Source organism: Arthrobacter sp. BPSS-3, from assembly GCF_044628475.1.
Lineage (GTDB): Bacteria > Actinomycetota > Actinomycetes > Actinomycetales > Micrococcaceae > Arthrobacter.
Window position 1 is genome coordinate 109,923 of record NZ_JBIMMV010000009.1, and the last position, 56,385, is coordinate 166,307.

Below are 56,385 nucleotides of genomic sequence, written 5' to 3' on the forward strand. Positions count from 1 at the left end.
GCGAGCGCGGCCAGGCCCAGCTTGGCCAGCGCCCCGGGGACGCGGGAGGGCTGGCGCACCGCCGGGTCAGCCGCGGCAGGTTCCGCCGGAGCAGGTTCCGACTGGCCCGCCGGGTCCGCCGGTGCGGCCGCTCCGTCCGGGGCAGGCTCGTTTTTCGGCAGCCCGCGCAACGCCGGGGCGGTCAGCAGCAGCGCCGGCACCACCAGGCCCACCACGCCCAGGAAGACCCACGGCCAGCCCGCCACCTCCGCCACCAGCCCGGCGGTGAACGGGCCCACCAGCGAGGGGACCACCCACGCGGCGGAGAACGCGGCGAAGATCTTCGGGTGCAGCGGCGGCGGGTAGACGCGGGCCACCACGACATACAGCGCCACGGTCAGGCCACCGCCACCGAGACCCTGCACCAGCCGCCCGGCGACCAGGACCGGCATGGAGGCGGCGGTCCCGGCAATCAGCAGCCCCACGACGAACATGCCAACGGCGGAGAGCAGTGGCGCCACCGGCCCCCTCCGGTCGGCCCAGCTGCCGGAGGCCACCATGCCGATCACGCCGGTGGCCAGCGGCCCGGCGAAGGCCAGGGCGTAGAGGCCGGCGCCGTCGAGTTCGCGGCTGACCAGCGGCATGATGGTGGTCACCGCCAGCGATTCGAAGGCCGCCAGGAACACCAGCGCGCAGGCGCCGAGGGTCACCAGGACGTACCGGCGCTGGAAGATGCCGCCGGCCCCGGGCCCCTGGTCCGGGCGGGTTCGCGGACTGGCGGCGTTCGACATACCTGTAGCCTACGGCGCGAGCCCCTGGGCGGGGACGACGACGGCGCCGCTGGCCCGGGAGTCGGCGTCGAGCATCCACCCCACCCGCTTGACGGTCCGCAGCATCACCACGCTTTCGACCAGCTCGATGCCCGGTACCTTCTGCTGCAGCGCCAGTTCGATCGTCATCACGTCAGCCAGGGACTGCAGCCACATGATGATCACAAAGTTGGTGGGCCCCGTGGTGGAGGCACTCAGCCGGACGTTGCGCATGGTCTTCAGCTCGGCCGCGGCCGCCTCGTGCTGGCCGGCGGGGACGTTGACGAACCACTGGCACGTGACCGGGAAGGACGAATAGCGCTGGGCCACCTCGCAGCGGAAGGACAGCATGCCGCTGGCCAGCACCCGGTTCAGCTGCCGCTGGACGGTGGCCGGGTGGCGGCCCAGGCTCCGTGCGATCTCCGCGGCCGTGGCCCGTCCGTCCCGGGCCAGGAACGGCAGCAGGGCCAGGTGGCTTTCCGGCAGTTCCCGCGCGGCGGCGGCTGCGGCCGCGGCTGCGGCGGTGCCGGCGTCGGCGCCGGCAAGGGTCCGCACGGCCGCCTGCTGTGCCCGGTCCAGCACGTTGAGCCGCCACGCGCCGCCGCTGGAATGCAGCCGGGTGCACAGGGCGGTCTCGTACTTGGTCAGGCCCTCGATCTCCTTCAGCCGGGACATCACCTGGTCGCTCAGGTCATCCAGGGACCGGGTGATGACCGTCAGCATCAGGTTGCGCTTGCTGGCGGCCTCCTCGACGGTCACCACCTCCGGCATCAGGGCCAGTTGCGCGGTGACCTCGTCGCGGCGGTGCATCTCGCAGTCGACGGCGATGAAGGCCAGGCACATCTGGTGCGGGTCACCGATCAGGTGGGCTGTGATCCACGAAACCCCGGAGGCCCGCAGCCGGTCCCAGCGTGCTGCCAGCGTGGTGGCGTGGACGCCCAGGATCTCCGCGGCGTCGCCCCAGCCCAGCCGCGGCGCCATCTGCAGCACGTTAATCAGCGCCAGGTCATCCTCGCTCAGCTCCACGGCCCACTCCCCTCTCCTGCATGAATTCTGCGTTTCACGGCTAGGCGTGCATATTTCCAGCCCTTTAGGTCCATGTGGCGCAGGTCACTCCAGAATAGACCCGAACGCACCACCCCAATCAACCGCCAGGAGAGTTTGTGACCATTACCGACGACGCCCGGGAGCTCCAGCCGGAGCTGGCCCGTTTCCGCCACGCCCTGCACCGCGAGCCGGAGATCGGCCTGGACCTGCCCCGCACCCAGGAGAAGGTCCTGCAGCAGCTCGACGGGCTGGGGTACGAGATCACCCTGGGCACGGACACCACCTCCGTCACCGCGGTTCTCCGCGGCCAGGGTAGCGATGCCGTCAGCCGGCCCGCCGTGCTCCTGCGCGCCGACATGGACGGCCTCCCGGTCCAGGAGAAGACCGGCGTCGACTACTCCTCATCCGTGGACGGCGCCATGCACGCCTGCGGCCACGACCTGCACACCTCCATGCTCGCCGGCGCCGCCACCCTGCTGGCCGAGCAACGGCACCGGTTGGCCGGCGACGTCGTCCTCATGTTCCAGCCCGGCGAAGAGGGCTTCGACGGTGCCAGCTACATGATCCGCGAGGGCGTCCTGCATGCCCCGGGCCGGCGCGTGGACGCCGCCTACGGCATGCACGTGTTCTCCGCGCTGGAACCGCACGGCACCTTCTGCACCAAGCCCGGCGTGATGCTCAGCTCCTCCGACGGGCTCACCGTCACCGTGCTGGGCGCGGGCGGCCACGGCTCGGCACCGCACGCGGCCAAGGACCCTGTCACGGTCGCCGCGGAGATGGTCACGGCCCTGCAGGTCATGGTCACCCGCCAGTTCAACATGTTCGACCCGGTGGTCCTCTCCGTGGGCGTACTCCAGGCCGGCACCAAGCGGAACATCATCCCCGAATCCGCCCGGATCGAGGCGACCGTGCGGACCTTCTCGGAGGAGTCCCGGCAGAAGATGATGGACGCCGTCCCCCGCCTCCTGCGCGGCATCGCGGCGGCCCACGGGCTCGACGTCGACGTCGACTACCAGCAGGAATACCCGCTCACCATCACCGACGAGGACGAGACGCGCACCGCGGAAAACGTCATCGGGGACCTCTTCGGCGACGGCCGGCTGGCCCGCTGGGCCACGCCGCTGAGCGGCTCCGAGGACTTCTCCCGCGTCCTGGCCGAGGTCCCCGGCACCTTCATCGGCCTCTCCGCCGTCCCGCACGGCGGCGACCACACGACGTCGGCGTTCAACCACTCCCCGTACGCCACGTTCGACGACGCCGTCCTGGCCGACGGCGCCGCGCTCTACGCCGAACTCGCCCTGTCCCGGCTCGCCACCCTCTCGGCCGCCACAGCCACCGCGGCCGCCGTTCCCGCCGGCCGCCTCTGACCGGCACCCCCGTCCAGCAGCAATCCCACCCAGAACCACCCGGAGATTCCCATGACAGCAACCGTGTCCCAGCCGACGGCTCCCCGGACATCCACCCGCAAGACCTTGATCGGCACCGGCATTGGCAACGCCGTCGAATGGTACGACTGGGCCATCTACGCCACGTTTACCCCGTTCATCGCCAGCCAACTCTTCAGCAAATCTGACCCCGCCTCGGCGGTGCTCTCCACCCTGGCGATCTTCGCCGTCGGCTTCGTCGCCCGGCCCTTCGGGGGCTTCCTCTTCGGCTGGATCGGCGACCGGATCGGCCGCAAGGCATCCATGACCCTGGCCGTTGGCCTGGCCTCGGTGGGCAGCCTGATGATCGGCATCGCCCCGACCTTCGCCGCGGTGGGCGCATTCGCGTCCTTGATGCTGCTGGTAGCCCGGCTGGTCCAGGGCCTGGCACACGGCGGGGAGCTGCCCTCCTCCCAGACGTACCTTTCGGAGATGGCGCCGAAGGAACACCGCGGCTTCTGGGCCACCCTGATCTACACCTCCGGCACGGTCGGCATCCTGTTCGGCACCCTGCTGGGTGCCGTCCTGAACATGGCCCTCTCCACCGAGGCGATGAACGCCTGGGGCTGGCGGATCCCGTTCCTGATCGGCGCCGCGATGGGCCTGTACGCACTGATCATGCGGTCCCGGCTGCACGAGACCGACGTCTTCGCCGGTGAGGCGCTGGCCGAGAAGAAAGCCGCGATCTGGCCGCAGATCGTCCGTCACCGGAAGCAGGCGCTGCAGGTGATCGGCCTGACCGTGGGCCTGACGGTCATCTACTACATCTGGGGCGTCGTCGCCCCCAGCTACGCCACCACCGCCCTGAAGATCGACCGCGGCGAGGCGCTCTGGGCCGGCGTCGTGGGCAACATCGTCTTCATCGCCGCGCTGCCGTTCTGGGGCAAGCTCGCGGACCGGATCGGCCGCAAGAAGGTGCTCTGGGCCGGCGCGATCGGCGCCGGCCTGCTGCACTTCCCGATGACCGCCCTGCTGAAGGATTCGGCCTGGCAGCTGGCCGTCAGCATGTCCGTCATGCTGATCTTCATCGCCGCGAGCGCCGCGATCGTTCCGGCCGTGTACGCAGAACTCTTCCCCACCAGCATCCGCACGGTGGGCGTGGGCGTGCCGTACTCGATCTGCGTGGCACTCTTCGGCGGCACCGCCCCGTACCTGCAGCAGTGGCTGGGCACCAGCCTGCAGTCCCCGCAGCTGTTCAACGTCTACGCCGTGGCGCTGCTGGCAGTCTCGGCCCTGTTCGTCTTCACCATCCCGGAGACCAAGGGCAAGGACCTCACCGTCTGACCGGGACCCGGCGCCGCTGCGGGGCTCCACTATTCTGGAGGGGATGAGTGAAACCCCAGAATCTCCGCAGCCGGCGCCTTCCCCGCGCCCCGTGACCCCCGGCAGCCAGGCCTCCTTCGGCACCTACGGCGGCCGCCCGGTGAGCTTCGTGCGCCGCGGCACCCGGTTGCAGGGCCGACGCCAGGCCGCCTGGGACGAGCATTCGGACCGCTGGGCCGTGGACGTGCCCCGGCACGTCGCCAACACCTCCGTCCACCCGGAGTACGTCTTCGACGCCGAGGAAGAGTTCGGCCGCAAGGCTCCTCTGATCGTGGAGATCGGTTCCGGCCTGGGCGACGCGGTCTGCCACGCGGCCGAACAGAACCCGGGCACCGATTTTCTGGCCGTGGAGGTCTACACCCCCGGCCTGGCCAACACGCTGATCAAGATCAACAGCCGCGGCCTGACCAACGTCCGCGTGGTGGAGGCCAACGCTCCCGAGGTCCTGGCCAGCATGCTCCCCGCCGGCTCCGTCACCGAGCTCTGGGTCTTCTTCCCGGACCCGTGGCACAAGTCCCGGCACCACAAGCGCCGCCTGATCCAGCCGGCGTTCGCGGAACTCGCCGCAAGGGCGCTCAAGCCCGGCGGTATCTTCCGGATCGCCACGGACTGGTCCAACTACGCCGTGCACGTCCGGGAGGTCATGGCCGGCGCCACCGACTTCGAAAACCTGCACGAGGGCGAACGCAGCGGCCCGGACAGCCCGCTGACCCAGGTCTGGGAATCCGGTGTGGAGTCCGTGGTGGGGGGCGCCCCGGTCAAGGAGGGCCGGGCCCCGGTCAGCACCGAGCACACCGGCCCCAACGAAGGCGTCGACGACGTCGGCGGCTGGGCGCCGCGGTTCGACGGCCGGATCCTGACCAGCTTCGAGAACAAGGCCCACGAGGCTGGCCGGCTAATCTTCGACCTCAGCTACCGGCGCCGCTGATCCGGGCCCATCGCCTGCGGCCGCGGGGGCCGTCCGCATGGCAGGATTACGGCAAAGCTCAACAGTGCAGGACGGACCAGCAGCATGGAATTGAAAGACGCGGCAGAAGTTGCGGAGGATGTCACCAACTCCCGGCCGCTCGAAATCGCCGCCCGCGCCGGGTTCGCCGTCTCCGGACTGCTGCACTTCCTGATCGGCCTGGTCGCAATCCGGCTCGCGATGGGCGGCCAGGGCCAGGCGGACGTCAGCGGCGCGGTGGCCGAGATGGCCCAGCAGCCCGTCGGACCGTACCTGCTCTGGAGCGCCTTCACCGCGTGCGTGGCGCTGGCGATCTGGCAGACCAGCGACGCGGTGTTCGACTTCGAGCACCTTGAGACGAAGAAGAAGGTCGCCAAGAAGCTCAAGGCCGCCCTGCAGGCCGTCGTCTACACCGGCTTCGCGCTGACCCTCGCGTCGGTGGCCATGGGCGCGCACGCCGACCACCGCCAATCCACCAGCGACCTGACCCTGCACCTGATGGCCACCCCCGGCGGGACCCTGCTGCTGATCCTGATCGGCGTCGCCGTCGCCGTCACCGGCGTCGTCTACGCCATCCGAGGCTTCCGGAAGTCCTTCGTGAAGTACCTGCGCATGCCCGCCAACGAGCACGCCTCCCTGGCCGTGAAAATCACCGGCATCGCCGGCTACGCGGCCAAGGGCGTGGCGCTGCTGCTGACCGGGATGCTGATCGTGATCGCCACTATCAAGGCGGACCCGGACGAATCGACCGGGCTCGACGGCGGCCTCAAGGCCCTGCGCGATCAGCCGCTGGGCATGTACATGCTCGCCGCCGTCGGCGCCGGACTGATCTGCTACGGCATCTTTATGGCCGTCCGCGCCCGCCTGGCACGGATGTAGCCGGCCCCCGCCCCGGCCCGGGCCCGGACCGCGGGCGCCCGCGGTCCGGGGTCACCGCCGGCTGGCTAAGATGGATCAGATGACCAACTGCCGAAAGTAGTGCCTCCATGCCTTCGAATCCGGATGAGAATGCGGCACTGGCGATCCAGACCCCCGCGATCAACGACCGCTCCCTCGCGGCCGGGCTCGCCTACGCCATGGGGAGCCGCGTCTCCGGGATTTCCTTCGACGCCGCCACCGGGCTGATGCTGGGCAAGGTCCGCGGCGGGTCCCCCGTGCCGTATTCGACGACGGCGAAGCTGGTCCGCAAGGGCGGGGGCTGGAGCTGCACCGTGGGGGTCTGCAGCTGCCCGGTCCGCAAGGACTGCAAGCACGTCGCGGCGCTGCTCTTCGCGGCGGAGGACAACCCGGCCACCCGCGTGCAGCTGCTCGCCCCCGCAGAAACCTCCCGGCTCTCCCGCCAGCCGGCCCCCGTGGACCTGCCGGACTGGGAGCAGGCGCTCAGCCCGCTGCTGTCCCGGCAGGCGTCCACCCAGCCCTCCGCCGGCGTGCCCCTGGCGCTGCAGTTCGAGATCGAGGAGCCGGCACCGCACTTCTCCTACACCGGCCGCCGGGACCCGCTGCGCAGCGTACGCCAACTCAAGGCCCGGCCCGTCATCATGGGCGCGAAGGGCAAGTGGATCCGCGGCGACGTCTCGTGGAGCACCCTGAGCTACCTGAACTACCGCCGGGAGTGCAACGAGGCCCACGTGGAGTGGATGCTGGAGTTCCTGGCCTCCCACACCTCCGTGGCAAACCGCCAGCACGCCGGGACCGGGCTCTGGCTGGGCCTGAACACCTACGCCGGCCGGAACCTCTGGAGCCTGCTGGAGGAGGCCCGCAAGATCGGGCTGGCCCTGGTCCACGGCAAGGCGGACGAGCCCGTGCACCTGGCGGCCAGCCCCGCCGCCGTCGGCCTCAACCTCACCCGTTTCGGCACCCCCGCCGGCGCTGGCGCTGACAACGGCACCGGCAGCGCCCCCGGAACCGGCGGCAATGACGACGGCGGTAACAGCGGGCTCGCCTTGGCCCCCACCATCACCGTCGAGGGCACCGAGGTGGACCCCGCGGCGGTGGGCACCATCGGCCGCCCCGCGCACGGCATCTTCGTCACCGGGGACGCGGGGACTCTCCCGGGCCTGGCACCCGAGGGCGCCACGATCACGCTCGCGCCGCTCGAGGCCGGGCTGAGCGAGGAACTGCTGGCGTTCGTCACCGCCGGCACCACGCTGCACATCCCGTCCCGGGACGAGACCCGCTTCCTCACCGGTTTCTACCCGAAGCTGAAGCAGACGGCCCGGGTCACCGCCTCTGACGAATCGGTGGAGCTGCCGACGCTGGCCGTCCCCACACTGTCCCTGCTGGCAAACTACGGCGCGGACCACCGGGTCCGGCTGCACTGGGAGTGGCATTACACCTCCGGCACCCTGGTCACCGCGCAGCCGCTCTGGCGCCACCCCGGCGACCACGGCTACCGGGACGACACCGCCGAGGCGCGGATCCTCGAAACCGTGGGACAGCCCTGGGAGGTGGTGCCCAAGCTCGGCGAATCCGCCACCGGCGGTTGGGGCACGCCCCGGCTCGCTGACTCTGCCGAGCTCAGCGGCCTGGACACGCTGGCGTTCACCGAGGAGGTCCTCCCCCGGCTGCGCGAGCTGCCCGAGGTCACCGTGGATACCGCCGGAGAGATCGCCGACTACCGCGAGGCGGAGGAGGCCCCGGTGGTCTCCATCTCCACCAAGGCCACCGAGCAGCGGGACTGGTTCGACCTGGGCATCCAGATCTCGCTGGAGGGCCAGCCGGTGTCCTTTGCCGCCGTCTTCTCCGCCCTCGCTGCCGGCCAGACGAAGATGCTGCTGCCCAGCGGCGCATACTTCTCCCTCGACCTCCCCGAGCTCCACCAGCTGCGGGCCCTGATCGAGGAGGCCCGGGAGCTGCAGGACAACAAGGACGCCCCGCTCCAGATCAGCCGCTTCCAGGCCGGACTCTGGGACGAGCTGGCGCAGCTGGGGATCGTGGACGAACAGGCCTCCGCCTGGCGGGATGCCGTCGGCGGCCTGCTGGAGGGCGGCGTGAAGGGCCTGCCGCTGCCGGACACCCTGGATGCGGAGCTGCGGCCCTACCAGCTGGAGGGTTTCAACTGGCTGAGCTTCCTCTACCGCCACGGCCTCGGCGGGGTGCTGGCCGACGACATGGGCCTGGGCAAGACCGTCCAGACGCTCGCGCTGATCTGCGCGGCGAAGATCGCAGCGGCGGAGGCGGCCGCCTCTCCCGCGGCTGAGGACAACGACGGCGACGACGGGGCCTCCGGCGACGCGGCGGGCGGCGCCCCGTTCCTGGTGGTGGCACCCACGTCCGTGGTGGGCAACTGGCTGGCCGAAACCGCCCGGTTCGCCCCCGGCCTGACCGTGCGGGCCATCGGCGAGACCTTCGCCAAGAGCGGCTCCGATCCTGCCGATGCGCTGGCCGGCGCCGACGTCGTCATCACCTCCTACGCGCTCTTCCGCATCGACTACGACGCGTACGCGTCCCGCCGCTGGGCCGGCCTGGTGCTGGACGAGGCGCAGTTCGTGAAGAACCACCAGTCCAAGGCCTACCAGTGCGCCCGGAAGCTGCCCGCGGACTTCAAGCTGGCGGTGACCGGCACGCCGCTGGAGAACAACCTGATGGAGTTCTGGGCGCTGACCTCGATCGTGGCGCCCGGGCTGTTCGCCAGCCCCAAGCGCTTCGCGGAGAACTACCAGCGGCCGGTGGAGAAGAACGGGGACCGGGCACGGCTGGACAAGCTGCGCCGCCGGGTCCGCCCGCTGATGCTGCGCCGCACCAAGGAGCAGGTGATCCGTGACCTGCCGCCCAAGCAGGAACAGGTGCTCGAGGTGGTGCTGAATCCGCGCCACCAGAAGGTCTACCAGACCCACCTGCAACGCGAACGGCAGAAGATCCTGGGCCTGATCGAGGACGTGAACAAGAACCGCTTCACGATCTTCCAGTCGTTGACCCTGCTCCGGCAGCTCAGCCTGGACCCGTCCCTGATCGACCCGTCCCTCTCCGGGATCCGGGCCAGCAAGCTGGACGTGCTGTTCGAACAGCTCCAGGACCTCGTGGCGGAGGGCCACCGGGCGCTGATCTTCAGCCAGTTCACCGGTTTCCTCGGCAAGGTCCGGGAGCGGCTGATCGAGGAGAACATCGAGTTCTGCTACCTGGACGGCAGCACCCGGAACCGCGCGGACGTGGTCAGCGAGTTCAAGAACGGCGCCGCCCCCGTGTTCCTGATCAGCCTCAAGGCCGGCGGCTTCGGCCTGAACCTGACCGAGGCGGATTACGTGTTCCTGCTGGACCCGTGGTGGAATCCGGCGTCCGAGGCGCAGGCCGTGGACCGGACGCACCGGATCGGCCAGGCCCGCAACGTGATGGTGTACCGGCTGGTGGCCAAGGACACCATCGAGGAGAAGGTCATGGCCTTGAAGGCGAAGAAGTCCCAGCTGTTCGCCGACGTGGTGGAGGGCGACGCGCTGGCCGGCGGGAAGCTGACGGCGGAGGACCTGGCCGGGCTCTTCGACGACTAGCCGGAGCGGGCCTCAGGCGGCGGCCGGCGCGGTGACCCGCCCGGTGGCCAACCGCCGCTTGAACCAGCGGCGGAGCTGCTTGCCCTTGCCCTTCCACCAGCTGTCCTCGTCCGGGTCCGTGTGCCAGCGGAAGATCACCGTCACCAGGACGAAGACGCCGCCGGCGGTCTGCGCCCACGCCCCGGACGCCGCGTACACCAGCACGGCCAGGCTCAACGCCAGGATCGACGGCGGGACCAGGGTCAGGAAGACGGTGTTGGCCAGGTAGCGGCGCTGCGAGCGCGGCACCGACACGGCCCGGACCATGTCGGTGCAGACGCACACGACGACGATCGTCTGGCCGAAGGTGAGCAGCAGCAGGCCGGGCAGGGAGTTGCCGAAGAGGGCCAGGGCGTTCAGTCCGGAGTTCATGGCCGGCCCGCGCTCAGTGCGGACGCCGGCGCCGTTGCGCCCTGGACAGTAGTGCGTCGAACGGTGGTGGAGTTCCGTGGATCACGGGTGTGCTGAATCATCGGTGCTGCCCCCCCGGCTTGTGCACGTGACCGGCCCGCCGAGGGCGTCGGCCGGTGGCGGCAGTGCGCCGCCGAGACCATCTAACCGGGAGGGAAAGCGGCCCGTCAGGGGGTCGCGGTACTCGACTTTGTTTTTTCACCACCCGTCTTTGCGGGCGGCTACTCAGTCCCGCCGGGCGGACTACCTAGGCGGATCAGGAGTTGTCGCGGGGGCGCCAGACGACGAGGGCCTGGGAGCGGGGGCGGGGCCGCTGGCCGCGGGCGAGCGTGACCACATCGCCCGCGGCACCGGCGGCGAAGATCCGGGAATCCAGCGGCTGCCGGCGGCGGCCCAGTTCCTCGGTGAGTTCGGCGACCCGGTGTTGCAGGGCCGCGACCTGGTTCTCCAGCTGCAGGATCCGCTTGATGCCCTCGAGCGAGACGCCTTCCTGGGAAAGCCGCTGCACCTCGCGGAGCATGTTCACGTCCCGCTGCGAGTACCGACGGGATTTCCCGGGGGCGCGGCTGGGCGAGACGATGCCGAGCCGGTCGTACTGGCGCAGCGTCTGCGGGTGCATGTCCGCCAGCTCAGCGGCGACCGAGATCACGAAGATCGGCTGGTCGAACTCGATGTCCATGGCTGGACCCTACAGCCGGGCCTTGGCTGCCAGGCCCGCGCGGACGTCCTCGCCGGCGGTGGCCGCGGCGAACGCCTTGACGGCGTCCTCGGCTTCCTTGGTCAGCTTCTTGGGGACGGCGACGTCGATGGTGACGAGCAGGTCGCCGGTGGCCTTGCTGTGCTTGACGCCGCGGCCCTTGACCCGGAGCGTCCGGCCGGTGGGGGTTCCCGCGGGAACCCGGACCCGGACCTTGTCTCCGTCGAGCGTCGGAACCTCAATGTCCGCGCCCAGGGCCGCCTCGGGGAAGGTGACCGGGACGTGGATGCGCAGGTTGTCGCCGTCGCGGGTGTAGAAATCGTGCGGCTTGACCGAGACGGTGACCATCAGGTCCCCGTTGCCGGCGGGGCCGTACTGGCCCTTGCCGCGGACCCGGACCTTCTGGCCGTCCTTGATGCCGGCGGGGATCCGCACGTCGATGACCTCGCCGTCGGGCTCGCGCAGGCCGATGGTGGTGCCGCGGATGGAGCCGGCGAAGGAGATGCTGGTGGAGGCGGTCCGGTCCGCGCCCTTCTGCGGGCCGCGCTGGAAGGACTGCCCACCGCCGAAGCCGCCGCCGCCGAACAGGTCGGCGAATTCGGGCGGGATGCCGCCGGCGGTGCTGTAGCCGCCGGAGTGGCGGCCGCCGCCGCCGGTGAAGAGGCCGCCGAAGAGGTCTTCGAAGCCCGCCCCGCCGCCTGGCTGGCCTGCGCCGCCGGGGGCGAACCGGGCGCCGCCGCCCATCGCGCGGATGGCGTCGTACTGCTGGCGCTCATCGGCGTCGGAGAGCACGGAATAGGCCTCGGAGATGTCCTTGAATTTCTTCTCCGACGCGGTATCCCCGGCATTGGTGTCCGGGTGGTGCTGCCGGGCGAGCTTCCGGTAGGCCTTCTTAATGTCGGCGTCGGAAGCGTCCTTGGCGACACCAAGGATCTTGTAAAAGTCCTTGTCGACCCAGTCCTGGCTGGCCACTGGCGTTTCCTTTCAAAAGTCGTACAGAGTGCGCTTCGCAAACGATGGGCCCCCGCCCCTTCGCCGGGTGGGTGGGGATCTGCGATCCCCACCGCCGAGGGCGCCGTCCTGGCCGACCGGTTGGGCCTGGACAAGCAGGTCTTCTGGGACATCGCCTCCGTCCCCTCACCTTAGGTGAGAAGACCGCGGGCGCGGATACCGCAGCGGACGAGAGGGCGGGGCCCCCTCATCCGCGAAGGCGCGGTGGTGACGCTACGCCGGGACGGACACGATCACTTGGGCGGCGCGCAGGACCCGGTCGCCGGACTTGTAGCCCGAGCGGAGGACCTGGCTGACCGTGTCGGTTTCGACGTCGGCGCCGGGCTGCTGGATGAGGGCCTCGTGGATCGTGGGGTCGAACTCCACGCCGGTCTCATCGATGCGCACCAGACCGTAGGTCTTGAGCGCGTTCTCCAGCTTCGCGGCGATCGCGGCGAACGGGCCGTCGGCCAGGTCGCCGTGCTGCCGGGCGGCGTCGACGTCGTCCAGCACCGGGAGCAGGGAGTTCAGGACGCCGATGACGGCCATCTCCCCTGCCACGGCGCGGTCGCGTTCGACGCGCTTGCGGTAGTTGACGTACTCGGCCTGCAGGCGGCGGAGGTCGTTCTTCAGTTCCTCCGCCTCCCCGGCGTTGACGCCCTGCGCCACGGAGTCCGCGGCCGGGACGTCCACGCTATTGAGGATGTCCTCGGCCTGGGACAGTGCGTCCCCGGATCCGGACTCCGCCGCGGCATGTTCCTGGTCCGGGTGCCGGGCCTGGCCGGTCTTCGGATCAACCTTGCGGTTGTCGTGGACCACCGGCTTCTGGCTCTCGTCCGGGCCCTCGCCGCCGTGCTCTGCTTCGTTACCGTGGTGCGGCATGATTACTTCTTCTCGTCTTCGTCAACGATCTCGGCGTCGACGATGTCCTCGTCGGAAGCCTTCTCGCCGGCCGGGGCACCTTCGGCACCGGCGGCACCCTCAGCGGCACCTGCCTGGGCGTAGATGGCCTCGCCGAGCTTGGTCTGGGAAGCCTGCAGCTTCTCAAACGCGGCCTTGACGGCGGCGTCGTCCGTGCCTTCAAGCGCCTTCTTCAGCTCGTCGACGTCGGCCTGGACCTCGGTCTTGACCTCTTCGGGCAGCTTGTCCGCGTTGTCGGCGATCAGCTTGTCCACGGAGTAGGCGAGCTGCTCGGCGGTGTTGCGGGTGTCGGTCGCCTCGCGGCGGGCCTTGTCCTCGGCTGCGTGCTCCTCGGCGTCACGGACCATGCGGTCGATGTCTTCCTTGGAGAGGCTGGAACCGCCGGTGATGGTCATCGACTGCTCCTTGCCGGTGCCCTTGTCCTTGGCGGAGACGTGGACGATGCCGTTGGCGTCGATGTCGAAGGTGACCTCGACCTGCGGCACACCGCGCGGGGCCGGTGCGATGCCGGTCAGTTCGAACGTGCCCAGCGGCTTGTTGTCGCGGGTGAATTCACGCTCGCCCTGGAAGACCTGGATGGCCACGGACGGCTGGTTGTCATCAGCCGTGGTGAAGGTCTCGGACCGCTTGGTGGGGATGGCGGTGTTGCGCTCGATCAGGTGCGTCATGACGCCGCCCTTGGTTTCGATACCGAGGGAGAGCGGGGTGACGTCGATCAGCAGCACGTCCTTGCGTTCGCCCTTGAGGACGCCGGCCTGCAGTGCGGCGCCGACGGCGACGACCTCGTCCGGGTTGACGCCCTTGTTGGGCTCCTTGCCGCCGGCCAGTTCCTTGACCAGCTCGGAGACGGCGGGCATACGGGTGGAGCCGCCGACGAGCACGATGTGGTCGATGTCGGAGAGCTTAATGCCGGCTTCCTTGATGACGTCGTGGAACGGCTTCTTGGTGCGCTCCAGCAGGTCCTTGGTCAGGTCCTGGAACTTGGCGCGGGTCAGCTGCTCGTCCAGGTGGACCGGGCCGTCGGGGGTGACGGAGAGGTACTGGAGGGAGACGTTGGTGCTGGAGGAGGAGGACAGTTCCTTCTTGGCCTGCTCGGCAGCCTCGCGGAGGCGCTGCAGGGCGATCTTGTCCTTGGAGAGGTCGATGCCCTTGACCTTGAGCTGGTTCAGCAGGTAGTCAACGACGCGCTGGTCCCAGTCGTCGCCGCCGAGGCGGTTGTCACCGGCGGTGGCGCGGACCTGGATGGTGGAGAAGTCGTCCTCGTCCTTGCCAACTTCGAGCAGGGAGACGTCGAAGGTGCCGCCGCCGAGGTCGAAGACGAGGATGAGTTCGTCTTCCTTGCCCTTGTCTAGGCCGTAGGCCAGGGCGGCCGCGGTGGGCTCGTTGACGATGCGCAGGACCTTCAGGCCGGCGATCTCGCCGGCTTCCTTGGTGGCCTGGCGCTCGGCGTCGTTGAAGTAGGCCGGAACGGTGATGACCGCGTCGGTGACCTTTTCGCCCAGGTAGGACTCGGCGTCGTTCTTGAGCTTCATGAGGATACGGGCGGAGATTTCCTGCGCCGTGTACTTCTTGTCATCGATGCTCATGGTCCAGTCGGTGCCCATGTGGCGCTTGACCGACGAGATGGTGCGGTCGATGTTGTTGACGGCCTGGCGCTTGGCGATTTCGCCGACCAGGACCTCGCCGGACTTGGAGAACGCAACGACCGACGGCGTGGTGCGGCCACCCTCGGCGTTGGCAATGACGGTGGGCTCGCCACCTTCGAGAACGGAAACAACGGAGTTGGTGGTTCCGAGGTCAATACCTACTGCTCGTGACATGTGTGGCTTCCTTCTTTCCTTGGAAACGTGCTGCCCCCGGCCATCGGGCTGAGGCCCGGCGACCGGGAGTGAACCCGGGATCGAGCCCGTCGATTGTCGAGGCGCGCCCACTTGTTGAGCGCTCTGCACTCAAGTCTACGCGCGCTCATTCCGATGTCAATCCAAAGTTGAGTCACATCCGCTCAACTTTGAACATGGGTGCGGATTTCGACCGCGACGGCGGCGCTGAGGTCGGCGGTTTTGTCCCGCCAAACCCCGGGATTCCACGGATTTCGTCGCCACTGCGATTTCGCCTGTGCGCAGGGCGGGTGCCCCGGCGGCCGTTTCGCTCTGCGAGAACGGTCCCGCCGGGCCCGCTTGAAAAGTCCTTCTGCGCGCCTAGCGTCCGGTTTCGTCGTCGCGACGCTCGTCGCCGTGGGCCGCCTCGCCCGCTGCGCGGTGGCCGGTGGCGCCCGCGGCGCCGTAGTCGCCCTCTTCGTATTCGCCCTCGTCGCCGGCGACGGCGTCCGGGCCCGTGGCGCCGGCGCGGCCGTAGTCACCCTCGGGGTAGTCGCCTTCCTCGGCGCCGACCGCGGAGCCGGTGGCGACGCCGGCCTTGCCGTAGTCGCCCTCGGCGTATTCACCCTCCGGGGCGCCGGCCGGGTTCTCTCCGGTCACACCGGCGTTGCCGTAGTCGCCCTCGACGTACTGGCCGGCGTCGGCCTCAAGGCCCGTCTCCTCGGCGGCAGGGGCGGCCGCAACATGCCGCGCTTCTTCTGCTGCCGTTCGATCAAACTCACCGTGATTGTCAGACATGGGTGGATCCCTCCTGCAGGCGTGCGCGCCCGCTCGGGCGCAGGGGCAGTCTATCGAGGGACCCCGGGCGGCGACAGGGCCGTTCCCCTGCGCCGGGGATGCCCTTAACCAGGCAGCCGCCGCCACGGTTGCCTGGCGGGGGGAACCAGGAGCGGTGACGGCGGCTGCGGCCGGGGGTCTTAGCGGACTCCCGCCTCTGCGGATTCCGGTTCGGGCTGGGAGACCTGGGCCCGCGCCGCACGGTCCGTCTCCGCCCGGCCCAGCTTGCTGGGCCACCAGATCCGGTGCCCCAGGTCGTACGCCAGGGCCGGGACCAGCAGGGACCGGACCAGGACCGTGTCCAGCAGCACGCCGAACGCCACGATGAAGGCCAGCTGCACCAGGAACATGATGGGGATGACGCCCAAGGCGGCGAAGGTGGCGGCGAGGACCACGCCGGCGGAGGTGATGACCCCGCCGGTGACGCCCAGGCCGCGCAGGATTCCCGGCCGTGTTCCGTGCTTGATTGACTCCTCGCGGACCCGGCTCATCAGGAAGATGTTGTAGTCCACGCCCAGGGCCACGAGGAAGACGAAGCCAAAGAGCGGCACGGTGGCGTCCGCGCCCGGGAAGCCGAAGGCGTGGTTGAACACGACCGCGGAGACACCCATCGCGGCGCCGTAGGAGAGGACCACCGAGGCCACCAGCAGCACCGGCGCCAGGACGGAGCGGAGCAGCAGCATCAGGATGACCAGGATGACGGCCAGGACCACCGGGATGATGGTGACGAGGTCGCGCTGGGCCGTGGTGTTGGTATCCAGCGCCGTGGCCGTCACCCCGCCGACGAGAGCGCCGCTGTCGATGGTCTTGAGCTCCTTGCGGAGTTCGACGACGACATTCTCGGCCTCGTTGGAGTCGGCCGCGTCGTTCAAGGTGGCGTTGATCAGGACCCGGCCGTCGCGGACCGCGGGTTCGCTGGCGGCGCCGGGGGCGCCGGGGATGACCGGGGCGCCGCCGTCGGCCACCAGGTAGGCATCGCCCACGCCGTCGGTGTCCTTGGTCTTGGCCAGCACGTCCCGGGCCTTAGCCTGGTCGGTGACGATCACGGCGGGGCTGCCGCTGCCGGCGTCGAAGTGGCGCGCCAGAGCCTTCTGACCGTCCACCGCGTTGGAGGCGGAGAGGATGACGGCGGTCTGCGGGACGCCGTTGGCCTTGAGCTGAAGCACACCCGCGGCGGCGACCACCAGCAACAGGACCGAGGCGACCCAGACGGTGCGCGGCCGGCGGGAAACCAGCGAGCCGGTGGCCCGCCAGAGGCCCTTCTGCCCCTCGAGGCCGGTGACGAATTCAGGCTCGCGCTCCTCCTCAGGGAGCACCTTCGGCCGGAACGGCCAGAACGCGGCACGTCCCAGGAGTGCCATCATGGCCGGCAGCAGGGTGAGCGCGGCGAAGAGCGAGCAGAGGATGCCGGCGGCCGCCACCGGGCCCAGCGCCTTGTTCGAATTCAGGTCGGAGAAGAGCAGGCAGAGCAGGGCGATGATCACCGTGGCGCCGGAGGCCAGGATCGGCTCCCACGCGGCCTTCCACGCGGTGAGGACCGCGGCGGTGCGGTTGGTGGTGTGCGTCAGGGCCTCGCGGAACCGTGCCACGTAAAGCAGGGCGTAGTCGGTCGCGGCGCCGATCACCAGGATCGACAGGATGCCCTGGCTCTGGCCGTTGAGCTGGATCCAGCCCAGTTTGGCCATGCCGAAGACCAGCAGGATGGCGGCGCAGAGGGCGAACACGGACGTGAACAGCACCGCAATGGGCAGCAACAGGGACCGATAGACCACCAGGAGGATCACGAACACCGCCCCGAGCGCCACGAGCAGGAGGATGCCGTCGATGCCGCCGAAGGCGCTGACCAGGTCCGCCGTGAGGCCCGCCGGGCCGGTGACGAAGGTCTGCATGCCCTCGGGGGCGGAGGCCTTGACCTCGTCGCGGACCTCCTTGATCACGTTCTTGACCTCGTCGGAGGAGGCGATCGGGACCACGAACTGCACGGCCTTGGCGTCCTTGGAGGGGATCGGCCCGATCACGCTGCTGCCGGCCTTGAGCTCCTCCAGCTTGCCCTTGAGTGCGGCGGCCTGGCCGAGCTGGGCGGGGGTGAACGCGGCGTCGCTTTCGATCACGACGACGGCAGGGATCTCCTTGGAGTCGCGGAACTTGGCCTGCCAGTCCTGCGCCTCCGTGGCCTCGGCGCCGGCCGGAAGGAAGGAGGCTTGGTCGTTGGAGGAGACTTCGCTTAGCCGGCCGAAGGTGGGGCCGCCGATGCCGGCGATGGCCAGCCAGGTGACCACCAGCAGGACGGGCACCAGCCAGCGGAGCCAGAACGGTACACGGGTCGAGTTTTGCCGCTTGGTTTTCATGGCGTCCTTCTCTGGGGGCGGTACGGAGTAGACTTCAGTAAATCATAGATTATCTCCATGATGGATATAAGTGTCTGGCTAGATATATTGGTGCGGATTTCCTGCCCGGGCCCCGTCCAGCCCCCTGGAGTAAACTCCGTGGGGCGCCAGGTGCGCCGGGGGGCGAAACGCAGGAGGAGGTGAGCGGCCAGTGTCAGCAGAGATTCCACCGCAGGGCGGCCCAGGGGAGCCGTCGCCGCTGGTCCGGCTGCTCCAGGAGTTCAGCCTGGAGGCCAACCGCTACGTCGACGCCGCCGGCGCCCGCAACGACATGCACCGGACGGACCTCAACGCCCTGTCCGTGATCATGGAGCACACCGCCAAGAACCAGGTGGTCACACCCGGGGTGCTGCGCCGGGAACTGCACCTCAGCTCCCCCGCCACCACAGCCCTCATCGACCGGCTGGACCGGTCCGGCCACGTGGTGCGGGAACGCGAGGGCACGGACCGCCGGCAGGTCCAGTTGAGGATGACAGCCAAGGCCTTCGACGACGGCGGCGCCATGTTCCTGCCGCTGGCCCGCCACATGGGGGCCGCGATGGAAGGCTTCACCCCGGAGGAACTGGAGGTGGCCACCCGGTTCCTGACCGCGATGATCGCCGCCACGGTCCGGGCAGGCGAGGAAGCGGCCGGAAGCGCGTAGCCTGTGGCCATGAGCGCCGAACAGCCCGAGGATGTCTATACACACGGCCACCATGAATCCGTGGTCCGCGCCCACGCGTCGCGCACGGCGGAGAACTCGGCAGCATTCGTGCTCCCGCACCTGACTTCGGGGGTTTCGGTGCTCGACGTCGGCTGCGGCCCGGGCAGTATCACGTGCGACTTTGCCGCACTGGTGGCGCCCGGGGAGGTGACCGGGCTGGACCGCTCGGCCGAGGTGATCGCCCACGCCTCCGCCCTGGCCGCCGAACGCGGCACCGCCAACGCCCGCTTCGTGGCCGGCAACCTCTACGACCTGGACTTCGACGACGAAAGCTTCGACGTCGTCCACGCCCACCAAGTTTTGCAGCACCTCACCGACCCGGTGGCCGCGCTGCGGGAAATGCGGCGGGTGGCCAAGGCCGGGGGCATCGTCGCCGCCCGCGACGCCGATTTCCACGGCATGAGCTGGTACCCGGCCGTCCCGGAACTCGACGAATGGATGGAGCTGTATCAGCGGATAGCCCGCCGGAACGGCGCGGAACCGGACGCGGGGCGGCGGCTGGTGTCCTGGGCGCAGTCTGCCGGCTTCACCGACGTCGCGCCCTCCAGCAGCAACTGGCTCTACGCCACCGGCCAGACCCGGCGTTGGCAGGCCCGGGTGTGGGGCGAACGGGTGCTGCATTCCTCCTTCGCGGAGCAGGCGGTGGAGTACGGCTTCGCCACTCCCGCGGATCTGGCCCGGATCTCCGCGGGCTGGCACCGCTGGGGATCCACCGACGACGGCTGGTTCCTCATCCCCAACGGCGAGATCATCGCCCGCGCCTGAGGTCGCCAGCGCCAGACGCGTTCACCCAAGCACCGAGTCCGGGACCGGCGACGGCTATCTCATGCTCGACAAACTACTTGTCGTGGCCAGGCTTTAGGGGATCAAGGCTTTGCAACAGTCTGGCCGGACGGTGCTGCGGGCGTCTCCGACGCTTCTGAACTGTGCTTGGCAGATGACAACTACAGGCCGCCGGCGACCCTTAGCGTCGCGCCCGTCGTGTAGGCCGCGTCCGGAGAGATAAGCCAGGCGACTGCCCCGGCAATTTCTTCAGGCACACCAGCGCGGCCCAAGGGAACCGATTTTGCGATTTTCGCGGGACGCTGTCGGTCCTGGTGAAAGTCGGTCCAGACGGTGCCGGGCTCAACGCAGTTCACACGAATGCCCAAAGGGGCGAGCTCTTTGGAGAGACCCACGCTGAGGGCGGCGACCCCTGCTTTCGCCGCGGCATAGTGAACGTACGTGCCGGGGCTTCCCAAGGTCGACGCCGCTGACCCAATGAGGACGAGGCTGCCCTGCGTAACGCTGAGGTACCCAATCGCCGCATGACTGGTCAGGATGGCGCCGAGAAGGTTCACTTCGAGATCGCGGCGAATAGCAGACGCGTTGAGATCGACGAGTGGACCCACTGCGCGTACGGCGCCGGCCGCAGCAACGACTCCCGTCAGCTCCCCGAGCGCCTGACCCGCCCGGAAAAATTGGCCGATCGAGGCCTCATCGGTGACATCGACAGCTGCGATGACAGCATCCCGGCCTCGTGCCCGAACACGCTGCGCCACTTCCAGGGCCGCAGCCTCGTCAGTATGGAAACCAATCAGGACATCGTGACCGTCGGCCGCCAGTCGATCAACGATGGCTGCGCCAATCCCGCGGGAACCCCCAGTAACAGCGGTGATTGCTCGAGAACTACCCATGACCTCATTCTCCCTGCGGCGCAGAGACGCCCAAAATTATTCGAATATTCCGGATTCCCAGAACCACTCCCCGGTGTCTCCAATCCCTAGGGTTTTGAGGCTCTGAGGTTATGAGACACATGGATCCGACATGGCGGCTGGTTCAGTGTCCGTAAGGGGGTCCCTCGACGCGCGCTCGGGCTGCCACCCCGAGGTTCGCCGGCAGGGCCGTTGGAGATCTCAGCCTGTAAACTGGCGGACGCGGCGCCAAGCCGGGTCAGGGGCAGAGTCGATGGAAAGACGTCGAGATCGGACCCAATCGGACAGCGCGGCTGCTACATTCTGGTCGTCGCCGTCGGTGTAGACGTGGAAGGTGCTACGTCCGGAGGCGGTCACGTAGCCAATAACCAGACCACGAGGACCAAGAAGCGATTCCAGCTCATCCTCGAGGCTTAGGAGTGAGTCGAGCGCGGCTCCGTCGGCTGGAAGTCCATTGTCCTGGGAGGCAAATGAAGCATGGACACTGTGGTGAACGTCAAGAGTCGGGTGGTTGATCCAGCGCAGAGAACTTCGAAAGCTCCCGAACGCGGGAGTGCCATTGGCATCTTCCCATCGGGATAGTGTCCACTTATCAGGATCGTGGACTTCGGCGATCGACTTGACAGCGCGGAGGACACCGTCGCCTTTGGTGGAGTCCACCGAAGGCGCTGTAAGTGCCGCAATCTGGCCCAGCCAGCGCTCGACGTCATCCTCCCCGAGGAGCCAGTCAAGAACGAGGAATGACACTTGCAGTCTCGTGGACTCCGGAAGGTCCCGGAACACCGGGTGGTACACCCCGACGTGGACCCTGAGCTCCTCCTCGGCGGTTTCGACGCGGAACTCGGTTTTTGACAGATCGAGCTTACTCCCGGCGATCCCCAACACCGTGCCCAGAGCGTTCGGGTCTGCCTCTTGGCTCGATCGGAACTCCCAGGTCGGATCTGCAGGCGGGGCAGCACGAATCCATCGCTGGGCCGAGGGCCGCACCTCCGCTGTTCCGTTAGCCGACACAGTGAGCCGGTGTTCGGACTCGCTTCCGGCGCCGAAGTGCCATGTCAGGTCCGGATGGATCGCTGCAACCCTTTGACTCAGCTGTTCAATAGCAGGCGATTGGTTCCGGGGATCGAGCATGTGGCCCTCCCTTACCCACCACTCCCAAGAGGCAGAAATAGGGTGCACGGGAGCAGACGGTTCTTTCCTACGGAATAGGCCCATGGCGTAAAGAATTCCACGAAGGCTAATCTCTTACAACCTGCGGTTTTGTAGCTTCATGGGTTTTCCGGCGGGGTGGAGCGACTAACTGGCAGGTATTCCTGCTTTTATAGGCGAAGATTCTTGGTGTGCATGATTTGATCCTTTCTGCCCAGATCCAGCTAACCGACAGGTTCGGGGCTGTCCCAGCACCGCCCTCGTACGGAGTGAAGCTGGGAGTCGCCGAAAACGTGCGATCACGTGATGTTCTCCCACTCAATGGCCTGAGGCATCCCGCCGCTACCGGGACCAGTGGCTGGTTCATCTGGCGCGGCGAAGAAATAGGAACCGCGCACGACTTCTTTGTTCCATTGCACATCGAGCATCTGGATAGCCTGTGCCCGGAAGTCATCCCCTATCTCGCATTGCCGCCGGGGTGGCGCTTCCTCTTGGCGCCTGGCTACGAAGATGTCTGGTACGACGATTCATTGCTGGACGTCTGATCAGAAGGCGATGACGCAGCTCAGGCTCCACCCTCGTTCACCGCCGGGTTGGGGATCCCTCTGTGGACACGGACACAGTTGGCTTCGGGAACGCTCCTAATCCGGGGTGCGTTTTATAGGCCCTAGAAGCCTGATCGCGCCCACTGCTCTCCCACCGCGGATCGCTCCGCTTCTTCGTTGGGACCTAGGTCGAGGACCTCAGAGACTGTCGGATCGCCGTCGATTACATGGCCGATGCCAACGACTCTGTACACGCTTGCATCATCTGGATGCTCATCACCGCAGAGCGCGCACCAATCTCCGTCTGGCCGAGTGACAAAGAGCACGGGCCTAATTCCGTCGAAGACGTCAATGCACACATAGCACTTCGTCTCATGAGACGGACCCTGCTGTTGCAGTGGGTGTGTCACAGCTATGCGCTCCCGTAGGGGAGAGTGGAATGCAACCTACCGACAATCCGCTTCCCTGGCTTCATGCCGCAACTATGGCACATGTCGATATTTGGGTGGCCCAACGAAGTCACGACGCGCGGGGCCACAACTGCACACTATTCGCGCTCACGCTTCCCCCTGCTGCCTTCCCAAGGGCGTCCGGAAGCCGGTCAATCATCGTTCCGCGGAAGCCGCCGCCACGTTCCGCGCGGCCGGTGGCCAGGGCGATGCCCCTAATTCCGCTGATTCTCAGGAAACTTCCCGACGCCCGCGATTCTCATAACTACGTCACATATCTGTCTGGGCGAATCGGCGTATCCATTGTTAGTTATGAGACACCTCGTAGTCAGGAAAGGCGAGACTGATCGGCTACGGCGCTTTTCGGCGCGGCCGCAGTCATCTGACCGGCAACAGGCAGACCGTCTGGCATCCGACGCCCGTCGGGATGACCCTTTTGTCGACCACGGCGTCTCGGGGTCACGCGTCGCCACCTCAGTTGGACCGGGCACTGGACGCCCTGGTCGGGGGCGTCACCCTCGTCATCACCACTCAGGACCGGCTCGGACGCTCCACCCAGAACACCTTGCCTTCGCCGACGCACTCCGGACCCTCGGCGCCGGCCACTGGGTCCTGAACCTGCGCGGGAGCGACGTCGATACCTCACCCGTACTTAGCCAAGCAGGCGTTCGCGGGCTGGGCGTTGTCCCCGGTCATGCTGTACTCGTTGCCCGTATCGGCCTTCCCTGCCTCAGTGCAGTGTTCGTCTCGTCACTGAAGCCGGATTCCTAGCCAGGAGGCTGCGCTCCTTACTGTGGTCAGCGGCCGCTGTGAGACGTTCCATGAGAGGCTGACATGAATTGCAGCACTTACCTGGGGGAAACAATGCTTTCAATCGTCATGTCCGTGGTCGTATTTGTCGTGCCGGCGGCGGCGATCATTTTTGCCTTGTACTGGGTCATCCGTATGGGCGTAAAGCATGGACTGAGGTCCTACCACGCAGAGAGGAACAATGAAGCGGAGACCTCTATTTAGGGTCCCTCCCTGAACTGCCGCTTAGTGTGTGGCTGCGCCCGCGCGAGCGCAGGGCGCGCAGGGAACCCCCCCCGGCGTCTAAGCGGCCGCACCTGCACAGCAGCGCCACAGCACCGGCTCAGTCCTGCCCTATCTGCGCGGGCGAGGCTGGGTTCAGCCGAAAAGGTCGGCTGGCCCGGACCCCGGGCTCCAGAAAAGGAGCAACACATGGGAAAGATCAACAAAACCACGGCGGCCATCATGCTGGCAGCGGTGATCGGCGGCGGCGCGGTCGGCGCCGCCGCGGTTCCTGCGATGGCTGCGGACAGCACCGGATCGACGACCTCGAGCACCGCCACCAGCGGCGCTTCATCGGCGGGCGGCTACGGGGCTGCCGGATCCGACGGCGGCCAGCGCGGACCGCACCAGGCGAACGGGAAGACCGAGGAGGTCCTCACCGGCGACACCGCAACCAAGGTGGAGGCAGCGGTCAAGGCAGCCCAGCCGGGTGCGACGATCGACCGGATGGAGACCGACGCCGACGGCGCCACCTACGAGGCCCACATCACGAAGTCCGACGGCACCCACTCGACGGTGCTCCTGGACGGCAACTTCGCCGTGACCGGCACCGAGGACATGGGGCAGGGTGGACCGGGTGGCCACGGCGGCCCCGGTGACGGCGACGGCGACGGCGGCCAGGGCGGCACGGGTCAGAACGACGCCGGCGCTCCCGCCACCAACGGCTGACGCGGCGGGGTCCCCGGCCGCAGGCCCGGGACCCCGACCCACCGGCAGCCGGAGGCAACCCGGCCGCCAAAAACCATTCCCTCGCCGCGGATCTGCCGCTAGGGTGCAGGCATTGACCCGATGTAAGGAGAGCGGATGCGCAAGGTAACGGCCGGATTGTTCAGCTCGGTGGACGGCGTGGTGGAGGACCCGTTCCTCTGGCAGTTCGATAGCTTCGACGCGGAACTGGGGGCCGGCATGGGCGAGATGATGGGCCGAATCGACGCCGGACTGCTGGGCCGGGTGGGCTACCAGCAGTGGGCGGAGTACTGGCCTAACGCGCAGGCCGATGACGACTTCGGCGCCTTCATCAACCCGCTGCCCAAGTACGTGGCGTCCCGGACCCTCAGCGGGGACCTCGCCTGGCAGAACTCGCAGCTGATCCAGGGTCCGCTGGAGGACTTCGTAAAGGAGCTCAAGCAGGGCGACGGCGGCGACATCGGCGTCTTCAGCAGTATCTCCTTGGTCCGCCAACTGTTCTTCGCCGGCCTGCTGGACAGCCTCATGCTGATCGTCCACCCGGTGGTGGCGGGCAGCGGCCGGAAGCTCTTCAACGACGGCGACCCGCTCAGCCGGCTGGAACTGCAGTCCTCCGAGCAGACCAGCAAGGGCAATATGATCCTCAATTACGGCCGCCGGGACTGAACAGCGGCCCGGATGCGGGCGCCGGCAGCGGCGAACCGTAAGCTTGGCGGGTGCAATTTTCCCTCTGGCTGGCCCTGGTCGGCGCCGGCGTCCTGATCAGCTTCACGCCCGGCGCGGGCGCCATCAACACCATGAGCAACTCGCTCAACTCCGGTTTCCGGCGCGCCATCTGGGGGATCCTGGGCCAGCAGGCGGCCCTGGTTTTGCACATCTTGGTCGTGGCCCTCGGCGTCGGCGTCCTGGTGGCCAGCTCGCCGCTGGCGTTCAACATCATCCGCTACGCCGGCGCCGCGTACCTGGTGTACCTGGGCATCCAGCAGTTCCGCCACAAGCCGGATCTGGACCAGGAGAAAGCCGCGGCGCTGCGGAACGAGCCGGCGCTGTCCATGTTCCGCCGCGGCCTCTGGGTGAACCTGCTCAACCCGAAGGCGATCATCTTCTTCCTGGCGTTCATGCCGCAGTTCATCCGCCCGGACCAGCCGCTGCTGCCGCAGTACCTGGTGCTGTCCCTGACCGTGATCGTGATCGACATCCTGGTCATGTGGTTCTTTTTCGCCGCGGCGGCCAAGACCTTCCAGCGGTTCACGCACGACGCGCGCGGCCAGCAGATCCTCAACCGCGTCTTCGGCGTCCTGTTCATGGCCGTCGGCGTGCTGCTGGCCGCCATCCACTAGGACAGGCGCTACACCGCGCCCTGGGTCAGCTTCCGCAGCTCTGCCTTGCGGATCTTGCCGCTGGCAGTCCGGGGCATCTGGTCCACAAACACCACGGACTTCGGGATCTTGTACCTTGCCAGCTTCCCGTCCAGGTGCGCGCGCAGCTCCTCCTCGGTCAGCCGCGCCCCGTCCCGCAGCGACACCACGGCCCGCGGCACTTCGCCCCACTTCTCATCGGCCACGCCGATCACCGCCACGCTGCCGACGGCGTCGAGCTCGGCGATCACCTGTTCCACCTCGGCCGGGTAGATGTTCTCCCCGCCGGAGATGATCATGTCCTTGAGCCGGTCGGAGATGAAGACGAAGCCGTCGTCGTCCGTGTATCCCATGTCGCCGGACTTGAACCAGCCGTCCGGGGTGTACGACTCGGCCGTGGCCTCGGGCCGGTTCCAGTATTCACGGATGACGTTGGGGCCCTTGATCTGGATCTCCCCCACCGTTCCCGGCGCGGCCGGGCCGGCATCGGGCTCCAGCGGGTCCGCCACCCGGACGTCGGTGAAGAAGTGCGGCAGTCCGGAGGAACCGGCCTTTTCCCGGGACCGTGCCGCCGGCAGCGTGGTGGCGCCCGGGGCGGTCTCGGTCATGCCGTAGCCGTTGGAGAAATGCAGTCCGCGCCGTTCATAGGCGTCCAGGACCCGCAGGGGAACGGCCGAGCCGCCGCAGGTGAGCTTGTTCAGCGAACCCAGCTCCGTGGTGTCCCAGTCCGGGTGTTCGCAGAGCATCTGGAACGTAGTCGGCACCCCGCTGAGGGTGGTGGCCCGGTGCCGCTGGATCAGTTCCAGGGTCCGGCTCGGGTCGAAGCGGGCCTCCAGGACCACGGTGCCGCCCTTGAGCAGCGTGGGCAGCACGCCCATGTCCAGCGAGGCCACGTGGAACATCGGCGAGATCATCAGGGCCACGTCGGCCGAAGAAAAGTCGAAGTCCACCAGCACGTTGATGCAGTTCCAGGTGATGTTGCCGTGCGTGAGCAGCGCCCCCTTGGGGATGCCGGTGGTGCCGGAGGTGTAGAGGATCATGGCCCCGTCGTCCAGGGTCACGGCGACGTCCGGTGCCTGGGGAGATCCGGCGGCGAGCGCCTCCTCGTAGTCCTCGACGGTGCCGGACGCTGCTCTCCCGTCCGCTTCGGTGCCGGACACGGCGCCGGTCGTGCCGCCGTCGTCGACCACCAGGCGGGTCCGGACGCCGGTGCCGGCCGCGCCGCGCCCGGCGAGCCCGGCCAGGCTGGCCGCGTGGACCAAGACGGCGGCGCCGCAGTCCTGCAGCTGGAACTGGATCTCCGGGGGCGCCAGGCGGGTGTTCAGCGGGACGAACACGGCACCCAGCAGCCCGGCGGCGAAGAGCGTCTCCAGGAAGGCCGGGTCGTTCTCGCCCAGGTAGGCCACGCGGTGGCCCTTGGTGACGCCGCGTCGGCCCAGGGCATTCGCCAGCCGCGCGGCCCGCTCGGCCAGCTGGGCGTACGTCACGTTCCGCTCGCCGGCGATCACGGCGGTTTTGGTGCCCGACTTGGGGCTGCGCCGTTGCAGCCATGAGCCGATGCCGAAGTTCTCCACGGCAGGTCCTTTCGAGAGGGGGAGCCGGTGGGCGGCTCACTTGTAGAAGCGGGCGAGGAACTCGGCGACGACGGCGGGCCGCTCCTGGCCCTCGATCTCGATGGTGTTGGAGACCTTGATCTGGGCGCCGCCCTTGACCTCGGTGACCTCGGTGATAGTGGCCTGCATCCGGATGCGCGAGCCCACTTTCACCGGGGAAGTGAAGCGGACCTTGTCGAGGCCGTAGTTGACCTTGGTGGTGACGCCCTCGACGTCGAACAGCTCGCCCCAGAACGGGATGATCAGGGACAGGGTCAGGAAGCCGTGCGCGATCGGGGCGCCAAACGGTCCTTCCTTGGCGCGTTCGACGTCGACGTGGATCCACTGGTCATCCCCGGTGGCGTCGGCGAACTTGTTGATCTGTTCCTGCGTGATTTCGCGGTATTCGGTGACGCCGAGGTCGGTTCCGGCGAGGGTGAGCAGCTTGTCGAAGTCGACGACGAGGTTGGGCATGGCGGGCTCCTTGATTGGTGGGGTGGTTAGTGGGTGAAGGCGCTGTGGCCGGTGAGGGCGCGGCCGATGATGAGGGCGTTGATGTCGTGCGTGCCCTCGTAGGAATAGATTGCCTCGGCGTCGGCGTGGAAGCGGGCGACGTCGGCCGCCAGCGTGATGCCGTTGCCGCCGACCACCTCCCGCGCCAGCGCCACGGTCTCGCGCATCAGCAAGGAGGTCTGCATCTTGGCCAGCGCCGAATCCTGGTCCCGGTAGACGCCGCGGTCCTGCTGTTCGGTCAGCCGGACCACAAGCGAGAGCGCGGAGGCGACGTTGCCGAGCATCCGGGCGAGCTTCTCCTGGACCAGCTGGAACGAGCCCAGCGGCCGGCCGAACTGCTGCCGGTCCGTGACGTAGCGGAGGGCCGCCTCGAACGCGCCGGCGGCGGTGCCGGTGGCAATCCAGGCGACGTCGGAGCGCATCATCCGCAGCATCGCGGCGACGTCGCGGAACGAGTTGACGTTGTGCAGCCGCATCGCCTCGGGCACTCGGACATCCGCCAACGTGATGTGGGCGTTCTGCATCATCCGCAGCGAGGCCTTGCCGTGGATTTTCTCCAGGGTCACGCCTTCGGCCTGCCGGTCCACCAGGAAGCCCTTGACCTGCCCGTCGGCTTCGTCGCGGGCGAAGACGGCCAGCACGTCGGCGGTCAGGGCTCCCCCGATCCAGCGCTTGGCCCCGTTGAGTATCCAGTCCCCGCCGTCGCGCCGGGCGCCGGTGGCCAGGCCGCCGGCGATGTCCGAGCCGTGCTCCGGTTCGGTCAGGGAGAAGACGCCCTTGAGCGAGAAGTCCAGCACCCTGGGCAGCCATTCGTCCCGCTGCTCCGGGGAGGCGCCCACCGTGATGGCGGTCCGGAAGAGGCCCGCCTGGGCGGTGTAGAAGGTGGCCAGGGAGGCGTCCGTGCGCGCCAGCTCGAAGATCCGGAAGCCGTGGTAGATCCCGCGGGCCGGGGTGTGGCCGGGTCCGGGCGGGCCGGTCACCTCGGCCGGTTCCATCAGGTCCAGGTCGATCAGCGGACCGGTCAGCTGGTCCGGGAAGTCGCCGCGCTCCCAGTAGTCGGCCAGCAGCGGGTGTGCCTGCTCGTCGAGGAAGGTCCGCAGCCGGCCCAGCACCCGCCGCTCCGCGTCGGTGAGCAGCGCCTCGGCGTCGTAGTAGTCGCAGACCCCGTAGAGGCGTTCCGTGGTTTCCGCGCCCATCTCACCCACCGAGCCCGAGCAGGCGGACGGCGTTGGCCTTGAGGATCTTCGGCCGGACCTCGTCCTTGAGCGGCAGCTCGGCGAAGGCGCCGAGCCATTTTTGCGGGGTGATCAGCGGGAAATCGGTGCCGAAGAGGACCTTGTCCTGCAACACCGAGTTCGACATCCGCACCAGCGACTCCGGGAAGTACTTCGGGGACCAGCCGGAGAGGTCGATGAAGACGTTGGCCTTGTGTGTGGCGATCGAGTTCGCCTCGTCCTGCCAGGGCACGGACGGGTGGGCCATGATGATCTGCAGTTCCGGGAAGTCCGCGGCCACGGCGTCCAGCAGCAGCGGGTTGGAGTACGCCAGCTTGATGCCGTAGCCGCCCGGCAGCCCCGCGCCCATGCCGTTCTGGCCGGTGTGGAAAATCGCAGGCAGGCCCAGCTCCTGCAGCGTCTCCCAGAGCGGGTAGAACTGCTCGCTCGAGGGATCGAAGCCCTGCAGGCTGGGGTGGAACTTGAAGCCGCGGGCGCCCAGGTCCACGGCCTGGTGGCGGGCGCCGGTGATGGCGTCCGGGCCGGTGCGCGGGTCGACGCTGCCGAACGGAATCAGCACGTCATTGTTGCGGGCGGCGCCGGCAATCAGCTCGGGAATGCTGTTGGGTTCGTGCTTGAGCTGGGTGCGGGCGTCCACGGTGAAGACGACGGCGGCCATGTTCAGTTCGCGGTAGATCTCGGCGATCCGGTCCAGCGACGGCGTCCGGTCCTCGGCCTTGAAGTACTTGGCGGAGGCCTCGGTGAGGGTTTCGGGCAAGGAATTGTGGCCGCAGCTGTCCACCTCGAGGTGGACGTGCATGTCGATCGCGTCGAGCGCGGCCGCGTTGATGCCGGATTCGTACCGGGTCGAGGCCATCTCAGCGGGCCTGGGCCGGCTCGGGCTGCAGCTCCTCCGGCAGCGGCAGGAACTCCTCGCCCACGCTCTGCAGCTTGTCGCCGAAGAGTGAGTCGAAGTTCTCCACGAGGTCCTGGTAGCCCCAGCCGCCCTCGCGGTATGCGGTGGCGGCGGCCTCCGGGTGGGTCCAGAGCTGAAGCCGGTCGCCGCCGGCGCCGATGGCCTGGCCGGTGATCCCGGCCGCGGCGTCGGAGGCCAGGAACGCGACCAGCCCGGCGACGTCGTCGGCGGTGCCGAAGCCCAGGTCGTGGCGGAAGAAGGCCGGCATGTCCTCGCCGCGCTCGTCCGCCTCGACGGCCTTCTGGAAGTAGGGGACGGTCTTGGTCATGGCGGTGGCGGCCACGGGGATGACGGCGTTGGCGGTGACGCCCGCCTTCTTCATCTCCAGCGCCCAGGTTCGGACCATGCCCACGATTCCGGCCTTGGCAGCAGCGTAGTTGGTTTGGCCGAAGTTGCCGCGCTGGCCGGTGGGCGAACCGATGGTGATGATGCGGCCGGGAACCTGGTTTTCCTTGAAGTAGCCGAACGCCTCCCGGGCGCAGGTGAAGGTGCCCTTGAGGTGGACGTTGATGACGGCGTCGAAGTCCTCGTCCGTCATCTTCAGCAGGCTCTTGTCCCTGAGGATGCCGGCGTTGGTGACCAGGATGTCCAGCCGGGCGAACGTGTCGACAGCCGCCTGAACCAGCTGCCTGGCCACCTCGGAGCTGCCCACGGGGGCGACGACGGCGGTGGCGCGGCCGCCGTCGGCCTCGATGGTGCGGACGGCGTCGGCCGCAACCGCCTCGTCCACGTCGTTGACGACGACGGCGGCGCCCTGCCGGGCCAGTTCCCGGGCGTAGGCCAGGCCCAGCCCCCGACCGCTGCCGGTGACGATCGCTACTTTTCCTGCGAGGCTCATTGCCGCTCCTTTGCTAGCTGCCGCGCGTCCTGCACGGCGGCGTGGGACGTTGTTCTGGATCCATGAAAGTATGGATAATTGAGAAAGTCAATGATTTATTTTGTCGACCATTGGAGCCGGAATGACGATCGAAGCCGCAGACGTACCGGGCACGGACCGGGCGGAGAAGCTCACGGCCGCGCCCATGGCCGGCGACGCCGGATTCCTGCTGGCGAAGCTCCATGCCGCCGGATCGGTCCTGAACAACCGGGCTCTGGCCGGGTTCGGGCTGAAGGAGCGCTCCTTCTCCGTACTGGCCCTTGCCGCCTGCGGGCTGGAGCCGACCCAGCGCGAGACGGCGGAGTTCCTCAGCCTGGATCCCAGCCAGATCGTGGCGTTGATCGATGAGCTGGAGGGCCGGGGGCTGGTGATGCGTGCACCCGGAAAGCAGGACCGGCGCGCCAAGACGGTCACCACCACCGATGCGGGCGACGCCGTGTTCCGGCGGGCGACCTCGGCTGCCCGGGAGGCCGAGGCCGCCGCCCTGGCCCGGCTCAGCGCCGAGGAGGCCGGACAGTTGAAGGCCCTGCTCCGGAAGGCGCTGTGGGGTTAGCGAACCGGGCTACTCGATGAGCGTGCCCCCGGCAAGATGCCGGTTGCGCCTCTCGATCAGCTGTTTGAGGTAGCGGCCGAGCAGTGCCTTCTCGACCAGGCGCCCGAGGGGGCCGAAGGGTGCCGAGAACTCGATGCGGTCCAGCATGAGGGTTCCCGCCCCGTCCGCCCTGAATTCATGGAGGTGCCGGAACCGCCGGAACGGACCACTCACCTGCTCGTCGACGAAGTAGTCGGGCGCGTGCATCTCCGTAATCCGGCTGGTCATGCGCAGCGGAACGCCGAAATGGTGAGCCCGCCAGGTCACTTCCTCGCCGAGGGAAATGAGCCCCGAGGTCACCCCGCCGATGGCTTCTTCCCGGGAGTGCGCGAGGGAATCTTTGTGGACATCGATGTTGCGCGCACGATCAAACATCTCCGCCGGGGGCATGCTGGTCCGCTTCGTGCATTCGAAAGTGACGGCCATCGTCAGAGTATTGCAGGGTTTGACCCGGCCCCGAGGGCACTCGACCATGTCGGGGGTCAGTGACCACCCGGATCAGGGGCCGGATGTGTGTGGACTCTGGTTTTCGTGAATGGCAGACACCAGAATGAACCGCATGGCCATGGCTGCGAACACCGGTCCTCCCGTCGTGCTGGGGTACCCCTTGGCCGGGAGCTTCCGGGCACGGAACAGCCCCGCGCGGCGGGTGCCGAGCCACGGAACGGACTTGATGGGGACAACCTTCGCCATCGATTTCATCCCCGTGGATGAGGACGGGCGGTCCGCGCCGTGGACCTGGCGGGCTGTGGCTGCGACGGAGCGGCCCGAAACCTTCGTGGGATTTGGGACCCACCTCATGGCCCCAGCCACCGGACGCGTCGTGGTGACCCACGACGGCGAGGACGATCACGCGGCACGCCGGTCGCAACTGACGCTGCTTGCCTACATGGCAGGGCAGCCCCGGCGCATCCGACGCGGGGCGGGCGCCATCGCAGGGAACCACGTCGTCGTCGCGATGGGCGGATACGGGCCGTACGTCTTGGTTTCCCACCTGCGGAAGGGATCGGTCAGCGTGGGCGTAGGCGACGTCGTCGAGCGGGGCCAGGTGATCGGACAGTGCGGAAACTCAGGAAACAGCACCCAGCCGCATGTCCATGTGCAGGCAACGGACAGCGTCGACTGGCCCCGTGCGCACGGGCTTCCCCTCGCGTTTCAGACAGCCGCCGGCGTCGAACTGCCCGGAGAGTCCCAGATCATCCGATCCCCCACCACCGGAGGTAGTCCTTGAAGCTCTTGCTGACATCAGGCGGTGTCACGAATCCGAGCATTCGCTCCGCGCTACTTGACCTGCTGGGCAAGCCCGTCGAGCAGTGCCACGCGCTGGCCATCCCCACGGCACAGTGGGGGCACCCCGCGTGCGGCCCGGAATCGGCCCAGCGGTTCGTAGCCGCAGGGACAGGCTCGCCGCATCTGTCCGGCCTGGGCTGGGCCTCGGTCGGCGTCCTGGAACTCACCGCCCTGCCCAGCATCGGGCAGGAACGCTGGATCCCATGGGTCCGGGACGCCGGCGTGCTCCTGGTCGACGGCGGTGACGCGAGCTACCTGGCCCACTGGATCCGCGAGTCCGGACTCGAAGGACTCCTGCCATCGCTCACCGAAACGGTCTGGGTCGGGGTAAGCGCCGGGAGCATGGTCATGGCTCCGCGGATCGGAACGCCCTTCGTCCACTGGCCGTCCGCGCCGGACGACCGCACCCTTGGAGTGGTGGACTTTGCGATCTTCCCGCACCTGTTCGCCTTCCCGACCAACACCATGGCCGACGCCGAACGGTGGGCGGAGGAGCTGGGCACCCCGGCCTACGCCATCGACGAGCAGACTGCCATCTCAGTGGTCGACGGCACCGTCGACGTGATCTCCGAGGGAATCTGGAGGAGGTTCGGCTAGCGCCACCTTTTGCTGGCCGAGGCTTCGTTGTCCGGCCGTCCGGCCGATGTTAGCGTGGGGGCGATTAGGGGGAGCTGCTGTGACGGGTTGGGAGTTGCTGGAACGTTTTGTCCAGCTGGATGTCGCGGTCCGCGCAACCCTTGGTTCCGGACTGCCTCCCATCGCGGCCGTAGCGCTCTTGGCGCTGGTCGTTGCGACGGCCACCGTCATGGCTCACACCTTCCAGGCACTTCTCAACCGCCTCGTTGTCTACATTGGCGGCGCCGTCGTCGGTGTTACCTATAAGCCGCCCAGGCGGCCACCAGCCTCATCCGCCTGGCCGCCACCTGCCGGCGGTCCGGGCCCCCGTGCTCCTGGCGGTCACGGCAATCGACCCTGAGCCATCAGCAGCAGCAGTCCACGGCCTGACCCCTCGCCGGCAGAGCCAGTTCGGCCGACTGCTCCCTGGCGGCTCACTGGGCGACCTCGTCACCGAGTCATTCGCCACCGCCACCAGGAGTCCATTGTCGTGTCCCCGCACATCCCCGTACCCCCAAGATCTTCGACGCACCGCCCGCTCAGTTCCCGCCCCGTCCGCCGCCTCGCCTTGCTGTATCGCCTGAGCCGCCGGCTTTACCGCCGCATGGCACTCCGGGCCACGTCATTCGGCGGCTGGGTGTGGCTGGCCGCCGGCTCGGCCATCGGATTCGAAGCCTTCGACATCCTCTTCGGAGCCTTCGCGCTGGCTCCCGAGTTACTCCCGTTGGCCGTCCTTGGGATCGCCCTGGCCTGGTATTTCCGGGGGCGGTTCAGGTGGCTTCTGGCACGTACCCGCGCGTACCGACGGCTCAGGAGGCTCCGCGGCGAAGCTCGGCGTGATCAGACGACGTCGAGTTGGGTCCGCAGGCGGCTCAAGCCGTCGCGGATCCGTGATTTGATCGTGGGCAGCGGCACTGCGAGCTTCTCGGCCACCTCGCGGTATGTGAGGCTGCCGAAATAGGCCAAGACAATGGACTCGCGTTGCAGCGGTGAAAGAACCGTGAGGGCTTCGGAGACCTGACGAACTTCCAATCTGTCCGTGACCACCTCGCCGACTTCGTCAAATGGCTGCTTCCATTCGGCCGTCATCCATCGCGCGTCGCGGTCGGCGCTGCTCTGCCACGATCGAACCTTATCTACCGCCTTGCGGTGCGCTATGGTGACCAGCCATGCATATGGACTGCCAAGTGCAGAGTCGTACTTGTCCGCATTCTGCCAGACCAGGAGGAACACCTCCTGCATGACTTCCTCACTGAGCTCAGGATCCCGTACAACACGCCGCACCACGCTGAACACCCGCGGCGAAGTGAGGCGGTAAAACTCGGAAAAGGCCTCGTGGTTACCCTCTGCGGCTTCACCCAACAAGCCGGCCAGGAAGATTGCGGCTTCATCCTGTCCGGATGGCGGGCGGTCCAGTGTCTCCATAATGTCTTTTCGGTCAGTCCGCGTCAGCCCCCAGCGGGCCACCGGTGAAGCAGTTGAGGAGCGTATGGTGAAACCAAGAGGATGGTGGCCGCTCGGTAAAACCGTGGCCCTACCAGCCGGGTGAAGAAGCAGTGGAGAACGCTCGTTCTCCACTGTCGCTTACATTAGAGAACGATCGTTTTCCACGCAAGCCGAAAGGGACCAAGGCATGTCCGTGCCAGAAGCTGCCGCAGGGCCCACGTCGTCCGTCGACGCCGCAGCGGCGGCGGCAGAGGATGCCGTTCGGGCAGGAATCGTGACCGCCGTCGGGCCCTTGTTTTACGCGCGCGGTTTCACCACGGTGGGCATGGATGAGGTCAGGGCAGTTGCCGGCGTCTCGCTTAAGCGCCTCTACCGGCTCTTTCCCTCGAAGGAAGACCTCATTGAACAGGTCCTGCTTGCCTGGCGGGAGGACTGGGAGACAAACATCGTCGCGCAGGTGAAATCCGCGCAGGTACCCCGTGACCGCCTGCTGGCCGTGTTCGATTTCCTGGCCGCCTGGTTCACCACGGAGGGGTTCCGGGGATGCGCCTTCATCAATTCATTTGGCGAGTTGAGTGGAACCTCGGGACGAATCGGCGCCATTGTCCGGGCACAAAAGGCGGAGTTCCAGGATTACCTGGCCCGGGTCGCGGCCGAGATCGGTGCACCCGCCACTCTTGCCCCGCAGCTGGCTATCCTTGCGGAGGGAGCCGTGACGACGGCAGCCATTTCCGCCAGTCCTGAGCCTGCCCGCCAGGCCCGGGCCGCCGCGGAGATTCTTATCGACGTTGCGCTTGGAACGCACCCCCATCCCGGCCACGGCTCCGGCGCACGGGAAGACACGTCCGGCCCGGACCTGCCGTAGTCACCGCGGCTCCGGGCTGTTGGCGGCTGCCCGGGCTGCGCAGCGCGCACCGGGTGCAAAGAATTGCCCCACACCGGCCAAGGGAAACCGGGCCGGCCGGGCCGCGACGTGGCAGACTGCCAGTGTGATCCCGTCCCTCACCCTGCCCGCGACCCTGCACACCTCCGCCCGGGAGCTGACGCTGCGCAGGGCCACCGAGAATGACCTCGCCGCCCTGATGCGGCTCCTCGCCGACGACCCGATCAGTGCAGCCAGGGGCGACCAGGCCGACGCCTCGGATACCGAGGCCTACCGTTCCGCGCTGCTGGAGATCACCGCCGACGCCGGCAACGAGCTGCTCGTCGTGACGGACGACGGCGGTGAGCTGATGGGCACGATGCAGCTCACCCGGATCCCCGGCATGGCCCGGCGCGGTTCCACCCGGCTGCTGGTGGAAGCCGTCCGCGTCCGGAGCGACACCCGTTCGGGAGGCATCGGCACGGCCATGATGCGCTGGGTCACCGACACCGCTGCCCCGGAACTCGGCGCGTCCCTGGTCCAGCTCACCTCGGACGAGGCCCGCAAGGATGCCCACCGGTTCTACGAGCGCCTGGGCTTTGTGGGATCCCACCGCGGGTTCAAATACCCGATCCCGTCTTCGGCCGGCAGCAAATGACGCTCACCTCCGGCGCCGCCCGGGCGTCCCTCGGTGTGATCACTGCGGCGTGCGCAACCCTGTTCGCGCTCACCGGCTGCGACTATGCGCCCGCGCCGGACAGGCCAACGGCAACAGCGCCGACAACGGCGTCGGCGACGCCACAACAGTCGACGACGGCCTCCGCCCTGCGCGGCACCACCCAAACCAACAGCTTCCATCTGCCCATCAGCTACACGAGCGTGGAGGGAGACACGTGGGACGGCATCGCACTGGCCTTCGGGATGAAGACGTCATATCTCAGGGCCTTCAACCCCGACGCAACCCTCGCCAGCGGCACTGTCATGGACCTCCGGGGCAGGAACCTGCCGCAGCGGGGCGCCAACGGGACTTTTGACGAGCAGGCCGACGGCTCCGGAACCTACACCGTCCGACCGGAGGACTCCTTCTTGGGGCTCACCAGCCGGTTCGGTGTCCCCGACTACGCCATCCGGGCGGCCAACGCCTCCATCCGCGGCATGGATGGGGTGCTTTCGGTCGAGCCCGGCGAATCCATCACCATTCCCAGCAGCCGCTGACACGGCCGGCGGGCCGGCGTCACTTCTGTCTGCGTGACCGGTCACACAGCGTCCTTTGCTGGTCAACGGGCCCGCGCATCCCTCATGCTTAGTCATGACCTCAACGCGGAGCCAGTACCGGATTATCACGGTGTGCACCGGCAACATTTGCCGGTCGCCCATGGCCGAGCTGATGCTGGCCGAGGCCCTGGCCGCGGCGCAGCTGACCGGCGTCGACGTCGACTCTGCCGGCATTACCGCCTACGAGGTGGGACGCCCCATCGATCCGCGGGCCGCCCGCAAGCTCGCCGCCCACCAGATTCCCTCGGCGGGCCACATTGCGCGCGAATGGCGCAACGACTGGTTCCAGTCCCGGGATCTCATCCTTGCCATGGACGTTGACCACTACGGCTGGCTGCGGCAGGCGGCCCCCGACGCCGCTTCCCTGGCCAAAATCCGCATGCTCCGCAGCTTCGATCCCGCCGTCGCCGGCCGGGACCCTCTGGACCAGGGCATCGAAGACCCCTGGTACGGCGGCCACACCGACTTCGACATCACCTGGGACCTGATCCACGCATCCCTGCCCGGCCTCCTCGACCACGTCCGGGCCGCGCTGACCCACTCCGCCGCCGACCTCCGGCCCCTCCCGGACCCGGAAGAGGCCGACGCGGAGCAGCGGGTACGCTCTATTTCATGAGCCCCGCACCCGTCATCATCGCCATCGACGGACGCTCCGGGGCAGGCAAAACCACCCTCGCCATTGAACTCGCGGCCCGGCTGCGGGAGCACCGCACGGTCTCGCTCTTTCACCTCGAGGACATCTACCCGGGCTGGAACGGTTTGGCCGCCGGGATCGACCGCTACGCCGCCACCGTCTTGGCCCCGCTCCGGCGCGGCGCCACCGCGCACTGGACCAGCTGGGACTGGGAGCGGCACTACGACGGCGAGGCACGCACCACCCGCCCGGCCGACGTCGTCCTGGTCGAGGGTGTCGGTGCGGCAGCCGCTGAGGCCGCGCCATACCTCGACGCCGTGATCTGGACCGACGCCCCCGACGGCGTCCGCAAGGACCGCGCCCTGGAGCGCGACGGCGACACCTACCCCCCCTACTGGGAGCAGTGGGCAGAGCAGGAAGAGGCCTGGCTGGCCGGTGACGATGTCCCGGCCCGGGCCGATGTCAGGGTCCTCAACCACGCCGACGGCGCCGCCCCCGGCCAGGTGCTGCAGGCGCTCCTGCACCTTCCCGCCCTGGCCACGCTGCTACACCCGGAACGGCAGGCCCGACACTCGCTGCCCCTCCACGCCGAGCGGATCGACGCCGCGCCGGACCCCGCACGTCTCTTCGACGCTCTCTACGGCGGCTCGGGGCGCGCCGTCTGGCTCGATTCCTCCCTCACCAGCGACCCGGCGGGCCGGGGCCGCTTCAGCATCCTGGCCGACGACGGCGGCAGCCACGGCCAGTCGGTCCTGCACCGCTCCGGCCGCACCAGCATCCGTGCGGGCGGCGCCGCGGCCACCATCGAGGGCGGCTTCTTCCGCTGGCTCGACGCCGCGTGGGAGGCCCGGCCGCTCCGCTCCCCCGACGGATACGGGTGCGGTTTCGCCCTGGGCTGGCTGGGCTACCTCGGCTACGAACTCAAACGTGAAACCGGGGGCAGTGACGTGCGCGCGGACACCCCGGACGCCGCGCTCATTTTCGCCGGCCGGGCCGTGATTCTCGACCATGCGGAGGGTGCCGTCTGGCTGCTGGCCCTGGCGGACCCCGACGCCGCCAGGTGGCTGGATATGGCCCGCGCTGCGGTGGGCACGGCATCAATTACTAACAGCACGACCGTGCTAAAACGCGCGGGCAGTGGGGGTGACGCCGCACCGCCGGTGTTCACCGCCCGGGATACCGCGGCCGGCTACCGGGCCAAGATCGCCGAGGCGGGGCATCAGATCGCCGAGGGCAACAGCTACGAGGTGTGCCTCACCACCGCCCTCACCGCCGAGGTTCCGGCCGGCGGCGTCGACCCGTGGGAGACCTACTTGGCGCTGCGGCGCCGGAATCCCGCCCCGTTCGCCAGCTTCCTGCGCCTGGGCAGCGTCACGGTCGCCAGCACCTCCCCGGAGCGGTTCCTGCGGATCACCGCCGGCGGCGCCATGCGGGCGGAACCGATCAAGGGCACACGCCGCCGGTCGGCGGACCTGGCAGCGGACCGGGCGCTGCGGGATGAGCTGGCCGCCGCGCCCAAGGACCGGGCCGAGAACATCATGATCGTGGACCTGCTGCGCAACGACCTCAGCCACTTCGCCGTCCCCGGATCCGTCTCCGTCAGCCGGCTCTGCGCGGTGGAGAGCTACGCTACCGTGCACCAGATGGTGAGCACCATCGATGCCCGGCTCCGGCCCGGCGCGTCCCGGGCCGAGGCGGTCGCGGCGTGCTTCCCGGCAGGCTCCATGACGGGCGCACCCAAGGTCAGCACCATGGCCATCCTGGACCACCTTGAGTCGGCCCCGCGCGGCGTCTACTCCGGCGCCGTCGGCTACTTCTCGCTCGACGGCGGCACCGACCTCGCCGTCGCCATCCGCACCCTGGTGATACACGACGACGGCGCGGCGGGCACCACCCTGAGCCTCGGCGTCGGCGGCGCGATCACCGCCGACTCGGACCCCGCCGAGGAATACGAGGAGATCCGCACCAAGGCCTTCGGCGTGCTCTCGGCCCTCGGTTCGGTGTTCCCGCCCGGCTGAAGCCCCGCCTGGTGCCCTCCTGAAGCCCCGCTGAAAGCCCTCTACTGCAGGGTTGCGGTCAGGCGGGCGACGTTGTCGATGTACTTGATCCGGCGCGGGCGCTTCATCCACTCCTCCAGCGTGAGTTCGCGGGAGATGCCGCGGTAGGTCTCCTCGACCTCGCGGATCCGGCTGACGATGTCCTCGCCGAGCATCATCACGGAGACTTCGAGGTTCAGAGAGAAGGAGCGCATGTCCATGTTGCTGGACCCCAGCACGGCCACCTCGTTGTCCACGGTGAAGTGTTTGGCGTGGAGCACGAACGGGGCCTTGTAGAGGTAGATCCGCACCCCGGCCTCGAGCAGCGCCTGGTAATAGGACTGCTGGGCGTGGTGGACCAGGAACTGGTCACCCTTCTCGGAGACGAAGAGCTCGACGTCGACGCCGCGCTGCGCCGCCGTCGTCACCGCATACAGCAGCGAATCGTCCGGAACGAAGTAGGGGCTGCAGATGGAAAGCTTGTGCTGCGCGGAGTAAATCAGCGTGTTGAAGAGGCGGAGGTTGTTCTCCGTGATGAACCCGGGACCGCTGGGAACCACCTGCGCGGTGACGTGGCCCGGCACCGACTCGGGCCGGTGGCCCAGTTGGTGCTCAAGCGACTCGTCCGTCTCGCTGAGCCAGTCTGTGGCGAAAACGACGTTCAGGGTGGTGACGATCTGGCCGCGCATGCAGGCCATCAGCTCGACCCATTCGCGGCCCACCTTGCGGTGCTTCGGGTTGTTATAGGACGGCTCGATCAGGTTTTGTGAGCCGGTGAAGGCGACCTCGCCGTCGATCACCATGATCTTCCGGTGGTTGCGCAGGTCAGGGCGGCGCCACTGGCCGTGGACCGGCTGCAGGGGCAGCATCGGCCGCCAGCGGATCTTGCTGGCCTTGAGCCGGGCGATCAGCTTGCTGTAGCCCTTGATCCGCAAGGTCCCGAGGTGGTCGAACAGCAGCCGGACCTCGACGCCGCGCTCGGCGGCCTCCTCCAGCGCCGTCAGCAGGTCATCGGTGACGTGGTCCGAGCTGAGGATGTAGAACTCGGCGTTGATGAAGCTCTTGGCCTCGCGGGCCGCGGCGGCCATCGCCTTGATCGAATCCGGGTAGCCGGGCAGCAGTTCCACGCTGTTGTTGTCGACCATGGGGAGCGAGCCCAGCGTCTTGTTCAGCTCCGCGGCGGAGGCCACCCATTCGGGGCCGTCGTAGCGGCTTTCGACGGCGGCCAGTTCCGAGGTGCCGGCGCGGATCCGGGTGTTCACGGCCTCCTGTTGGGCACGGCGGCGGCGGGAGAGCCGGAAGTTGCCGAACAGCAGGAACAGCACCAGCCCGACCGAGGGGACGAAGAAAATGCCGAGCAGCCACGCCATGGCAGTGGTGGGGCGGCGGTTGCCGGGGATGATGCCCAGCGCCAGCACGCGGATGGCGAGGTCGATCAGCGTGAGGATCAGGATCGCCCAGGACGGGAGTGACCCCACGAACGGTAAAGGCCAGAGCACAGGCGAACCCCTCTAGTTCCAGACCCGCGGAACAGTTCCGGAACGGGCAATTCCAAATCCTATCCCGGCGCGCCGCACTAAGCTGAAGCCATGACTACGTCCGCCTCCGCTCCCGCCAACGCCACGGTGCTGGTCTTCCTCGATCCCGCGTTCGAGGACGGCCGCGTCGCCGACTCCTCCAAGCCCCAGCTGATGGCCACGGACCAGGGTGCCACCCGCGGCGACGGCATCTTCGAATCCCTCCTGGCCGTGGGCGGCCAGCCCCGCAAACTGCCGCGGCACCTGGGCCGGCTGGCCGGTTCGGCGCGGACGCTGGAGCTGGACATTCCGACGGAGGACGCCTGGCGGAAGGCCATCGCGACGGCGCTCCGGGAGTTCCGTGCGGGCGCCCCCGAGGACGGCGACGACGAGGTGGTGGTGAAGCTGATCGCGACCCGCGGCGTCGAGGGCTCCCCCGTCCCGACCTGCTGGGTGCAGGCCTCCACCCCGCCCGCGGCCGGCCGCAAGCAGCGCGAGAGCGGCATCGACGTGATCCTGCTGGACCGCGGCTATGACAGCGAGGTGGCAGAACGCGCGCCGTGGCTGCTGCTCGGCGCGAAGACCCTCTCCTACGCGGTGAACATGGCCGCGCTGCGCTACGCCCACCACCAGGGCGCCGACGACGTCATCTTCACGTCCTCCGACGGCCGGGTGCTGGAGGGCCCGACGTCGACCGTGCTGCTGGCGCACCTGGAAACCGCCGACGACGGCGACGGCGGGACCCGAACGGTGCGCCGCCTGATCACCCCGCAGCTGGACAGCGGCATCCTCCCCGGCACCTCACAGGGCGCACTGTTCGCCGCCGCAAAGGCCGCCGGCTGGGAGCTGGGCTACGGCCCGCTGGTGCCGGAGGACCTCTACGACGCCGACGCCGTGTGGCTGATCTCCAGCATCCGGCTGCTCGCGCCGGTCAACCACATCGACGGCAAGGAAATCGGCACCGCCGACGTCCGTCGCCAGCTGACCGCCGAACTGAATGAACTGTTCGCCACGGTCCAGTAGCTGCGAGGCGAAGGCCTTCCCGCTTAGCCCTGGGCCAGGGCGTCGCTGACGATCTTCGCCAGCGTGGTGGCCGACTCCGGACCCACGCCCTGGCCGATGGCCACGGCGGAGACGGACAGGGAACCCTTGATCCCGGTGACGACGGCGGTCTGGGTGGCCTGCCCGTCCGGCAGTCCCTGCGTGGTCAGGGACCCGAAGGAGGCGTCCCCGCCGGTCTCGACGGGAAGGACCTCGGTCTTGCCGGTGATCTTCTTGCCCTGCAGTTCGATGGTGTAGTTGGCGCACTTGCCGGCGTTGTCCTTTGCGGCGGCGGCTCCCTTGGACAGCACGGACGGGTCCGAGACGGACACCAGGGTCACGGTGGTCATCGCCTGTCCGGAGGAGGACTTCGCCACGCCGCCGGTGTAAGTGCTGCCGGCCGGGATCTGGCCGCTGGTGTCCACCAGGGCGGCGCATTCCTGCGGTGTGATGACGGCCGCGGAGATCATCTGCTTGGCCGCCGCGATACCCGTCTCCAGCTGGTCCGCCGGCAGCGCCGTCAGGGGGTGGCCCTCCCCGTCCTTCAGGCCGGCCAGGATGGTGCCGAGTTCGGCGGTGGTGTAGGCCTTGGGGCTGGCGGTGGCGCTGGGGCTGGGCGCCGACGACGAGGCTGCTGACGTTGCCTGGGATCCGGCCGCCGAGGATTCCGCGGAGCCGGTGGACTGAGCGCCGGTGGATTGGGCGGCGGTGGATTGGGCGGCGGAGGAACCGCCGCCGGAGCACCCGGCCAGGGCCAGGCCCGCGGCGATGATCAGTGCGGAAGGTACGAGGCGGTGCGTGGTCATGTTGTCCCCCAAAGGATTGTGCGGATACGTGCGGTGCCAATAAGTGCGGTGCGGATGGTTGCGGTGCGGATGCCAACGTTGTGGATGAGCGTGGAGAGGTGCGTGTTGTGCGCGAGCCTACGACATTGCCGGCCGCCGGGACAGCCCGCGGCCGGTGTCATGCCCACGCCTTGCGCAGGGCCCCCCACGCGGCGTCGTCAAGCATGCTCGAGGGGGTGACCGCGACGGCGTCCGCGCCACCGGCCACCGAGTCGGCGAGCGCGGTCTCCAGGTCCGCGGCGGACACGGTCCCGGAGCGGGCCCACATCCCGGTGGAGATGACGAATCGTCCGGGCCTCGCCGCCATGGCCGCGGCCAGTTGCCGCGAGTAGTCCGGGCCCTTGCCGTTGAGCGCGAAGTAGTTCCAGAGCACCAGCCGGTCCGCCGCCTTGGCCAGCAGGGCGTAGTCGTGCCCGCTTTCCGGCCGGTCCCCGGCCGGGTCCTGCCACGGCGTCCGGACGTCCATGTCCAGGCTGGCGCCGTTGGCGTGCGCGGCGGCGGCGGCCTTGGCCACCACGGAGGCGAGGGCCTGGGACCGCCAGGCGCCGATGCTGGCGTCCCCGGTGTCGATCCCGCCGTCGGCCGTCCGCGGCCAGTCCTTCGCGCCGGTGGCGCGCAGGTAGGAGTCGCGGTCGTCCCCGCCGTAGGTGTTGTCGTCGAACATCAGCTCGGTCAGCGCCACGGCGTCGGGGTGGTAGCGGCGGGTCACTTCGTCCACGAAGTCCACCAGCCGCTGGCCCACGGGTCCGGTGGTCAGGGCGGTGACGCTGGCGAAGTCCTTGGACCGGGTGCCGTCAAGGTTGATTCCGGCCAGGCCCTGGTTCTTAGCGATCCAGCCCGGGATCAGCAGGTCGATGGTGAGCGTGACCCGGCGTTTGCTGCCGTTGTCCGCGGTGCCGAGGGCCTTGATGGCCTCTGCCACGTGGTCGCGGCCGCCGGCGGCTTCAATCTCGGGGTGCTTGTCCCACCGGAACGCCGTCCAGTCCAGCCGGCCCACGCTGATGGTGACGCTGTTGGCGTTGACCTCGTCGAGTCGCTTGGCCAGGGCCGGGAGGCCGCCGGGGTCCTCGACCACGGTTTCGTAGCCGACGCCCACAGTGCGCTCCGGCGCCGGCGCCTCCGCCCGGGGAGGCACCGGCGTCGAGCAGCCCGACAGGGCCAGCAGTGCCATGGCCAGCGTTGCGGCCAGCAGCCTCACACCCTGACCTCGGTGACAGCCGCCGCCGTCGGGACGCTGACCACTCCGGTGCGCTTCAGCTTGTTCCAGTGCGCCTGCTTGCCGCGGGTCTCCTGCAGCAGCGCGGCCGCCATGGTCAGGCCGGTGAACACGGAGTAGAAGGGGACCAGCGGCAGGGTCCAGGCGTGCCGCAGGTCCGGCCAGGCCCGGTTGAGGGAGAGCCCGAACAGGGTCAGGACCGCCGTGACCACCAGCCCCAGCCAGCCCAGGACCGCCCACGCGTCGGCGCCCAGCGGGCTCCGGCCGCCGGCCACCAGGAGCAGCAGGTCCACCAGCAGGGCCAGCTGCAGGACCGGGAGTGCCACCATGGTCACGGTGTTAAACAGCAGGTATGCGCCGAACCGGCCGCGCCGCAGGTTTCCGATCATGTCCTTGTGCACCCGCATGGTCTGCAGCAGCCCGCGGGCCCACCGGACCCGCTGCCGCCAGAGGGCGTGGACCGTGGACGGCGATTCGGCGTAGACCAGGGCCTTCGGCGCGAACACCACGTTGTACCCGGCGCGGTGCACCCGCCAGGTCAGCTCCAGGTCCTCCCCCACGGTGTCCTCACGGAACGGTCCGACGTCGGCCAGGACCGAGCGCGGGAACGCGCCGATGTTGCCGGAGACGATCGGCAGGCAGCCGATCACCGTCAGTGCCCGCCGGACCAGGCCGGTGCCCACGTGGCTGATGAACGCGAGCATCCGGGTCTGGACGCGGTTGAGGTTGACCGGCCGGTCGTCGCCGCAGACGGCGCCCACCCGGCGGTCCGTGAAGCCCTGGAGCATCCGCTTGACCGTGCTGCGGGAGAAGATGCCGTCGGCGTCGACGAACATCAGGACCTCGCCGGTCGAGTAGTTCAGGCCGCGGTTCAGCGCGGCGCCCTTGCCGGCGTTCTCCTGGGTCAGGACCGTGATCCTTGGATCCCCGGCGGCGAGCTCGTGCATCAGTTCCAGGGTGTTGTCCGTGGACCCGTCGTCCACCAGGACCACCTCGTACCGGTCATAGGTGGTGAGCTGGATGGACCGGACGCAGTTCTCGATCACGGTGGCCTCGTTATAGGCCGGGACGATGATCGAGACGGTGGGCCACTCGTTCAGCAGGGTCCCCTGGCCGGTGCGGCGGCGGCGGGTCACCTGCACCTGGAACCAGAGGGCCAGGGGCAGGACCAGCAGCTTCAGCAGGCCGAAGACCAACACCGGAATGCCGAGCACCACCAGCAGCAGCTGGGCGCCGGGCATCAGGCCGGCGAGGAGATTCTCATACCAGGGCATGGGCGAACGCTCCCCTCGTCTGCCGGAACGACGCCGGGTTGAAGGCCGGGAGGGAGAACGAGGCGAGGACCGCGTCGAGCAGTTCCGGCGCGCGCTGGCTGTTCGCCCCGAACCGGGCATTGATTTCGAGCACCACCGGGGTGCCGTCGGCCCGGCGCCGGACGTCGAGGTCCACCGGCCCGGTGAGGGACAGGGCACGGACGGCGTTCATCGCCAGGTTGCCGATGTCGTTCGCCTCCCCCGCCTCCACCCGGCGGGTGCTAAGGGCGTTGCCGACCTCGCCCTGCGCGAGCGCGGTTTTCTCCACGACGACGGCGAACGGCGGGGTGGTGTTGTGCGCCGGGGTTCCGAAGACCATTGGCCCGTACTCGGTGCCTGGGATGAATTCCTGGACGATCAGGCCGCCGGGAAGTCCGGCCCAGTCGACGTCGGAGCCGCTCCGGACCACCGTCACGCCGCGGCCCCCGCGGGACACCCTGGGTTTGATGACGACGGGTCCGCCCAGGAGCTCAATGGCTTCCTCCACGCAGCGGAAGTCCCGGGGGACCCCGAAGGCGGGAACCGGAACGCCGGCGGAATGCAGCTGCCACGCGGTGTAGAGCTTGTCATCGGCGAGCGCGACGGCGCCGGGCGGCCCGATGATGACGCGGACGTCCGGGCCAAAGCCGGCCCGGAAGGCGGCCAGGCGGGGCAGTTCCTCACTGACCGTGGGGATCACGAGATTGATGCCCTCGGCGCCGACCAGCCGGCGCAGCGCGGACACCAGCTCGGGATCCGTGGCCGCGGGTACCCGGACCACCGGCACCCCGGAGACTTCGGGCAGGTCGCGGATGTCCGTGCCGAGGACCGGGATGCCTCGTTCGGTCAGTTGCGTGGCGAGGGCACGGCCGGCGGGGCCGCCGACGCCGGTGACCAGCACGCGGGGCTTCACAGCTTCTCCATTTCGGTGCTCAGCAGGCGGACCGGTTCATAGGCCTCGGCCACCCGGCGGCGGGCCTGGCCGCCGCGGAAGGAGGCGATGCCGCGGACCCGTTCGGGCGTCATGTACGGCTTGGCCAGCTGGTCGCTGTGCATCTTCACCGCCTGGACCTTGGCGTCGACGTAGTCGTCAATGTCCACGAAGACGCTGGGGTTGAATTCCCGGGTGGCGGAGGGGCTCTCGTAGCAAAGGATCGAGTGGTGCTGCCGCGCGGCCCGCAGGGTGGCCTGGTGCACCGCCTGGTGGTCCTGGTGCTGGTCGTGGTTGGAGTGGGTGAGGATGATGTCCGGGTTGAAGCGCACGATCGCGTGCTCGATGGCGCCCACCATTTCCTGGCTGTGGCGGTGCAGCTCGGTGTCCGTGAAGTTGTGATGGATCATGCCGGTCAGGCCCATGAACGTGGCGCCGCGCTGGGCGTCCAGCGACCGCTCCAAGGCGTTGCCGCCGCGCTTGCCGTCGCTCATCACCAGCCCCTGCACCTCGTGGCCGGAGTCGACGAACTTGGCGAGCGTTCCGCCGCAGGCCAGCTCCAGGTCATCCGGGTGGGCGCCGATGGCCAGCACCCGGCGGGGCTGCCGGGCCGGGCTTCCACCGGTGCGCAGGGCGGTCAGCGCGATGGCGAGGGCGGTGAGTCCGCCCAGGGTGGCGGTCAGGTCAGCGGTCTGCCAGAACTCGGAGGCGTCCAGGGCAAAGGCGGCGACGTTGGCCAGCAGCAGCACCGCGCCGGTGGCGAGGGAAATCCGGCGCAGAAGTTCGGGACGGCGCAGGCGGCGGTGGAACCAGGATTTCCCCACCGCCGCTGCGACCAGCAGCGCAATCAGCAAGACGATTATCAAGACGTAAATCGAGACCATGAATCTTTCCAGTTCTTCTTCGAGGTGCCGGCCGCCCCCAGTGCTGCGCCGGACAAAATGATGGATCTGCAACCCGCCCGGCAGAGGCTGCCGGGTTCTGGAGGGAAGGATTGCTTGTCAAAGAACCGGTCCGCGGTATCCCGGCGGAGACGTCAAAACCCATGCGCCAGCGGCACTGCGCAAACGGCCGGAAGCGGCCGCGCAGCGGGTGCTGAAAAGGCGTATGCGGTATGTGGAGACCCAGCTGAGACCTTGGACTGCCACTTCAGTAAACGTGACGCCCCTATCGGAAAACCCGAGTAGGCAATACCCGAAAAGCATTCGGCCACCGCGGACGGAACCGGCTTTTTGTACTCGATCACGACGGGCGCGATACTCGGTCGGCCTACGGCGGACGGCCTCCCGTGACCGAACATGACGGGGCCGACGCGCGGGCGCGGGCCCCGGGGTGTTAGGTTTTTTGCAGAGTAATGAGAACCGGTGCAAAGCCCTGACTGGCCGGTCGGCAACCCTCCTTTTGCGGCGGGGTGCCTCAGGTGACTACTCGGCAATCGACCATTCGAGCTGCAAGCGTGAACGTAAGGAGTTTGTCGTGTCCGACGCGACCCCGCCCCCAGTCCCCACCCCCGGAGCCGGCACCCCGGCCAACCCTCCCGCGCAGGCCGCAGCGCCCGCGGAGCGGCTGGCCTACCGGCTGCTGACCGGCCCCGACGACCGCAGCTTCTGCGAGCGGATCTCGGCCGCCCTTGCCGAGGGGTATGTGCTGCACGGCAGCCCGGCCGCAACGTTCAACGGCACATCGGTGATCGTGGCGCAGGCACTGGTGCTGCCGGCCGCCGTCGCGGAGGCGGACGCCGCGGAGGCGGACGCCGCGGTGGCCCGCGCCGTCGACGGTCTGGAGTTCGACGGCCTGGAATCCGACCGTCTGGAATCCGAAGGGCAGGCGAGGGCATGAGCTACGCCGCGGACCTGACCCCGCAGGCGGCCTGGGAACGGCTGCAGTCCGGCGCGGTGCTGGTGGACGTCCGCACCCGGGCCGAGTGGGCCCAGATCGGCGTCCCGTTGACCGGCGGGGCGGCCGCGGAGCCGGTGTTCATCGAGTGGACCCGGGCCGGCGGCGTGCCGAACGAGGGCTTCCTGGACGAGCTCCGGCAGCGCGTCCCGGCCGACGCCGAGCTGCTCTTCCTCTGCCGGTCCGGGGCCCGCTCCGTCGCGGCGGCAGGGGCCGCGGCGGCAGCGGGATTCACCGTCTACAACGTGCTGGACGGCTTCGAGGGCCAGCCGGATGAGGCCGGCGTCCGCCGCGTCAACGGCTGGAAGAACGTGGGCCTGCCGACCGACGGGACCCGCACCGCATGAGTTTCAATCCCGAGGCCGCGGACTGGAGCCCGGACACCCAGGCCGTCCGTGGCGGCTTGGACCGGACCGGCTTCCAGGAAACAACCGAGCCGATCTTCCTCAACTCCGGCTTCGTCTACGAATCCGCCGCCGCCGCGGAGCGGGCCTTCACCGGAGAGGACGAGCGGTTCGTCTACTCCCGCTACGGCAACCCCTCGGTGGCCACCTTCCAGGAGCGGCTCCGCCTGCTCGAAGGCACCGAGGCGTGCTTCGCGACGGCGTCGGGCATGTCCGCGGTGTTCACCGCTCTCGGCGCGCTGCTTGGGGCCGGTGACCGGGTGGTCGCCGCCCGGTCACTGTTCGGGTCCTGCTTCGTGATCCTGAACGAGATCCTGCCGCGCTGGGGCGTGGAGACCGTCTTCGTCGACGGCCCGGACCTCGACCAGTGGCGTGACGCGCTCTCGACGCCGGCCACCGCCGTGTTCTTCGAGTCGCCGTCGAACCCGATGCAGGAGATCGTGGACATCGCCGCCGTGAGCGGGCTGGCGCACGCCGCCGGCGCCACCGTGGTGGTGGACAACGTCTTCGCCACCCCGCTGCTGCAGCGCTGCACGGACTTCGGCGCGGACGTGGTGGTCTACTCCGGCACAAAGCACATTGACGGCCAGGGCCGGGTGCTGGGCGGCGCGATCCTGGGCAGCAAGGAGTTCATCGAGGGCCCGGTCCGGCAACTGATGCGCCACACCGGACCCGCGCTGTCCGCCTTCAACGCCTGGGTGCTGACCAAGGGCCTGGAAACCATGTCGCTGCGGGTCAACCACGCCTCCGCCTCGGCGTTGCGGCTGGCAGAGTGGCTCGAGGCGCAGCAGGCCGTGACCTGGGTGAAGTACCCGCTCCTGGCCTCCCACCCGCAGCACGAGCTGGCCGCCAAGCAAATGAAGTCCGGCGGGACCGTGCTGACCTTCGAGCTGGCGCCCCCGGCCGGCCGGTCCGCCAAGGACGCCGCTTTCGCGCTGCTGGACGGCCTGCGGATCATCGACATCTCCAACAACCTTGGCGACTCGAAGTCTCTGATCACGCACCCGGCCACCACCACGCACCGGGCCATGGGTCCGGAGGGACGGGCCGCTATCGGGTTGAGCGACGGCGTGGTGCGGCTCTCCGTCGGGCTGGAGGACCCGGAGGACCTGATCCGGGACCTCTGTCAGGCGCTGGCGCAGATCCAGTAATCCCCGGCGGCGGCCTGGAACGTACCGCCTAGAAGCGGCGGACGGGCGCCAGCGCCGGAAGCGGCCCGGTAGCGGTGCCGGCGTCGGGCACGTCCCCGCCGACCGTGGTCCGCACCGCCTCGCCGACGACGGCGCCGAGGCCGGCACGGCGCTGCAGCTCCGCCCCGGTGCCCTCCGCCAGGATCCTGGCCACCCCGGCGCGCACCAGGCCGAGCTCGCCCTGGTCCGACAGGACCGGGGCGAGGTAGTCCACCAGGGCGTTCACCACCTCGGCCGCGGGGCGGGGCCGGAAAGTCCCGAAGTCCAGCAGCTCGGAGGACAGCCCGCAGTTGCTCGCCTGCCAGGCCGCCATCCGCAGGAGCACCGTCGGCACCGGCGCCGGGTCCACGCCGTCGTACCACTCGCGCGAGGCGGTCTCCACCAGCGCCCGCACCAGCACCGCCAGCAGCGCCGCGTCCTCCGCGCGCAGGCACACGTCCGCCACCCGGATCTCCACGGTGGGATGGTTCCGGGCCAGCCGCGCGTCGAAGTACACCATGCCCTCATCGAAGAGCACGCCGCTGTCCAGCAGCCGCGACACCACCCTGCGGTAGGCCGCGTGGCTGCCGAAGACCATCGTCGGACCGGCAGCGGGCCAGCGGTTCCAGGCCTGGGTGCGGTAGCTCTCGAACCCCGTTTCCATCCCGTTCCAGTACGGGGAGTTGGCGCTGAGGGCGATCAGCACCGCCAGCTTGTCCCGGATCCGGTCCATCACCGCCACCCCCTCCTCGGGCGAGTCGATGGCGGCGTGGACGTGCAGCCCGCAGGTGAGCTGTTCCTGGACGGTGAGGCCGAACCGCCGCTGCATCGTGGCGTAGCGCAGTTTGGGGGTGGTGTGGGTGGGGGCGGCCAGCGGCGAGGTGGCCAGCGCCGCGACCCGGGCGCCGTGGACCCGGGCGGCGTCGTCGGCGGTCCGGCGGGCCCGGCGAATCTGCCGCAGCAGGGCGTCATGCTCCCGGCAGGGCAGCGTCTGGGTCTCGATCTGTTCGAGCTTGAGCTCGAAACTGAAGCCGGAATGGCCGTCGCCCGTGTCCGGGTCCCGGATGAGCCCGCGCAGCATGGCGTCCGCGAGCGCCAGCGGCACCCCGGTGACGGGGTCCACGATCAGCAGTTCCTCTTCGACGCCGAAGGTGCGCATAACCCATTGTGCGCCGGGGGTCTTTAGTCCTGGAAGTACTCGATTTTCGCGCCGATGGTGTTCAGCCGCTCGGCCAGATCCTCGTAGCCGCGCTCGATCACGTAGATGTTGCGCAGCTCGGACACCCCCCGGGCGGCCAGCATTGCCAGCAGCAGGCAGGCGGCAGGGCGGAGGGCCGGCGGGCAACCCACCTCGGCGGCGCGCCACTTGGTGGGGCCGTTGACGTAGATCCGGTGCGGGTCCAGCAACTGCACCTGCGCGCCGAGCCGGTTCAGCTCGGTCAGATAGATGGCGCGGTTCTCGTAGACCCAGTCGTGGATCATGGTCTGGCCCTGCGCGTTGGCGGCGATCACGGCGAAGAACGGCAGGTTGTCGATGTTCAGGCCCGGGAACGGCATGGGGTGGATCTTGTCCTCGGGTGCCTTCAGCTCGGAGGGCCGGGTGGTGACATCCACCAGCCGGGTCCGGCCGTTGCGCGCCACGTATTCGGCGGAGACCTCCAGCCGCTGGCCCATCTGCTCCAGGGTGGCCAGTTCGATCTCCATGAACTCGATCGGCACGCGGCGAATGGTGACCTCGGAGTTGGTCACGATGCCGGCCGTGATCAGGCTCATCGCCTCGATCGGGTCCTCGGAGGGGAAGTACTCGATGTCCACGTCCACCGCGGGCCGGCCGACGATCTTCAGCGTGGTGGTCCCGACGCCGTCGATCTCCACGCCCAGGCGCTGCAGGTAGAAGCAGAGGTCCTGGACCATGTAGTTGGGGCTGGCGTTGCGGATGACCGTGGTGCCGCGGCGGTGGGCGGCAGCCATGATGGCGTTCTCGGTGACCGTGTCGCCCCGCTCGCTGAGGACGAAGGAGCGGTTCTCGCCGTCGGCGGGCGGCGCCTGGACGGTGTAGAAGCCGGAGGTGGCCTCCACGCGGAGGCCGAACTGGCGCAGCGCCTGCATGTGCGGCTCCACGGTCCGGGTGCCCAGGTCGCAGCCGCCGGCGTAGGGGAGCCGGTACTCGGCGGACTCGTCCAGGAGCGGGCCCAGCAGCATGATGACGCTGCGGGTGCGCCGGGCTGCGTCGACGTCCATGCCGTCGAGGTCCAGGACGGCGGGGCGGCGGATCTGCAGGTCGGTGGCGTTCAGCCAGGTGCATTCGACGCCGATGCTGGTCAGTACCTCGACGATCCGGTTGACCTCCTCGATCCGGGCCAGCCGGCGCAGCACCGTGGTGCCGCGGTTGATCAGGCTGGCGCAGAGCAGGGCGACGCCGGCGTTCTTGCTGCTGTTGACGTCCACGGCGCCGGAGAGGGTGTGGCCGCCCTCCACGCGCAGGTGGGTCATCTGGGGCCGGCCCACCTTGACGATGGCGCGGCCGAAGATGGACTCCAGGCGCTGGATCATCTTCAGGCTCAGGTTCTGCTTGCCCTGTTCCATCCGGGCGACGGCGCTCTGGCTGGTGCCGAGCTCGGCGGCAAGCTTGCCCTGGGTCCAGCCCTTTTCGCCGCGTGCGTCCTTGAGGACCGTGCCGAGGTGTTCTGCAGTCGGAAGCGTCATATCCAAGAAATATCACAGATGAGCTACCGTCCGCCTCCGGATGCACCCAAAAGCGCGTAGCGTCACACCCCTAGTCGGCTGGTGCGATAATCGGGCGGTGCGATACATCGCGGTCACTGCTGGCCGAGGAACACCATGTTCCAGGTCCCGGCGGCGACGGCGGCGGCTACCGCTGACCCCGCGATCACCACGCCGCCCAGGACCACCCACACATCCAGCCCGGTGAAACGAGCCTGCCGGGCCCAGGTCCGCCGGGCACCGCCGAAGCCGCGCGCCTCCATGGTCACCGCCAGCCGCGACGCCCGCCGGACCGCCTGGACCAGCAGCCCGAAGCTTTGCCCCAGCATGGCCCTGGCCCGCTGCGCCGGGCTGCCGTGCGAGCCCACGCCGCGGGCCCGCCGGGCCATCCCGATAGTCTGCCATTCCTCCGCCATGAGTCCCACCAGCCGCATCGCCGCGAGCGTGCCCAGCACGAACCGGTGCGGCAGCTTCGCCTGCTGCGCGAGGGCGTCGGCCAGGTCTGTGGGGTCGGTGCAGCTCATCAGCAGCACGGCGGGCAACGCGATCGCGAGGCCGCGCAGCAGGAAGCCGAGGCCCAGCTGGAGCGAGCCCTCGCTGATGGACCAGATCCCCACGTCCAGCAGGATCCGGCCCCGGTCCGGGGCGAGGATGGCGGTGCTCCAGCCGCCCAGGGCAGCGGCCAGGATCAACGGCCAACCGCGGCGCCAGAGCAGGGCGGGGGTGAGCCCGGCCAGCGGGAAGAGCAGCACCTCGAAGACCAGCGCCACGGACGCGGAGACCCAGTCGATGGACAGGGCGAGCGCCACGGTGACCAGCACGACGCCGGAGAACTTGGCCAGCGGGTTGGCGCGGGCCAGCACGGCGGGGTTTCCCTCCAGGGTCAGGGCCTCCCTCATGCCGCCGCCCCCTGCAGCTTGAGTTCGTCGCCGCCGAGGACGTCACTGAATTCGGCGTCGTGGGTGACGGAGACGACGGCGGTGCCGGCGTCCAGGAGTTCGGAGAGGAAGGAGGCCAGCTCGGCCCAGGTGTTGGCGTCCTGGCCGAACGTGGGCTCGTCCAGGACCAGGACCTGCGGGTGGGCGGCCAGCACGGTAGCCACGGACAGGCGCCGCTTCTCGCCGCCGGAGAGGGTGTAGGGGTTGGCGTCCACCAGGTCCCGCAGCCGCAGCCGCTCCAGCAGTTCGTCCACCCGGTCCGCGCCGCGGCCCAGTTGCCGCGGCCCGAAGGTCAGTTCGTCCAGCACCCGGCCGGTCACGAACTGGTGTTCGGGTTCCTGGAAGACCGTGCCGATCCGCGGGATCAGCTGCTGCGCCTTCCAGGCGTAGGGGTCGATGCCCGCGCCGGCGCTGAGGTCGGTGGTAGCGGATACGGTCCCGGCCACCGGGGCCAGCAGCCCGGCGAGGGTAAGGGCGAAGGTCGATTTCCCGGCGCCGTTGGGCCCGGTGATGGTGAGCGCGCGTCCGGCACGGACCTGCGCTGCGATACCCTCCTGCACCGGCACGGGCGGCACGGCCCGGAAGCGGGTCCGGAGGCCGCCCCGGCGGGGACGGTCGCGGGACACGGCCAAGGATTCTGCGGCCAGCAGCAGGCGGCCCGCCTCGAAGCCGTGCTCCGGCCCCTGTCCGGTGTCGCCGGTGCTCCGGGCGCGGGTGGCCGGCACGTGGCCCGGGACCCAGACCCCGGCGGCGATCAGCATCTCCCGTGCCTCGGCCAGCACCCGGTCCGGCGGCCCGTCCAGCAGCACGGCGGCGTCGCCCGCGCTGCCGGGCTGCAGCACCACGATCCGGTCCACCAGGTCCTTCCACACGGAAACCCGGTGTTCGACCACCACCAGGGTGGCGCCGGTCCGGTCCAGGCAGCGGCCCACGGCGTCGCGGACCTCCAGCACACCTGCGGGGTCAAGGTTGGCGGTCGGTTCGTCCAGCAGTAGCAGCCCGGGCCGCATCGCGAGGATGCCGGCCAGGGCAAGCCGCTGCTTCTGTCCGCCGGAGAGGGCCGAGGTCGGGTGCCCCAGGGGCAGGGAACCGAGGCCGACGTCGTCGAGCGCCTCCCCTACCCGGGCCCAGATCTCCGCGGGCGGGACGGCGAGGTTCTCCGCCCCGAACGCGACGTCGTCACCCACCCGGGAAAGCACCACCTGGGTCTCCGGGTCCTGCTGCACCAGCCCGGCGCGTCCGCGGCGGTCCCGGGGTGGGGCCCCGTCGATGAGCAGGCTGCCGGTCTCGTCGGCGTCGTCGGCGTCCGCGTCCGCGCCGCCGCCCTCGCCGAGCACCCCGGCCAGGGCGTGCAGCAGGGTCGACTTACCGGCGCCGGAAGGTCCCAGCAGCAGGACGCGTTCGCCCGGGCTGATGTCCAGGTCCAGTCCGCTGATGGCGGGCCGGGACCGTCCGGCGTGCCGCCAGCCCCAACCGCGGGCGGTGACCGCGGCGGGGCGGACGTCGTCGGCGTTCATGCGCGCGGGTGTCAGGAGAAGACGGGTTCGGTGGCCGCCTTGCGGGAGGCGAAGGAGGCCAGCACCCCGGTCCGGGCCAGGCCGCGGGTGGCGATCCAAGCCAGGCCGCCGGCGATCACGGCACCGGAGATGGCGCAGAAGACGATGTAGGCGGCCTTGTCCCCGGCCTCGAAGGCGATGTTCCAGCCCCAGGGCAGGAAGCAGTCGTTCAGGCCGCAGAAGAGGCCCGCGCCGGCGCCGGCGAGCAGGGAGACCGGGAGGTTGAACTTGCTGTAGCGGAAGGCGGCGAAGACCAGCTCCGCGCCGAGGCCCTGCAGGATGCCCGAGATCAGCACGGTGGTGCCGTACTGGGAGCCCATGATCAGCTCGCCGGTGGCGGCGACGGCCTCGCAGAACAGCGCGGCGCCGGGCTTGCGGACCACCAGCATGCCGAGGACCGCGGGGATCATCCAGCCGCCGGCGTAGAGGCCGGTCAGGGGCGGGTAGACGGCGGTGAGCGGGACGGACACCACGTTGGAGCCCTGGTCCCAGGCCCAGAAGATGACGCCGCCGGCAATCGCGATCAGCGCCGCCAGGACAATGTCGACCACGCGCCAGCTCTTTTTGCCGGCCGCTGTGGTGCGGGGGGTGGAAATATCGGTCATGTCGTCCTCCTGAGGTACAGGAGGGGAGGGTATTCCGGCCACGGCGGCCGCTGCCGCGTGTTCCGGACACCCTGAGAACTCGACTCCCTTGCGCCGGTACTAACCGGATCAGGTTCGAGGGTCTGCGGCTGTCCGCACTCTCAGCGCCCACCTACGGTTCCCGGATTCCTCCGGAAGGGTCCGACGGCGGCGCTCCCCTGTCGTTATGAATGTCGCCCGTGTGGGCTGGCCCAGTTTACACCCGCGCCGCCGGGGCCCGCCTCCCCTCCCTGCCGAGCCGGATCAGCACGATCCCGGCCGCCACGAACCACGCCCACATCAGGAGGCCGTAGCCGCCGTAGAGCGCCGGGACGAGGTACCGCAGCGCCTCCGCGAGCAGCCCCAGGGCACCGGCGCCGATGCCCAGCCAGCCCACCGCCCGGGAGAGCCCTGCCCGCACCATGGCCACGGACATGAGGAGGATGCCCGCCGCGGAAAGCACCCCGGCGACGGCGGGTGTGTTGTTCTCGGCGATCACCGCCTCGGCGGCGGCGCTGATCCGCTGCCGCGCGGCGTCGTCGGC

The 56,385-nt window shown here is 69.0% G+C and carries 53 protein-coding genes and 2 riboswitches (2 of these 55 running past the window's edge); of the genes, 23 read left to right on the plus strand and 30 right to left on the minus strand.

Going from position 1 to position 56,385, the window contains the following annotated elements:
- Positions 1-770 carry the 5' portion of an MFS transporter gene (locus ACFVY3_RS14465; protein ID WP_400160240.1) on the minus strand. 733 nt of this gene lie to the left of the window's left edge, so the window shows 770 of its 1,503 coding nt (coding positions 1-770); its start codon is at positions 768-770; its stop codon lies off the left edge, out of view.
- A gap of 9 nt (positions 771-779) precedes the next feature.
- On the minus strand, positions 780-1,814 hold the full coding sequence (locus ACFVY3_RS14470) for an Lrp/AsnC family transcriptional regulator (RefSeq protein WP_400160241.1): 1,035 nt from the start codon (positions 1,812-1,814) through the stop codon (positions 780-782).
- A gap of 137 nt (positions 1,815-1,951) precedes the next feature.
- On the opposite strand from ACFVY3_RS14470, the gene ACFVY3_RS14475 reads away from it, so the two are divergent.
- The 5 genes from ACFVY3_RS14475 to ACFVY3_RS14495 all read left to right on the plus strand — a co-directional run bounded on the left by ACFVY3_RS14475 (position 1,952) and on the right by ACFVY3_RS14495 (position 10,012).
- The gene (locus ACFVY3_RS14475; RefSeq protein WP_400160242.1) at positions 1,952-3,202 is read left to right on the plus strand and encodes a M20 family metallopeptidase; all 1,251 of its coding nucleotides are present in this window, start codon (positions 1,952-1,954) and stop codon (positions 3,200-3,202) included.
- Between the two features lie 51 nt (positions 3,203-3,253).
- Positions 3,254-4,543, plus strand: a complete 1,290-nt coding sequence (locus ACFVY3_RS14480; protein ID WP_400160243.1) for an MFS transporter — start codon at positions 3,254-3,256, stop codon at positions 4,541-4,543.
- Between the two features lie 43 nt (positions 4,544-4,586).
- A complete protein-coding gene (gene trmB, locus ACFVY3_RS14485; RefSeq protein WP_400160244.1) occupies positions 4,587-5,510 on the plus strand; it encodes a tRNA (guanosine(46)-N7)-methyltransferase TrmB in 924 nt (307 codons plus the stop codon).
- A 90-nt stretch (positions 5,511-5,600) separates the two neighbouring features.
- Positions 5,601-6,407, plus strand: coding sequence for a DUF1206 domain-containing protein (locus ACFVY3_RS14490; protein WP_290256491.1), 807 nt, complete (start codon positions 5,601-5,603; stop codon positions 6,405-6,407).
- A 107-nt stretch (positions 6,408-6,514) separates the two neighbouring features.
- Complete coding sequence (locus ACFVY3_RS14495) at positions 6,515-10,012, plus strand: SNF2-related protein (RefSeq protein WP_400160245.1); 3,498 nt, start codon at positions 6,515-6,517, stop codon at positions 10,010-10,012.
- 12 nt (positions 10,013-10,024) lie between these two features.
- On the opposite strand, the gene ACFVY3_RS14500 is transcribed toward ACFVY3_RS14495, so the two are convergent.
- From ACFVY3_RS14500 to ACFVY3_RS14530, 7 genes are all read right to left on the minus strand, one after another.
- Positions 10,025-10,423, minus strand: a complete 399-nt coding sequence (locus tag ACFVY3_RS14500; RefSeq protein WP_400160246.1) for a hypothetical protein — start codon at positions 10,421-10,423, stop codon at positions 10,025-10,027.
- Positions 10,424-10,718: 295 nt separating this feature from the next.
- Positions 10,719-11,141 (minus strand): heat shock protein transcriptional repressor HspR, encoded by a 423-nt coding sequence (locus tag ACFVY3_RS14505; protein ID WP_364134395.1) that lies wholly within the window; start codon positions 11,139-11,141, stop codon positions 10,719-10,721.
- A gap of 9 nt (positions 11,142-11,150) precedes the next feature.
- Positions 11,151-12,131 (minus strand): DnaJ C-terminal domain-containing protein, encoded by a 981-nt coding sequence (locus ACFVY3_RS14510; RefSeq protein WP_290256372.1) that lies wholly within the window; start codon positions 12,129-12,131, stop codon positions 11,151-11,153.
- Positions 12,132-12,383: 252 nt separating this feature from the next.
- Positions 12,384-13,031, minus strand: a complete 648-nt coding sequence (locus ACFVY3_RS14515; RefSeq protein ID WP_400160247.1) for a nucleotide exchange factor GrpE — start codon at positions 13,029-13,031, stop codon at positions 12,384-12,386.
- Positions 13,032-13,033: 2 nt separating this feature from the next.
- Positions 13,034-14,890: a molecular chaperone DnaK gene (gene dnaK / locus ACFVY3_RS14520; protein WP_400160248.1), complete on the minus strand. Its 1,857-nt coding sequence runs from the start codon at positions 14,888-14,890 to the stop codon at positions 13,034-13,036.
- 378 nt (positions 14,891-15,268) lie between these two features.
- On the minus strand, positions 15,269-15,685 hold the full coding sequence (locus ACFVY3_RS14525; protein WP_400160249.1) for a hypothetical protein: 417 nt from the start codon (positions 15,683-15,685) through the stop codon (positions 15,269-15,271).
- Positions 15,686-15,864: 179 nt separating this feature from the next.
- Positions 15,865-18,072: an MMPL family transporter gene (locus ACFVY3_RS14530; RefSeq protein WP_400160250.1), complete on the minus strand. Its 2,208-nt coding sequence runs from the start codon at positions 18,070-18,072 to the stop codon at positions 15,865-15,867.
- Positions 18,073-18,262: 190 nt separating this feature from the next.
- Between ACFVY3_RS14530 and ACFVY3_RS14535 the strand changes: the two genes are divergently transcribed.
- Both ACFVY3_RS14535 and ACFVY3_RS14540 read left to right on the plus strand, forming a co-directional pair.
- Positions 18,263-18,754 (plus strand): MarR family winged helix-turn-helix transcriptional regulator, encoded by a 492-nt coding sequence (locus ACFVY3_RS14535; RefSeq protein WP_400160251.1) that lies wholly within the window; start codon positions 18,263-18,265, stop codon positions 18,752-18,754.
- A 9-nt stretch (positions 18,755-18,763) separates the two neighbouring features.
- Positions 18,764-19,579 (plus strand): methyltransferase domain-containing protein, encoded by an 816-nt coding sequence (locus ACFVY3_RS14540; RefSeq protein ID WP_400160252.1) that lies wholly within the window; start codon positions 18,764-18,766, stop codon positions 19,577-19,579.
- A 179-nt stretch (positions 19,580-19,758) separates the two neighbouring features.
- Here ACFVY3_RS14540 and ACFVY3_RS14545 read toward each other — a convergent pair whose 3' ends face one another.
- Both ACFVY3_RS14545 and ACFVY3_RS14550 read right to left on the minus strand, forming a co-directional pair.
- Positions 19,759-20,490 carry an SDR family NAD(P)-dependent oxidoreductase gene (locus tag ACFVY3_RS14545; protein WP_400160253.1) on the minus strand — a complete coding sequence of 244 codons (732 nt, stop codon included), beginning with the start codon at positions 20,488-20,490 and terminating at the stop codon, positions 19,759-19,761.
- A 219-nt stretch (positions 20,491-20,709) separates the two neighbouring features.
- Complete coding sequence (locus ACFVY3_RS14550) at positions 20,710-21,639, minus strand: DUF695 domain-containing protein (protein WP_400160254.1); 930 nt, start codon at positions 21,637-21,639, stop codon at positions 20,710-20,712.
- A 209-nt stretch (positions 21,640-21,848) separates the two neighbouring features.
- Here ACFVY3_RS14550 and ACFVY3_RS14555 point away from each other — a divergent pair, with 209 nt between their 5' ends.
- The 4 genes from ACFVY3_RS14555 (at position 21,849) to ACFVY3_RS14570 (ending at position 25,749) form a co-directional block, all read left to right on the plus strand.
- Positions 21,849-22,202 carry a hypothetical protein gene (locus ACFVY3_RS14555; RefSeq protein ID WP_400160255.1) on the plus strand — a complete coding sequence of 118 codons (354 nt, stop codon included), beginning with the start codon at positions 21,849-21,851 and terminating at the stop codon, positions 22,200-22,202.
- 1,670 nt (positions 22,203-23,872) lie between these two features.
- Positions 23,873-24,391 (plus strand): hypothetical protein, encoded by a 519-nt coding sequence (locus tag ACFVY3_RS14560; protein ID WP_400160256.1) that lies wholly within the window; start codon positions 23,873-23,875, stop codon positions 24,389-24,391.
- 135 nt (positions 24,392-24,526) lie between these two features.
- Positions 24,527-25,075: a dihydrofolate reductase family protein gene (locus ACFVY3_RS14565; protein ID WP_400160257.1), complete on the plus strand. Its 549-nt coding sequence runs from the start codon at positions 24,527-24,529 to the stop codon at positions 25,073-25,075.
- A gap of 50 nt (positions 25,076-25,125) precedes the next feature.
- Positions 25,126-25,749 (plus strand): LysE family transporter, encoded by a 624-nt coding sequence (locus tag ACFVY3_RS14570; protein ID WP_400160258.1) that lies wholly within the window; start codon positions 25,126-25,128, stop codon positions 25,747-25,749.
- 8 nt (positions 25,750-25,757) lie between these two features.
- On the opposite strand, the gene ACFVY3_RS14575 is transcribed toward ACFVY3_RS14570, so the two are convergent.
- Genes ACFVY3_RS14575 through ACFVY3_RS14595 form a run of 5 tightly spaced genes read right to left on the minus strand, consistent with a single transcriptional unit; the run spans position 25,758 to position 30,900 of the window.
- A complete protein-coding gene (locus ACFVY3_RS14575) occupies positions 25,758-27,341 on the minus strand; it encodes a long-chain fatty acid--CoA ligase (RefSeq protein ID WP_400160259.1) in 1,584 nt (527 codons plus the stop codon).
- 36 nt (positions 27,342-27,377) lie between these two features.
- The gene (locus ACFVY3_RS14580; protein WP_400160260.1) at positions 27,378-27,833 is read right to left on the minus strand and encodes a MaoC family dehydratase; all 456 of its coding nucleotides are present in this window, start codon (positions 27,831-27,833) and stop codon (positions 27,378-27,380) included.
- 26 nt (positions 27,834-27,859) lie between these two features.
- Positions 27,860-29,068, minus strand: coding sequence for an acyl-CoA dehydrogenase family protein (locus ACFVY3_RS14585; RefSeq protein WP_400160261.1), 1,209 nt, complete (start codon positions 29,066-29,068; stop codon positions 27,860-27,862).
- Position 29,069: 1 nt separating this feature from the next.
- Positions 29,070-29,963: an amidohydrolase family protein gene (locus tag ACFVY3_RS14590; protein WP_400160262.1), complete on the minus strand. Its 894-nt coding sequence runs from the start codon at positions 29,961-29,963 to the stop codon at positions 29,070-29,072.
- 1 nt (position 29,964) lies between these two features.
- On the minus strand, positions 29,965-30,900 hold the full coding sequence (locus ACFVY3_RS14595; RefSeq protein WP_400160263.1) for an SDR family NAD(P)-dependent oxidoreductase: 936 nt from the start codon (positions 30,898-30,900) through the stop codon (positions 29,965-29,967).
- A gap of 121 nt (positions 30,901-31,021) precedes the next feature.
- Here ACFVY3_RS14595 and ACFVY3_RS14600 point away from each other — a divergent pair, with 121 nt between their 5' ends.
- Positions 31,022-31,492, plus strand: a complete 471-nt coding sequence (locus ACFVY3_RS14600) for a MarR family winged helix-turn-helix transcriptional regulator (protein ID WP_400160264.1) — start codon at positions 31,022-31,024, stop codon at positions 31,490-31,492.
- A gap of 9 nt (positions 31,493-31,501) precedes the next feature.
- Here ACFVY3_RS14600 and ACFVY3_RS14605 read toward each other — a convergent pair whose 3' ends face one another.
- Positions 31,502-31,957, minus strand: coding sequence for a cyclase (locus ACFVY3_RS14605; RefSeq protein ID WP_400160265.1), 456 nt, complete (start codon positions 31,955-31,957; stop codon positions 31,502-31,504).
- A 247-nt stretch (positions 31,958-32,204) separates the two neighbouring features.
- Between ACFVY3_RS14605 and ACFVY3_RS14610 the strand changes: the two genes are divergently transcribed.
- Together ACFVY3_RS14610 and ACFVY3_RS14615 are read left to right on the plus strand one after the other, a co-directional pair.
- Complete coding sequence (locus tag ACFVY3_RS14610) at positions 32,205-32,762, plus strand: peptidoglycan DD-metalloendopeptidase family protein (protein ID WP_400160266.1); 558 nt, start codon at positions 32,205-32,207, stop codon at positions 32,760-32,762.
- Positions 32,759-33,418, plus strand: coding sequence for a Type 1 glutamine amidotransferase-like domain-containing protein (locus ACFVY3_RS14615; RefSeq protein WP_400160267.1), 660 nt, complete (start codon positions 32,759-32,761; stop codon positions 33,416-33,418). Before ACFVY3_RS14610 ends, ACFVY3_RS14615 begins: the two co-directional genes overlap by 4 nt.
- An 858-nt stretch (positions 33,419-34,276) precedes the next feature.
- On the opposite strand, the gene sigK is transcribed toward ACFVY3_RS14615, so the two are convergent.
- The gene (gene sigK, locus ACFVY3_RS14620; RefSeq protein ID WP_400160268.1) at positions 34,277-34,861 is read right to left on the minus strand and encodes an ECF RNA polymerase sigma factor SigK; all 585 of its coding nucleotides are present in this window, start codon (positions 34,859-34,861) and stop codon (positions 34,277-34,279) included.
- 295 nt (positions 34,862-35,156) lie between these two features.
- On the opposite strand from sigK, the gene ACFVY3_RS14625 reads away from it, so the two are divergent.
- The 5 genes from ACFVY3_RS14625 to pabB all read left to right on the plus strand — a co-directional run bounded on the left by ACFVY3_RS14625 (position 35,157) and on the right by pabB (position 39,671).
- Positions 35,157-35,747: a TetR/AcrR family transcriptional regulator gene (locus ACFVY3_RS14625; RefSeq protein WP_400160269.1), complete on the plus strand. Its 591-nt coding sequence runs from the start codon at positions 35,157-35,159 to the stop codon at positions 35,745-35,747.
- A 124-nt stretch (positions 35,748-35,871) separates the two neighbouring features.
- A complete protein-coding gene (locus tag ACFVY3_RS14630; RefSeq protein ID WP_400160270.1) occupies positions 35,872-36,402 on the plus strand; it encodes a GNAT family N-acetyltransferase in 531 nt (176 codons plus the stop codon).
- Complete coding sequence (locus ACFVY3_RS14635) at positions 36,399-36,959, plus strand: LysM peptidoglycan-binding domain-containing protein (protein ID WP_400160271.1); 561 nt, start codon at positions 36,399-36,401, stop codon at positions 36,957-36,959. Before ACFVY3_RS14630 ends, ACFVY3_RS14635 begins: the two co-directional genes overlap by 4 nt.
- 94 nt (positions 36,960-37,053) lie before the next feature.
- The gene (locus ACFVY3_RS14640) at positions 37,054-37,635 is read left to right on the plus strand and encodes a low molecular weight protein-tyrosine-phosphatase (protein WP_400160272.1); all 582 of its coding nucleotides are present in this window, start codon (positions 37,054-37,056) and stop codon (positions 37,633-37,635) included.
- A complete protein-coding gene (pabB, locus tag ACFVY3_RS14645) occupies positions 37,632-39,671 on the plus strand; it encodes an aminodeoxychorismate synthase component I (RefSeq protein WP_400160273.1) in 2,040 nt (679 codons plus the stop codon). The genes ACFVY3_RS14640 and pabB overlap by 4 nt, the downstream gene beginning before the upstream one ends.
- A 41-nt stretch (positions 39,672-39,712) precedes the next feature.
- Here the strand turns inward: pabB and cls are convergent, their stop codons facing one another.
- A complete protein-coding gene (gene cls / locus ACFVY3_RS14650; RefSeq protein ID WP_290256404.1) occupies positions 39,713-41,188 on the minus strand; it encodes a cardiolipin synthase in 1,476 nt (491 codons plus the stop codon).
- A gap of 90 nt (positions 41,189-41,278) precedes the next feature.
- Between cls and ACFVY3_RS14655 the strand changes: the two genes are divergently transcribed.
- Positions 41,279-42,229 (plus strand): aminodeoxychorismate lyase, encoded by a 951-nt coding sequence (locus ACFVY3_RS14655; RefSeq protein ID WP_400160274.1) that lies wholly within the window; start codon positions 41,279-41,281, stop codon positions 42,227-42,229.
- 23 nt (positions 42,230-42,252) lie between these two features.
- Here ACFVY3_RS14655 and ACFVY3_RS14660 read toward each other — a convergent pair whose 3' ends face one another.
- From ACFVY3_RS14660 to ACFVY3_RS14680, 5 genes are all read right to left on the minus strand, one after another.
- On the minus strand, positions 42,253-43,053 hold the full coding sequence (locus tag ACFVY3_RS14660) for a hypothetical protein (RefSeq protein WP_400160275.1): 801 nt from the start codon (positions 43,051-43,053) through the stop codon (positions 42,253-42,255).
- A 157-nt stretch (positions 43,054-43,210) separates the two neighbouring features.
- Entirely contained in the window at positions 43,211-44,290 is a 1,080-nt protein-coding gene (locus tag ACFVY3_RS14665; RefSeq protein ID WP_400160276.1) for a hypothetical protein, read from the minus strand.
- Positions 44,287-45,582: a glycosyltransferase gene (locus tag ACFVY3_RS14670; RefSeq protein WP_400160277.1), complete on the minus strand. Its 1,296-nt coding sequence runs from the start codon at positions 45,580-45,582 to the stop codon at positions 44,287-44,289. The genes ACFVY3_RS14665 and ACFVY3_RS14670 overlap by 4 nt, the downstream gene beginning before the upstream one ends.
- A complete protein-coding gene (locus ACFVY3_RS14675) occupies positions 45,569-46,513 on the minus strand; it encodes an ATP-grasp domain-containing protein (protein WP_400160278.1) in 945 nt (314 codons plus the stop codon). Before ACFVY3_RS14675 ends, ACFVY3_RS14670 begins: the two co-directional genes overlap by 14 nt.
- A complete protein-coding gene (locus ACFVY3_RS14680) occupies positions 46,510-47,415 on the minus strand; it encodes a PIG-L deacetylase family protein (RefSeq protein ID WP_290256410.1) in 906 nt (301 codons plus the stop codon). Before ACFVY3_RS14680 ends, ACFVY3_RS14675 begins: the two co-directional genes overlap by 4 nt.
- Before the next feature lie 466 nt (positions 47,416-47,881).
- Positions 47,882-47,994: riboswitch (SAM riboswitch) on the plus strand.
- 103 nt (positions 47,995-48,097) lie between these two features.
- Between ACFVY3_RS14680 and ACFVY3_RS14685 the strand changes: the two genes are divergently transcribed.
- Genes ACFVY3_RS14685 through ACFVY3_RS14695 form a run of 3 tightly spaced genes read left to right on the plus strand, consistent with a single transcriptional unit; the run spans position 48,098 to position 49,982 of the window.
- Positions 48,098-48,370, plus strand: a complete 273-nt coding sequence (locus ACFVY3_RS14685) for a DUF1737 domain-containing protein (protein ID WP_400160309.1) — start codon at positions 48,098-48,100, stop codon at positions 48,368-48,370.
- A complete protein-coding gene (locus tag ACFVY3_RS14690) occupies positions 48,367-48,774 on the plus strand; it encodes a rhodanese-like domain-containing protein (protein ID WP_400160279.1) in 408 nt (135 codons plus the stop codon). The genes ACFVY3_RS14685 and ACFVY3_RS14690 overlap by 4 nt, the downstream gene beginning before the upstream one ends.
- Complete coding sequence (locus tag ACFVY3_RS14695; RefSeq protein ID WP_290256412.1) at positions 48,771-49,982, plus strand: O-succinylhomoserine sulfhydrylase; 1,212 nt, start codon at positions 48,771-48,773, stop codon at positions 49,980-49,982. Before ACFVY3_RS14690 ends, ACFVY3_RS14695 begins: the two co-directional genes overlap by 4 nt.
- Positions 49,983-50,010: 28 nt before the next feature.
- Here the strand turns inward: ACFVY3_RS14695 and ACFVY3_RS14700 are convergent, their stop codons facing one another.
- The 6 genes from ACFVY3_RS14700 to ACFVY3_RS14725 all read right to left on the minus strand — a co-directional run.
- Positions 50,011-51,159, minus strand: a complete 1,149-nt coding sequence (locus tag ACFVY3_RS14700; protein ID WP_400160280.1) for a glutamate--cysteine ligase — start codon at positions 51,157-51,159, stop codon at positions 50,011-50,013.
- Between the two features lie 23 nt (positions 51,160-51,182).
- A complete protein-coding gene (locus tag ACFVY3_RS14705) occupies positions 51,183-52,706 on the minus strand; it encodes a UDP-N-acetylglucosamine 1-carboxyvinyltransferase (protein ID WP_400160281.1) in 1,524 nt (507 codons plus the stop codon).
- Between the two features lie 113 nt (positions 52,707-52,819).
- Entirely contained in the window at positions 52,820-53,623 is an 804-nt protein-coding gene (locus ACFVY3_RS14710) for an energy-coupling factor transporter transmembrane component T family protein (protein ID WP_400160282.1), read from the minus strand.
- Entirely contained in the window at positions 53,620-55,179 is a 1,560-nt protein-coding gene (locus ACFVY3_RS14715; RefSeq protein ID WP_400160283.1) for an ABC transporter ATP-binding protein, read from the minus strand. Before ACFVY3_RS14715 ends, ACFVY3_RS14710 begins: the two co-directional genes overlap by 4 nt.
- A gap of 11 nt (positions 55,180-55,190) precedes the next feature.
- Complete coding sequence (locus tag ACFVY3_RS14720; protein ID WP_290256417.1) at positions 55,191-55,823, minus strand: ECF transporter S component; 633 nt, start codon at positions 55,821-55,823, stop codon at positions 55,191-55,193.
- 67 nt (positions 55,824-55,890) lie between these two features.
- Positions 55,891-56,032: riboswitch (TPP riboswitch) on the minus strand.
- Positions 56,033-56,058: 26 nt separating this feature from the next.
- Positions 56,059-56,385: the end of a hypothetical protein gene (locus ACFVY3_RS14725; RefSeq protein ID WP_364134515.1), read on the minus strand. It continues 396 nt past the right edge of the window; only the last 327 of its 723 coding nucleotides appear in the window; its start codon lies beyond the right edge, outside the window; the stop codon is at positions 56,059-56,061.

Bases quoted from the DNA above. Each gene is read 5' to 3' on its own strand.
- ACFVY3_RS14710 (WP_400160282.1), bottom strand. From the start codon at position 53,623: ATGAGGGAGGCCCTGACCCTGGAGGGAAACCCCGCCGTGCTGGCCCGC.
- ACFVY3_RS14515 (WP_400160247.1), bottom strand. From the start codon at position 13,031: ATGCCGCACCACGGTAACGAAGCAGAGCACGGCGGCGAGGGCCCGGAC.
- pabB (WP_400160273.1), top strand. From the start codon at position 37,632: ATGAGCCCCGCACCCGTCATCATCGCCATCGACGGACGCTCCGGGGCA.
- ACFVY3_RS14540 (WP_400160252.1), top strand. From the start codon at position 18,764: ATGAGCGCCGAACAGCCCGAGGATGTCTATACACACGGCCACCATGAA.
- ACFVY3_RS14705 (WP_400160281.1), bottom strand. From the start codon at position 52,706: ATGACGCTTCCGACTGCAGAACACCTCGGCACGGTCCTCAAGGACGCA.
- ACFVY3_RS14635 (WP_400160271.1), top strand. From the start codon at position 36,399: ATGACGCTCACCTCCGGCGCCGCCCGGGCGTCCCTCGGTGTGATCACT.
- ACFVY3_RS14670 (WP_400160277.1), bottom strand. From the start codon at position 45,582: ATGCCCTGGTATGAGAATCTCCTCGCCGGCCTGATGCCCGGCGCCCAG.
- ACFVY3_RS14660 (WP_400160275.1), bottom strand. From the start codon at position 43,053: ATGACCACGCACCGCCTCGTACCTTCCGCACTGATCATCGCCGCGGGC.
- ACFVY3_RS14715 (WP_400160283.1), bottom strand. From the start codon at position 55,179: ATGAACGCCGACGACGTCCGCCCCGCCGCGGTCACCGCCCGCGGTTGG.
- ACFVY3_RS14565 (WP_400160257.1), top strand. From the start codon at position 24,527: ATGCGCAAGGTAACGGCCGGATTGTTCAGCTCGGTGGACGGCGTGGTG.
- ACFVY3_RS14480 (WP_400160243.1), top strand. From the start codon at position 3,254: ATGACAGCAACCGTGTCCCAGCCGACGGCTCCCCGGACATCCACCCGC.
- ACFVY3_RS14530 (WP_400160250.1), bottom strand. From the start codon at position 18,072: ATGAAAACCAAGCGGCAAAACTCGACCCGTGTACCGTTCTGGCTCCGC.
- ACFVY3_RS14580 (WP_400160260.1), bottom strand. From the start codon at position 27,833: ATGCCCAACCTCGTCGTCGACTTCGACAAGCTGCTCACCCTCGCCGGA.
- trmB (WP_400160244.1), top strand. From the start codon at position 4,587: ATGAGTGAAACCCCAGAATCTCCGCAGCCGGCGCCTTCCCCGCGCCCC.
- ACFVY3_RS14605 (WP_400160265.1), bottom strand. From the start codon at position 31,957: ATGGCCGTCACTTTCGAATGCACGAAGCGGACCAGCATGCCCCCGGCG.
- ACFVY3_RS14590 (WP_400160262.1), bottom strand. From the start codon at position 29,963: ATGGCCTCGACCCGGTACGAATCCGGCATCAACGCGGCCGCGCTCGAC.
- ACFVY3_RS14550 (WP_400160254.1), bottom strand. From the start codon at position 21,639: ATGCTCGATCCCCGGAACCAATCGCCTGCTATTGAACAGCTGAGTCAA.
- ACFVY3_RS14700 (WP_400160280.1), bottom strand. From the start codon at position 51,159: ATGCGCACCTTCGGCGTCGAAGAGGAACTGCTGATCGTGGACCCCGTC.
- ACFVY3_RS14695 (WP_290256412.1), top strand. From the start codon at position 48,771: ATGAGTTTCAATCCCGAGGCCGCGGACTGGAGCCCGGACACCCAGGCC.
- ACFVY3_RS14640 (WP_400160272.1), top strand. From the start codon at position 37,054: ATGACCTCAACGCGGAGCCAGTACCGGATTATCACGGTGTGCACCGGC.
- ACFVY3_RS14690 (WP_400160279.1), top strand. From the start codon at position 48,367: ATGAGCTACGCCGCGGACCTGACCCCGCAGGCGGCCTGGGAACGGCTG.
- ACFVY3_RS14595 (WP_400160263.1), bottom strand. From the start codon at position 30,900: ATGAGCCTCGCAGGAAAAGTAGCGATCGTCACCGGCAGCGGTCGGGGG.
- ACFVY3_RS14610 (WP_400160266.1), top strand. From the start codon at position 32,205: ATGGGGACAACCTTCGCCATCGATTTCATCCCCGTGGATGAGGACGGG.
- ACFVY3_RS14560 (WP_400160256.1), top strand. From the start codon at position 23,873: ATGGGAAAGATCAACAAAACCACGGCGGCCATCATGCTGGCAGCGGTG.
- ACFVY3_RS14720 (WP_290256417.1), bottom strand. From the start codon at position 55,823: ATGACCGATATTTCCACCCCCCGCACCACAGCGGCCGGCAAAAAGAGC.
- ACFVY3_RS14585 (WP_400160261.1), bottom strand. From the start codon at position 29,068: ATGGGCGCGGAAACCACGGAACGCCTCTACGGGGTCTGCGACTACTAC.
- dnaK (WP_400160248.1), bottom strand. From the start codon at position 14,890: ATGTCACGAGCAGTAGGTATTGACCTCGGAACCACCAACTCCGTTGTT.
- ACFVY3_RS14500 (WP_400160246.1), bottom strand. From the start codon at position 10,423: ATGAACTCCGGACTGAACGCCCTGGCCCTCTTCGGCAACTCCCTGCCC.
- ACFVY3_RS14655 (WP_400160274.1), top strand. From the start codon at position 41,279: ATGACTACGTCCGCCTCCGCTCCCGCCAACGCCACGGTGCTGGTCTTC.
- ACFVY3_RS14600 (WP_400160264.1), top strand. From the start codon at position 31,022: ATGACGATCGAAGCCGCAGACGTACCGGGCACGGACCGGGCGGAGAAG.
- sigK (WP_400160268.1), bottom strand. From the start codon at position 34,861: ATGGAGACACTGGACCGCCCGCCATCCGGACAGGATGAAGCCGCAATC.
- ACFVY3_RS14495 (WP_400160245.1), top strand. From the start codon at position 6,515: ATGCCTTCGAATCCGGATGAGAATGCGGCACTGGCGATCCAGACCCCC.
- ACFVY3_RS14505 (WP_364134395.1), bottom strand. From the start codon at position 11,141: ATGGACATCGAGTTCGACCAGCCGATCTTCGTGATCTCGGTCGCCGCT.
- ACFVY3_RS14525 (WP_400160249.1), bottom strand. From the start codon at position 15,685: ATGTCTGACAATCACGGTGAGTTTGATCGAACGGCAGCAGAAGAAGCG.
- ACFVY3_RS14545 (WP_400160253.1), bottom strand. From the start codon at position 20,490: ATGGGTAGTTCTCGAGCAATCACCGCTGTTACTGGGGGTTCCCGCGGG.
- ACFVY3_RS14680 (WP_290256410.1), bottom strand. From the start codon at position 47,415: ATGGTCTCGATTTACGTCTTGATAATCGTCTTGCTGATTGCGCTGCTG.